53 protein-coding genes, 5 tRNA genes, 1 pseudogene and 1 riboswitch are annotated in these 57,671 nt (G+C 35.3%); of the genes and pseudogenes, 53 read left to right on the top strand and 6 right to left on the bottom strand.

The genetic code is table 11. The annotated features are described in order from the left end of the window. Positions 1–4 precede the first annotated feature (4 nt). Both E3U55_RS00295 and E3U55_RS00290 read left to right on the top strand, forming a co-directional pair. Positions 5–574, top strand: a complete 570-nt coding sequence (locus E3U55_RS00295; RefSeq protein WP_134338328.1) for a ComE operon protein 2 — start codon at positions 5–7, stop codon at positions 572–574. Beyond that, positions 575–2,785: a DNA internalization-related competence protein ComEC/Rec2 gene (locus E3U55_RS00290; RefSeq protein WP_134338327.1), complete on the top strand. Its 2,211-nt coding sequence runs from the start codon at positions 575–577 to the stop codon at positions 2,783–2,785. Positions 2,786–2,859: 74 nt separating this feature from the next. On the opposite strand, the gene E3U55_RS00285 is transcribed toward E3U55_RS00290, so the two are convergent. Further along, positions 2,860–2,994 (bottom strand): YqzM family protein, encoded by a 135-nt coding sequence (locus tag E3U55_RS00285; protein ID WP_134338326.1) that lies wholly within the window; start codon positions 2,992–2,994, stop codon positions 2,860–2,862. Between the two features lie 378 nt (positions 2,995–3,372). Here E3U55_RS00285 and holA point away from each other — a divergent pair, with 378 nt between their 5' ends. After that, the gene (gene holA, locus E3U55_RS00280) at positions 3,373–4,398 is read left to right on the top strand and encodes a DNA polymerase III subunit delta (protein WP_134338325.1); all 1,026 of its coding nucleotides are present in this window, start codon (positions 3,373–3,375) and stop codon (positions 4,396–4,398) included. 61 nt (positions 4,399–4,459) lie between these two features. Here holA and rpsT read toward each other — a convergent pair whose 3' ends face one another. After that, a complete protein-coding gene (gene rpsT, locus E3U55_RS00275; protein WP_134338324.1) occupies positions 4,460–4,726 on the bottom strand; it encodes a 30S ribosomal protein S20 in 267 nt (88 codons plus the stop codon). 193 nt (positions 4,727–4,919) lie between these two features. Between rpsT and gpr the strand changes: the two genes are divergently transcribed. From gpr to deoC, 13 genes are all read left to right on the top strand, one after another. Next, a complete protein-coding gene (gpr, locus tag E3U55_RS00270; RefSeq protein WP_134338323.1) occupies positions 4,920–6,014 on the top strand; it encodes a GPR endopeptidase in 1,095 nt (364 codons plus the stop codon). Positions 6,015–6,083: 69 nt separating this feature from the next. Then, on the top strand, positions 6,084–7,205 hold the full coding sequence (gene spoIIP / locus E3U55_RS00265) for a stage II sporulation protein P (RefSeq protein ID WP_134338322.1): 1,122 nt from the start codon (positions 6,084–6,086) through the stop codon (positions 7,203–7,205). Between the two features lie 17 nt (positions 7,206–7,222). Then, on the top strand, positions 7,223–7,516 hold the full coding sequence (locus E3U55_RS00260) for a hypothetical protein (protein ID WP_134338321.1): 294 nt from the start codon (positions 7,223–7,225) through the stop codon (positions 7,514–7,516). Between the two features lie 180 nt (positions 7,517–7,696). Next, complete coding sequence (gene lepA / locus E3U55_RS00255) at positions 7,697–9,511, top strand: translation elongation factor 4 (RefSeq protein WP_134338320.1); 1,815 nt, start codon at positions 7,697–7,699, stop codon at positions 9,509–9,511. A 50-nt stretch (positions 9,512–9,561) separates the two neighbouring features. Next, on the top strand, positions 9,562–10,725 hold the full coding sequence (gene hemW / locus E3U55_RS00250) for a radical SAM family heme chaperone HemW (protein WP_134338319.1): 1,164 nt from the start codon (positions 9,562–9,564) through the stop codon (positions 10,723–10,725). Between the two features lie 76 nt (positions 10,726–10,801). Continuing rightward, a complete protein-coding gene (hrcA, locus tag E3U55_RS00245) occupies positions 10,802–11,833 on the top strand; it encodes a heat-inducible transcriptional repressor HrcA (protein ID WP_134338318.1) in 1,032 nt (343 codons plus the stop codon). Between the two features lie 150 nt (positions 11,834–11,983). After that, on the top strand, positions 11,984–12,544 hold the full coding sequence (gene grpE, locus E3U55_RS00240; protein ID WP_228547436.1) for a nucleotide exchange factor GrpE: 561 nt from the start codon (positions 11,984–11,986) through the stop codon (positions 12,542–12,544). Between the two features lie 39 nt (positions 12,545–12,583). Then, the gene (gene dnaK / locus E3U55_RS00235) at positions 12,584–14,410 is read left to right on the top strand and encodes a molecular chaperone DnaK (RefSeq protein ID WP_134338317.1); all 1,827 of its coding nucleotides are present in this window, start codon (positions 12,584–12,586) and stop codon (positions 14,408–14,410) included. Positions 14,411–14,586: 176 nt separating this feature from the next. Continuing rightward, positions 14,587–15,714, top strand: coding sequence for a molecular chaperone DnaJ (dnaJ, locus tag E3U55_RS00230; RefSeq protein ID WP_134338316.1), 1,128 nt, complete (start codon positions 14,587–14,589; stop codon positions 15,712–15,714). Between the two features lie 21 nt (positions 15,715–15,735). After that, positions 15,736–16,677, top strand: a complete 942-nt coding sequence (gene prmA, locus E3U55_RS00225; protein ID WP_134338315.1) for a 50S ribosomal protein L11 methyltransferase — start codon at positions 15,736–15,738, stop codon at positions 16,675–16,677. Positions 16,678–16,690: 13 nt separating this feature from the next. After that, entirely contained in the window at positions 16,691–17,452 is a 762-nt protein-coding gene (locus tag E3U55_RS00220; RefSeq protein WP_134338314.1) for a 16S rRNA (uracil(1498)-N(3))-methyltransferase, read from the top strand. Further along, entirely contained in the window at positions 17,449–18,801 is a 1,353-nt protein-coding gene (mtaB, locus tag E3U55_RS00215) for a tRNA (N(6)-L-threonylcarbamoyladenosine(37)-C(2))-methylthiotransferase MtaB (RefSeq protein ID WP_134338313.1), read from the top strand. Before E3U55_RS00220 ends, mtaB begins: the two co-directional genes overlap by 4 nt. Before the next feature lie 12 nt (positions 18,802–18,813). Further along, a complete protein-coding gene (deoC, locus tag E3U55_RS00210; protein WP_134338312.1) occupies positions 18,814–19,488 on the top strand; it encodes a deoxyribose-phosphate aldolase in 675 nt (224 codons plus the stop codon). 372 nt (positions 19,489–19,860) lie between these two features. Here deoC and E3U55_RS00205 read toward each other — a convergent pair whose 3' ends face one another. Continuing rightward, positions 19,861–20,781 carry a Na/Pi symporter gene (locus E3U55_RS00205; RefSeq protein ID WP_134338311.1) on the bottom strand — a complete coding sequence of 307 codons (921 nt, stop codon included), beginning with the start codon at positions 20,779–20,781 and terminating at the stop codon, positions 19,861–19,863. Positions 20,782–20,941: 160 nt separating this feature from the next. Here E3U55_RS00205 and rpsU point away from each other — a divergent pair, with 160 nt between their 5' ends. The 24 genes from rpsU (at position 20,942) to guaA (ending at position 43,575) form a co-directional block, all read left to right on the top strand. Further along, positions 20,942–21,118: a 30S ribosomal protein S21 gene (rpsU, locus tag E3U55_RS00200; RefSeq protein ID WP_134338310.1), complete on the top strand. Its 177-nt coding sequence runs from the start codon at positions 20,942–20,944 to the stop codon at positions 21,116–21,118. Positions 21,119–21,136: 18 nt separating this feature from the next. Further along, positions 21,137–21,580 (top strand): GatB/YqeY domain-containing protein, encoded by a 444-nt coding sequence (locus E3U55_RS00195; protein WP_134338309.1) that lies wholly within the window; start codon positions 21,137–21,139, stop codon positions 21,578–21,580. A gap of 149 nt (positions 21,581–21,729) precedes the next feature. Continuing rightward, positions 21,730–23,058, top strand: coding sequence for an NfeD family protein (locus E3U55_RS00190; RefSeq protein WP_134338308.1), 1,329 nt, complete (start codon positions 21,730–21,732; stop codon positions 23,056–23,058). A gap of 24 nt (positions 23,059–23,082) precedes the next feature. Further along, positions 23,083–24,084, top strand: coding sequence for a flotillin-like protein FloA (gene floA, locus E3U55_RS00185; protein ID WP_134338307.1), 1,002 nt, complete (start codon positions 23,083–23,085; stop codon positions 24,082–24,084). Between the two features lie 24 nt (positions 24,085–24,108). Beyond that, positions 24,109–24,558 carry a hypothetical protein gene (locus E3U55_RS00180; RefSeq protein ID WP_134338306.1) on the top strand — a complete coding sequence of 150 codons (450 nt, stop codon included), beginning with the start codon at positions 24,109–24,111 and terminating at the stop codon, positions 24,556–24,558. Positions 24,559–24,992: 434 nt separating this feature from the next. Next, the gene (yqfC, locus tag E3U55_RS00175) at positions 24,993–25,271 is read left to right on the top strand and encodes a sporulation protein YqfC (RefSeq protein ID WP_134338305.1); all 279 of its coding nucleotides are present in this window, start codon (positions 24,993–24,995) and stop codon (positions 25,269–25,271) included. A gap of 14 nt (positions 25,272–25,285) precedes the next feature. Further along, positions 25,286–26,449: a sporulation protein YqfD gene (yqfD, locus tag E3U55_RS00170; protein ID WP_134338304.1), complete on the top strand. Its 1,164-nt coding sequence runs from the start codon at positions 25,286–25,288 to the stop codon at positions 26,447–26,449. 3 nt (positions 26,450–26,452) lie between these two features. After that, on the top strand, positions 26,453–27,406 hold the full coding sequence (locus E3U55_RS00165; RefSeq protein ID WP_134338303.1) for a PhoH family protein: 954 nt from the start codon (positions 26,453–26,455) through the stop codon (positions 27,404–27,406). A gap of 119 nt (positions 27,407–27,525) precedes the next feature. Beyond that, positions 27,526–28,974: an HD family phosphohydrolase gene (locus tag E3U55_RS00160; RefSeq protein ID WP_134338301.1), complete on the top strand. Its 1,449-nt coding sequence runs from the start codon at positions 27,526–27,528 to the stop codon at positions 28,972–28,974. A gap of 1 nt (position 28,975) precedes the next feature. Further along, the gene (gene ybeY, locus E3U55_RS00155) at positions 28,976–29,452 is read left to right on the top strand and encodes an rRNA maturation RNase YbeY (RefSeq protein ID WP_134338299.1); all 477 of its coding nucleotides are present in this window, start codon (positions 28,976–28,978) and stop codon (positions 29,450–29,452) included. After that, positions 29,439–29,795 carry a diacylglycerol kinase family protein gene (locus E3U55_RS00150; protein WP_134338297.1) on the top strand — a complete coding sequence of 119 codons (357 nt, stop codon included), beginning with the start codon at positions 29,439–29,441 and terminating at the stop codon, positions 29,793–29,795. Before ybeY ends, E3U55_RS00150 begins: the two co-directional genes overlap by 14 nt. A 125-nt stretch (positions 29,796–29,920) precedes the next feature. Beyond that, a complete protein-coding gene (era, locus tag E3U55_RS00145; protein WP_134338295.1) occupies positions 29,921–30,826 on the top strand; it encodes a GTPase Era in 906 nt (301 codons plus the stop codon). A 171-nt stretch (positions 30,827–30,997) separates the two neighbouring features. After that, complete coding sequence (locus E3U55_RS00140; protein WP_134338293.1) at positions 30,998–31,135, top strand: YqzL family protein; 138 nt, start codon at positions 30,998–31,000, stop codon at positions 31,133–31,135. Between the two features lie 33 nt (positions 31,136–31,168). Continuing rightward, entirely contained in the window at positions 31,169–31,912 is a 744-nt protein-coding gene (gene recO, locus E3U55_RS00135; RefSeq protein ID WP_134338291.1) for a DNA repair protein RecO, read from the top strand. A gap of 121 nt (positions 31,913–32,033) precedes the next feature. Then, positions 32,034–32,663, top strand: coding sequence for a helix-turn-helix transcriptional regulator (locus E3U55_RS00130; RefSeq protein ID WP_134338290.1), 630 nt, complete (start codon positions 32,034–32,036; stop codon positions 32,661–32,663). 15 nt (positions 32,664–32,678) lie between these two features. Further along, on the top strand, positions 32,679–33,479 hold the full coding sequence (locus tag E3U55_RS00125) for a pyruvate, water dikinase regulatory protein (protein ID WP_134338288.1): 801 nt from the start codon (positions 32,679–32,681) through the stop codon (positions 33,477–33,479). Between the two features lie 532 nt (positions 33,480–34,011). After that, complete coding sequence (gene dnaG, locus E3U55_RS00120) at positions 34,012–35,832, top strand: DNA primase (protein ID WP_134338286.1); 1,821 nt, start codon at positions 34,012–34,014, stop codon at positions 35,830–35,832. Positions 35,833–35,863: 31 nt separating this feature from the next. Next, entirely contained in the window at positions 35,864–36,988 is a 1,125-nt protein-coding gene (rpoD, locus tag E3U55_RS00115) for an RNA polymerase sigma factor RpoD (protein ID WP_134338284.1), read from the top strand. A gap of 25 nt (positions 36,989–37,013) precedes the next feature. Further along, positions 37,014–37,556 carry a hypothetical protein gene (locus E3U55_RS00110; protein WP_134338282.1) on the top strand — a complete coding sequence of 181 codons (543 nt, stop codon included), beginning with the start codon at positions 37,014–37,016 and terminating at the stop codon, positions 37,554–37,556. A 107-nt stretch (positions 37,557–37,663) separates the two neighbouring features. Further along, positions 37,664–38,029 (top strand): c-type cytochrome, encoded by a 366-nt coding sequence (locus tag E3U55_RS00105; RefSeq protein ID WP_134338280.1) that lies wholly within the window; start codon positions 37,664–37,666, stop codon positions 38,027–38,029. A 417-nt stretch (positions 38,030–38,446) separates the two neighbouring features. Further along, complete coding sequence (locus E3U55_RS00100) at positions 38,447–39,154, top strand: tRNA (adenine(22)-N(1))-methyltransferase (protein WP_134338278.1); 708 nt, start codon at positions 38,447–38,449, stop codon at positions 39,152–39,154. After that, positions 39,138–40,247: a Nif3-like dinuclear metal center hexameric protein gene (locus E3U55_RS00095; protein ID WP_134338276.1), complete on the top strand. Its 1,110-nt coding sequence runs from the start codon at positions 39,138–39,140 to the stop codon at positions 40,245–40,247. The genes E3U55_RS00100 and E3U55_RS00095 overlap by 17 nt, the downstream gene beginning before the upstream one ends. Positions 40,248–40,374: 127 nt before the next feature. Next, the gene (gene guaB, locus E3U55_RS00090) at positions 40,375–41,841 is read left to right on the top strand and encodes an IMP dehydrogenase (RefSeq protein ID WP_134338274.1); all 1,467 of its coding nucleotides are present in this window, start codon (positions 40,375–40,377) and stop codon (positions 41,839–41,841) included. A gap of 19 nt (positions 41,842–41,860) precedes the next feature. Then, positions 41,861–41,962, top strand: a riboswitch (purine riboswitch). Positions 41,963–42,036: 74 nt separating this feature from the next. Then, positions 42,037–43,575: a glutamine-hydrolyzing GMP synthase gene (gene guaA, locus E3U55_RS00085; RefSeq protein ID WP_134338273.1), complete on the top strand. Its 1,539-nt coding sequence runs from the start codon at positions 42,037–42,039 to the stop codon at positions 43,573–43,575. A 293-nt stretch (positions 43,576–43,868) separates the two neighbouring features. Here the strand turns inward: guaA and E3U55_RS00080 are convergent, their stop codons facing one another. Next, complete coding sequence (locus tag E3U55_RS00080) at positions 43,869–44,834, bottom strand: 4-hydroxy-3-methylbut-2-enyl diphosphate reductase (RefSeq protein ID WP_134338271.1); 966 nt, start codon at positions 44,832–44,834, stop codon at positions 43,869–43,871. Positions 44,835–44,975: 141 nt separating this feature from the next. On the opposite strand from E3U55_RS00080, the gene E3U55_RS00075 reads away from it, so the two are divergent. Beyond that, positions 44,976–46,301, top strand: a complete 1,326-nt coding sequence (locus E3U55_RS00075) for a DEAD/DEAH box helicase (protein ID WP_134338269.1) — start codon at positions 44,976–44,978, stop codon at positions 46,299–46,301. Then, the gene (locus E3U55_RS00070) at positions 46,302–47,198 is read left to right on the top strand and encodes a deoxyribonuclease IV (RefSeq protein WP_134338267.1); all 897 of its coding nucleotides are present in this window, start codon (positions 46,302–46,304) and stop codon (positions 47,196–47,198) included. Here the strand turns inward: E3U55_RS00070 and E3U55_RS00065 are convergent, their stop codons facing one another. Next, complete coding sequence (locus tag E3U55_RS00065; protein ID WP_134338266.1) at positions 47,199–47,471, bottom strand: DUF2624 family protein; 273 nt, start codon at positions 47,469–47,471, stop codon at positions 47,199–47,201. 146 nt (positions 47,472–47,617) lie between these two features. Here E3U55_RS00065 and E3U55_RS00060 point away from each other — a divergent pair, with 146 nt between their 5' ends. Beyond that, positions 47,618–48,043 (top strand): DUF4190 domain-containing protein, encoded by a 426-nt coding sequence (locus E3U55_RS00060; RefSeq protein WP_134338264.1) that lies wholly within the window; start codon positions 47,618–47,620, stop codon positions 48,041–48,043. Positions 48,044–48,085: 42 nt separating this feature from the next. On the opposite strand, the gene ispG is transcribed toward E3U55_RS00060, so the two are convergent. Next, a complete protein-coding gene (gene ispG / locus E3U55_RS00055) occupies positions 48,086–49,192 on the bottom strand; it encodes a flavodoxin-dependent (E)-4-hydroxy-3-methylbut-2-enyl-diphosphate synthase (protein ID WP_134338262.1) in 1,107 nt (368 codons plus the stop codon). Between the two features lie 164 nt (positions 49,193–49,356). Between ispG and E3U55_RS00050 the strand changes: the two genes are divergently transcribed. From E3U55_RS00050 to E3U55_RS00005, 10 genes and pseudogenes are all read left to right on the top strand, one after another. Next, a complete protein-coding gene (locus E3U55_RS00050) occupies positions 49,357–49,992 on the top strand; it encodes an NfeD family protein (RefSeq protein WP_134338260.1) in 636 nt (211 codons plus the stop codon). Between the two features lie 188 nt (positions 49,993–50,180). Then, positions 50,181–51,809: pseudogene (locus tag E3U55_RS00045) on the top strand (Na/Pi cotransporter family protein). Between the two features lie 300 nt (positions 51,810–52,109). Beyond that, positions 52,110–52,184 (top strand) — tRNA-Asn (locus tag E3U55_RS00040). Positions 52,185–52,186: 2 nt separating this feature from the next. Further along, positions 52,187–52,260: transfer RNA gene (locus E3U55_RS00035), tRNA-Met, on the top strand. Positions 52,261–52,343: 83 nt separating this feature from the next. Then, positions 52,344–52,419 (top strand) — tRNA-His (locus E3U55_RS00030). Positions 52,420–52,436: 17 nt separating this feature from the next. Continuing rightward, positions 52,437–52,513 (top strand) — tRNA-Ile (locus tag E3U55_RS00025). 13 nt (positions 52,514–52,526) lie between these two features. Further along, positions 52,527–52,619 (top strand) — tRNA-Ser (locus E3U55_RS00020). 592 nt (positions 52,620–53,211) lie between these two features. After that, positions 53,212–53,823 carry a superoxide dismutase gene (locus E3U55_RS00015; RefSeq protein WP_134338258.1) on the top strand — a complete coding sequence of 204 codons (612 nt, stop codon included), beginning with the start codon at positions 53,212–53,214 and terminating at the stop codon, positions 53,821–53,823. 150 nt (positions 53,824–53,973) lie between these two features. Continuing rightward, on the top strand, positions 53,974–55,203 hold the full coding sequence (locus tag E3U55_RS00010; protein ID WP_134338256.1) for an MFS transporter: 1,230 nt from the start codon (positions 53,974–53,976) through the stop codon (positions 55,201–55,203). A gap of 78 nt (positions 55,204–55,281) precedes the next feature. After that, complete coding sequence (locus tag E3U55_RS00005; protein WP_134338254.1) at positions 55,282–57,426, top strand: peptidoglycan D,D-transpeptidase FtsI family protein; 2,145 nt, start codon at positions 55,282–55,284, stop codon at positions 57,424–57,426. Positions 57,427–57,671: the final 245 nt, after the last annotated feature.

The raw sequence follows: 57,671 nt of genomic DNA, 5'->3' as shown, positions 1-57,671 counted from the left end.
CATCGTGGAACGAATATCCTGGGATCAATATTTTATGTCACAAAGTCATTTGTTAGCTTTAAGAAGCACGTGTGAACGTCTAGCAGTAGGAGCGACAATAGTAAGAGATAAACGTGTCATCGCAGGTGGTTATAACGGCAGTGTGTCAGGCAGTGTCCATTGCATAGATGAAGGTTGTAAGGTTATTGACGGTCATTGTGTAAGAACGATTCATGCTGAAATCAATGCGATTTTGCAATGTGCAAAGTTCGGTGTGCCAACTGAGGGTGCTGAAATATACGTTACTCATTTTCCTTGTTTAAATTGTACAAAAACAATTATTCAAAGTGGAATAAGAAAAGTGTATTATGCTCAGGATTATAAAAATCATCCTTATGCCATACAATTATTAGATGAGTCAGGCGTTGACTATGAACAAGTCGAATTAGACGCTGTACATATAGATACGAATACAAAAGGGAAGATGTATTTTATTTCTTCGTTATTACAGAAATTAGATGAGAATGGATTAGAAGAGGGAGAGTTAAAACATTTGAAACAAGAGGCCAATCAATTATTTTTTGACGTAGAATAAATGAAGAGTCATTGGTATTTAATAAGCCTGAGTTTAATATTAGGATACCTTCCAAAAGTAATCGGTTTTTTATCATTTATTATATTTCTTATATTATTTAGAAGAAAAATTATAAAAAACCGATTGCTCTTGGTCTTATCTTCCCTCACTTTTTTCCTCCCTGGTTATATCATTCCTTCCACTTTCGAAACTCCTGATATAGAAAATGACTTCATTACTGGATGGATCGAAATACAAACCCATCCTGAGATAAAAAATGATTCCATTAGATTCATTGGTGAATATCAAGGACAAAGAATTTATTTTTATGCTGATTCACCTAAGTCTCCATTAAAACAAGGTGCACAATGTTATGTAGAAGCTGAGATTCAACAGCCCAAACAACCGACAAATCCAGGCAGTTTTGATTATCGAAAATATTTAGCTAGTCTCGGTGTGAGCTGGGTGAGTTATGATAATTCTTTTAGTAAATGTGCAAACCCTTCATATTTATCACATCTATACGATTGGCGAGACCATTTAATGTCGATAACAGAGAGTAAGTTTAGTGAAGCAACGGTAGTTTGGATTAAAGCTTTAATTTTTGGTGATCGAAGTGATATAGAACCTGAATTAATTGATACCTTTGAATATTGGGGACTATCACATTTATTAGCGATTTCTGGTCTACATGTGGGAATGTTTTTGTCAGTAATATATTTCTTATTAATGAAGGTTTGTCGCCTAACTAAAGAACAATCGAAGTGCATAATCATCATGATCATTCCTTTTTATATAATTATTTCAGGTTCACAGCCCCCTGTTATTCGTGCTGGTTTAATGGCGATTTGTTTAATTGTTTTTAGCATGTTTAAAAAGAACACTACTGATACGATTGATATCATTTCGATAGTAATGATATGTATGCTTCTATATAATCCCTTCCTTTTACATCAAATGGCCTTTCAATTTTCTTTCGCGGTTACATTTGCATTAATATTATCTAAAAACTTACTGTTCAAAGATCACTGGATAATGATATCTATAAAAGTCAGCTTAATTAGTCAACTTGTTTTACTTCCTTTGCAGTTTTATTATTTCTATTATACAAATGTGATGTCATTCTTATTTAATTTAATATACGTCCCCTATTTTACTTTAATAGCAATGCCACTTTTACTTTTACTCATGTTGTCTTTAGTCCTGCCTCAACCTGTTCGTCACGTATTAGAATTTCTATTTAATTTCATAAACACTTTTTTTATACAACTACTACAAATGGTTGGAGAACCTATGCGTTCAATATGGGTAATCGGAAAACCACATCTTATGGTTGTACTACTATATTTTATCTTCTTTATATTAATGATGTTATTTTGGGAAAAAGGTCAATTAAAGAAGGCGGCACTATTAGGGATTATTATAATAATGGTTTGCTATGGTGAAACGGCGATTAAACATTTTACACCTGAATATTCAGTAACGATGTTAGACGTGGGCCAGGCTGAATCCATTATCATTGAATTACCTTATCGACAAGGGATATTCATGGTAGATGCAGGAGAAGAGATGAATGGAGAAGAAGAGACAAATTATAATTTTAATCATGTCATTAAACCTTATTTATGGTCAAAGGGGATCACAGAGATTGATTCGTTATGGATTTCTCATTTTGACCGTGATCATTCTGGAGCCATGGAGCAAGTCATTAAACAATTCGAACCAAAGCAATTATATACAGCACCAATCGAGCGCTATTATAAATATCCCGGTTTAGATCACATTATTGTTCATGAAGGTACAATTGTAAATTATGGAGATATAACTTTTAATGTTTTGTCTCCAACAAAATCAAATAAACATACTGATGCTAATGATCAATCGATTGTATTTCTGTTGCAATATAAACAGCATAAAATGTTATTTACAGGTGACATTTCAAAAGAAGTGGAACAAGAATTGGTCTCGAAAAACAGCATTGGGGATATAGATGTTTTAAAGATTGCGCACCATGGAAGTCAAACGTCAACAAGCAAATTATGGCTTCAGAAGGCTAAACCGGAGGCTGCTATCGTCTCTGTGGGGGAAAATAATTTCTATGGTCATCCACACCCAATTGTCATTCAACGATTAAAAGACTTTGGGATAAATGTTTATCGTTCGGATCAATTAGGTGCTGTCACTTTAAAATATAAAGATGGACAAAGCACATTTTATCATTATAATCCATAAGCTATATTAGATTAAAAAAGAGACTGTACAGTGTACAGTCTCTTACTCGATTTTGCCACTCTATAATATCTTTATTAGGAACCTACAACTTTAAAGATCGTTCCAATAAAGAAAATAACCAAGAAGAAAATGAATGACAAACTGAACCCTTTGATGGAATCGACGACATCATTATTTTTTGATTGTACATCTTTTTCAAATTCGTTCACGGCTATCCCTCCTACGCTACATTCAAGTATAATTCATCTTTTTAAAAAAATCTATTACTTTTTACGCAATTCATAAATCTGTAAGAAAATTTTTTGGAGATAATTACTAATTTCACTAGAGCATAACACATGAAATTAAATATTATTTCAAAAATAACTGTTAAGAGTTAACAGCAATATTCTTAAGTGATTACGCACAAAATAACTTTACACCAAAAGCCGCTAAAAATAAAACTTCCCGGGATTTTATTTTTAGCGTTTATATAGATATTGGGGGGAGTGGTTAAGGCTATTCCCCTCTTTATTTTATGATCATCAAACTCTTGTCAATTTAAAAACTTCGTTATACGATTAATGAGATAGAAAGGTGTGAAACGTATGCACGCACAGGAATTTATACAAAATCGAACCCAACAATTGGCTCCCATTTATGTATTATATGGTGAAGAAACCTATTTTATACAAGAGGTAAAAAAGCATATTGAATCTATGCTACTTAAGCAAGGTGAGTTAGATCGTAATACATATGACATGGAAAGCATTCCTGTTCAAGAAGCAATTCATGATGCTGAGACTTTTCCGTTTTTTACGGAACAAAAATTAATTGAAATTCAAAGAGCATACTTTCTGACAGGACAAAAAGTAAAAACTGAATTGGAACACGATTTTAATGCTTTAGAAGAATATGCAAACCAACCTGTTGATTTTACCACTGTTATAATAGTTGTTCCTTACGAAAAACTTGATCAGCGAAAAAAACTTGTAAAATCAATTAAGAATAATGCAACTTTAATCGAATGTAGTTCCCCTAAAGCATATGAAATGAATCAAGTGGTGGTTAATATGGCTAAAGAAAAAGGGCTAGAACTTAATGATGAAATTGTTGAATTATTAGTTGAGCGAGTGGGAGAACATATTGAAGCTGTTCAGCATGAGTTAGACAAGTTAGTGTTATACTTCGGTGATCAACCAGTTTCTTTAGATGAGTCACAACATATAATCAGTATTCATGCAGAAGCTAATACATTTAATCTCATCGATTATTTAGTGGATTTTAAAATTGGCCAAGCCATACAGTTATTAAAAGAGTTAAAAAAGCAAAACGAAGAGCCTATAGCCTTATTGGCTTTAGTGAGTTCTCAGATTAGACTAATCCTTCAAGTCAAACTTCTGAAAAATAAAGGTTACCAACAACAGCAAATGGCTAAACAATTACAAGCCCATCCATATGCGGTTAAAATGGCACTAAAAAGAGAGAGAAGGTTTAGTGCTCAGGCACTTAAAGATATGATCAAAGAAGCGGCGATTACAGATGAAAAAATGAAAACAGGAAAAACTGAACAATGGCTGGCATTAGAGTTGTTTTTACAACGTGTTGTTCAGCGATTAAAACAAGCAAGTTAATTCATATATTAAAAAAATCCATTTCCTCGTGAAATGGATTTTTTAATGGGTTGAGCTCGAATTATTTAGCAATTTGATTAATTTGTGTCATTAATGAGCTCTTCTTGCGATCACCATTGTTTTTATGGATGATGTTTTTTTGTACAGCTTTATCAATTTTGCTTACTGCATCTGTTAACGCTTCTTTAGCTGCATCAGCATTTTTTTCATGAATAGCAGTTTCAACACTCTTGATTGCTGAACGCATGTCAGATTTTACAGCTTGATTGCGTAAACGAGCGTTCTCATTTACACCAATACGTTTAGTAGCTTGTTTCGTATTTGCCACTTTATTCACCTCCTGATGAAATGTCCCCGTGTTCATTTATTCTATTTATGGACAAAAGTCATTTTACCAAAGCAAGGTCAAGTTTTCAATAGTTTGCTGTTAAGTTATCTCTCTTGGCAGAACATTTTTGTATTTCAAGTTCTGTTTATTTTGAATAACTTCGGTAACAATAAGCGTGATAGGAGGGATACTTATGCAACGAAGAGAATTTAAGCCAAGGACAGATTTGGCGGTTGAAGCAAGACAAATGTTTATTGAGCAAAACCCTGATAAAAAACATGAGTTAGACGGAATTATAATTAATGAATACGAGGAAGAGGAATTTAAGTTAACTCGAGTAGTAATTGATGAACAAGGTGCTGAAAGGGTGGGAAAAAAGGCTGGTAATTACATTACAGTAGAATCACAACAGCTAAGAAGACTTGAAAAAGATTTTGGTCGGAAATCTGCAACCATTTTAGCTCAAGAAATAAAACGCTTAATAGAAAAACACAAAATTCCAATGGATGCAAAATGTTTAATTGTAGGATTAGGGAATGGCTATGTTACACCAGACGCTCTAGGTCCAAATACAGTTAATAAGCTTTATGTAACCACGCATTTATTTAATCTTCATCCGGAAATGGTTGGAGAAGGGGATCGATCAGTATCAGCGTTTACTCCTGGTGTAATGGGCTTAACTGGAATGGAAACGAGTGATATTATTTTTGGGGTTGTTAACAAAACTAACCCTGATTTTATGATCGTTGTTGATGCATTAGCAGCCAGGTCAATTGATCGGGTAAATACAACGCTTCAACTATCTGATACAGGTATTAACCCTGGTTCAGGTGTAGGTAACGATCGTAAAGAAGTAAGCAAAGAGACTTTAAATATCCCAGTGTTCTCTATTGGTATTCCGACAGTTGTAGATGCAGTCACTATAACTAATGACACGATTGATTATATACTTAAACATTTCGGTAGAGAAATGGAAGAAGGAGATCAGCCAGGTAAAGCTTTAACACCAGCGGGTATGGATTTTGGTGAAAGAAGAACTTATACAGATGAAGACCTACCGGACGAAGAAGCAAGACAGACTTATTTAGGAATCGTTGGAGCGCTAAAGGAAGATGAAAAAAGGCAGTTAATTAGAGAAGTGTTAAGGCCCACAGGCCATAATTTAATTGTGACACCTAAAGAAGTAGACGAGGTCATCAACTATATGAGTGAAGTTGTTGCATCTGCAATTAATCAAGCATTGCACGAATCAATTAATGCAGAAAACGCGAAACATTTTATAAATTAATTAGTTCTACCTTTTCAATCTCTTGAATAGAGTTTTAATAGAACTTTAATAGAGAGGTTGACAAGGTAGATGATTAAAAATATTACTCAATATCTAAGACGTTTAAGAAAATTTAAGAAGCATCCTTTTCTACTTTTTCAAGTGTTATTTATATGTTTAATCTTGTTTATACCTATATTTTCAATAAAACCATTTCAAGAAGCATCGACGAAAATCCTCGAAGATTGGGTGAGACAAATCGACGGTGCTTCTTATTCATTTTTTATGTCCATTGATCAGCCAATATTAGAAGGTCTAAATAAGCAACACGATGATCAAATATCATTAGCAAGTTTTGCCTTGCCGATATTCACAAACCTACCTTATCAAGATATACGGTTATTGTTCGGACATGAACTTCCCCGTTTTCCAAATACAAACAGTACCATTGCGATTGCAGGTGAAGGAACGAATATGTTTTCAACTGTAATTGAAACTGAACCACCAGAATATCTATTTGAGAAAAATAAAACTGAACCACCTGAAGAGCAGCCAAAGCCTAAAGTAGAAGATGAAACAATACTAATTTATACAACACATAACAGAGAGTCATTTTTACCTCATTTACCCGAAGATACGCCAGCAAACATTGCATATGATGATACTCAGAATGTAATGAAATTAAGTGAAAGGTTAGGGGAACAACTGGAGAATTATGGGTTGCAACCATATGTTGACAAGACCGATTACTGGAGGCAATTACCTCCTAATGGTTATGGATTGTCTTATGACTATTCAAGAACGGTAGTTAAAGATGTGTTAAGTAATAATGACCAAATGAAATATTTATTCGATATCCATAGAGATGCAATGCCTAGAAGTAAAACAACAACTAAGATAAATGGTCAGTCAGTTGCCCGTTTAGCTTTTGTCATCGGTGGAGAAAATGAATCATACCAACAAAATTTGAAATTTGCATCGGAGCTACACAATTTATTGGAACAAAGTTATCCAGGGTTAAGCCGAGGAGTTATTATCAATGAAGGTCCTAGGACCAATGGGGTTTATAACCAAGATCTATCTAATCACTCAGTCATTATTGAAGTTGGTGGAATTGAAAACAGTTTTGATGAATTGAATTTTGCGATTGATGCCTTATCCGAGGCGTTCAGTGATTACTACTTTGCAAAAGAAGGGGCTTCTAGCCAGTAATGAAAGGGGTTAATGTGATGCGTTTATTATTTTGGGTGATGGTGTTTTTCTTTATCTTTTATTTAGGAATGCAATCAGCAACGATTAACCAGGATGAAGCTAGGCCTACGATACAAACTGAACAAGACATCAGGCAATCAAGTGCAAGTACTGAAAATTTTGACGATAAACATGATGAAGTGATTAATCATCAAACACAAAGTGATACGAGCGGATTTTATAGTATTGCGGTCTTCTTAGAAAACTTTGTTAAAACTTTCTTCTCAGTAATATTTAACTTCTTATATAGATTTAGTTCAATGTTTTTTTGATAAGTAGGTTGCGTTGTAAGTTGATATAGATGGCTTCCATAATTAGTGGGAGCCATTTGTTATGTTTTTTCTATAAATCTTTAAGTTTGTATCATTATATTTACATTTGATTGAATATTACTGTTTCAATTGCTATAATCGAGCTAGCGTAATTGGACGTAAAAACAGGAGTGATGAAAGTTGGCAGCAAATAAACAACGTAATGTCCGAAATTTTTCGATTATAGCGCATATTGATCACGGCAAATCTACATTAGCCGATCGTATATTAGAAAAAACAAAAGCATTAACAGAACGTGAAATGAAAGAACAGTTTTTAGATGCTATGGATTTAGAGCGTGAACGTGGGATCACAATTAAACTAAATGCCGTACAACTTCAATACGAAGCTAATGATGGTGAAGATTATTTATTTCATCTAATTGATACACCAGGACACGTCGATTTTACATACGAGGTTTCTAGAAGTTTAGCAGCCTGCGAAGGTGCTTTATTAGTGGTCGATGCGGCTCAAGGAATTGAAGCCCAAACATTAGCAAATGTTTACTTAGCATTAGACAATGATTTAGAAATTATCCCTGTCATAAACAAGATTGATTTGCCTAGTGCTGATGTTGAACGAGTGAAACAGGAAATTGAAGATGTTATTGGAATTCCTGCGGATGATGCCATTTTAGCATCCGCTAAATCGGGAATCGGAATCGATGAAATTCTAGAACGAATCGTATCTGATATTCCTGCTCCTGCGGGAGACCCAGAAGAACCAACAAAGGCTTTAATTTTTGATTCTTTATATGATTCTTATCGAGGCGTAATTGCTTATACGTGTATAAAAGAAGGAAGTATTAAAATAGGTGATAAGATCAAAATGATGCAGACAGGTAAAGAGTTTGAGGTATCAGAATTAGGTGTGTTTACGCCAGAACCTGTCAAAAAAGAAGAGTTAACTGTGGGTGACGTTGGATTTCTAACGGCATCTATTAAAAACGTGGGTGATTCACGTGTGGGTGACACCATTACGTTAGCCAAGAACCCGGCAGCAGAACCATTACCAGGATATAAACGATTGAATCCGATGGTCTATTGTGGGCTGTTCCCAGTTGATGCGGATAATTATAATGATTTGCGTGAAGCACTTGAACGATTAGAGTTAAATGATTCTTCATTACAATACGAAGCAGAGACATCACAGGCTCTAGGTTTTGGTTTCCGTTGTGGTTTCTTAGGTTTATTACACATGGAAATCATCCAAGAACGAATTGAGCGCGAATTTAATATTGACCTGATTACGACTGCTCCAAGTGTTATCTATGAAGTTGAGATGAATGATGGAGAAGTACTTAATATTGAAAATCCTTCATTAATGCCAGAAACTAAAAATATCAAAGAAGTTCGTGAGCCATTCGTTAAAGCAACCGTAATGGTTCCCAATGATTTTGTAGGACCTGTTATGGAAATTTGTCAGAAAAAGCGTGGCGCTTTCGTTGATATGGAATACTTGGATGAAAATCGAGTGAATATTACTTATGATATTCCACTATCAGAGATTGTTTATGATTTCTTTGATCAGTTAAAATCTCAAACTAAAGGGTATGCTTCATTCGACTATGAGTTAAGCGGCTATCAGCCATCCAACCTTGTGAAGATGGATATCCTGTTAAATGGTGAAACAGTAGATGCATTATCATTTATTGTACACCGTGATTTTGCTTACCATAGAGGTAAACATATTGCTGAGAAATTGAAAAAGATTATTCCTAGACAACAATTCGAGGTGCCTGTCCAAGCTTCTATTGGTAATAAAGTTGTTGCAAGAACAACGATTAAGGCAATGCGTAAAAACGTATTATCGAAATGTTATGGTGGAGATATTTCACGAAAAAGAAAATTATTAGAAAAACAAAAAGAAGGTAAGAAGCGAATGAAAATGGTGGGTAAAGTTGAAATCCCACAAGAAGCCTTCATGTCAGTATTAGAAATGAGTGACGATGATTAAGGGCGACCAACAGGTCAGCCCTTTTATCTTGGTTAAAGGAGGTGTCTCGTTTGGAACGATCGGTATATATTCATATTCCATTTTGCCATGAGATTTGCCATTACTGTGACTTTGCAAAAATGTATTACAATCGAGAGTTAGCTGATCAATATTTAAATTATTTACGTACAGAAATGAAGCTTTATCTAGGTGATAAGAAAATAAATTCTCGTACAGTATATATAGGTGGTGGGACACCAACAAGTTTAAATGAACAACAGCTTGAAAAACTTCTATCGATCATTCACGAGTTTATTAATATTAAAGAAACGGAAGAATTCACCATTGAAGCTAATCCAGGTGAGTTTAGTGAAGGTCATGTTAAAGTTATGCGTGATTACGGGATTAATAGGGTTTCATTAGGCGTGCAAGTCCTTGATGATGATTTTCTTAAACTTTTAAATAGAAATCATGAAGTAAGAGATGTTGATCAAGCTGTCAGTACATTACAACAATATGGATTAAATAATATTAGTATGGATTTTATCTATGCACTTCCGAATCAATCCATTGAACATTTTAGAAAAACATTGGATATGGCTTTAGATTATAATCTGCCCCATTACTCAGCTTACGCATTACAAATAGAACCTCGAACAGTATTTCATTTAAGACATCAACAGGGGAAGCTCAATAAGCCGCCTGAAGAGGATGAAGCAGAAATGCTGATGATGTTAATGGAGAAAATGGAGAAGGCCGGCAAGCACCATTATGAGATTAGCAACTACTCTGAAAATGGTTTCGAAAGTCAACATAACCTCACATATTGGAGTAATCAGGAGTATTATGCGTTCGGTGCTGGAGCACATGGTTATTTAAATGGTGAACGCTATGTTAACTTACGTCCTGTGAACCATTACAATCAGTCACTAGCTAATCAAAAGAAACCTGTACTTCATCGAGAAACTATTTCTTTAAAAGAGAAAATAGAAGAAGAGATGTTTTTAGGGTTAAGAAGAATTCGCGGCGTAAAAGATGATGAGTTTAAAGCAAAATACGGATACTCATTTTACGACTTTTATAATAAAGAGATTCAACAATTAACTCAAAAAGGCTGGTTAGAAGATCGTAAAAGACAAATCTATTTAACAAAAGATGGCTTTTTATTCGGGAATGATGTATTTGCATCATTTTTATTAGATGAGAAAACCTATAATCGAGTAATTCATAATTGACAGCAAAGCATGAGTTTGATAATTTATTATTAGAATTAGCACTCGAAACAACTGAGTGCTAACAGGGGTGATAAATATGTTAACCGATCGTCAATTGCTTGTTTTAAAAGTTATAGTAGATGACTTTATTGATACAGCGCAACCTGTTGGTTCTCGTAATATCGCCAAGAAAGAGCAAATTTCATTTAGTCCAGCAACCATTCGTAATGAAATGGCTGACTTAGAAGATTTAGGCTATCTCGAAAAAACACACTCTTCATCTGGGCGAATACCATCAGAAAAAGGTTACCGTTATTATGTTGACAACATCATGTCACCATTGCAATTATCAAGAGGTGAGGTTCACAGGATTAGACAATCTTTTAGTGAGCGTATGATTGAGTTAGAGCGTGTCATGCAGAATTCTGCCCATATTTTATCTGAATTGACGAGGTATACAACGTTAGTATTAGGACCCCAAGTATATGAAACAAAGTTAAAACAATTACAAATTGTACCTATTAACCAACAATCAGCAATAGCTATCTTAATTACAGATACCGGTCATGTTGAACATCGCTCATTTGCTATTCCAGCAGAATTAGAGCATGCTGACTTAGAAAAGACGGTCAATATACTAAATGAAAAATTATCTGGTGTACCTATAGTTTACCTATCTCAATTTATTGAGACAGAGGTTAAACACTTATTACAGAAGTATACGAATGACTTCCAAAAGTCATATCAATTATTAAATCAAGCATTATTTACAGAACAACCAACGAACCTATATGTAAGTGGGAAAACAAATATATTAATGCAACCGGAATTTGCTGACATTGATAAAGTGCGATCACTATTTCAAATCATGGAGAGTGAAGACCAAATTGCTCCTATACTGAAAAGTGAAGATGAAGGTTTGCATATATATATCGGTCGTGAGAACAAGATTGAAGAAATGAACAACTGTACACTCATTACGACCACTTATTCACTAGGAGAAAACCAAGTTGGTACAATTGCACTTCTAGGTCCAACGAGAATGGACTATGCAAAAGCAGTATCGATTCTTGATATATGGAGTGGACAAATGACCAAGCAATTACAAAAGTGGTTTAATGAACAATAAAAGCGGAAATGCTTATATTGTTAATGGATAGCTTAAAAAACTTGGCGATTCTAAATGGCCAAGTTTTATTACGGTTTAATTGCTTGTGTTTTTTAAAATTAATGATATATTAAACAATTGGAAATTGTAGGATTAGTTGGAGGTGACGATATGGATGAAAAAACAATGAACCAAGATGAACAACAAGAAACAACTAACGAACAAGAAGATACTAACGAAACACAACAAGAAGTAGAAACTAATGGTCAAGACCAAGAAATTCATCAACAAATTGAAACATTAGAACAAGAAAAACAAGACATTCAAAATAAGCTACTAAGAACTCAGGCAGATTTTGATAATTTCCGTCGTCGGACACAAAAGGAAAAAGAAAATGATTTAAAATATAAATCTCAAGAGTTAGTAAGTGAAATATTACCGGCACTTGATAATTTCGAAAGGGCGCTACAAACAGAAGTGGATGATGAAGGCGCTCAGTCATTTGTTGATGGTGTCAAAATGGTGTATAACCAACTACACCAAGCATTAGATAAAGTAGGTGTGGAAGAAATTCAAGCTAAAAATGAACAGTTTGATCCAAATCTGCACCAAGCAGTTATGCAAGTTCAAGAAGAAGGTTATGAATCTAACCAAATCGTTGAAGTATTACAGAAAGGTTATAGATTAAAAGACCGTGTGATACGTCCAGCGATGGTTAAAGTTAATGAATAAATATTGAAATACATTGTTAATTAAGGGAGGACTATTAAAATGAGTAAAATCATTGGAATTGACTTAGGTACAACAAACTCATGTGTAGCAGTAATGGAAGGTGGAGAATCAAAGGTAATTCCTAACCCAGAAGGAAACCGTACGACTCCATCAGTTGTTTCATTCAAAAATGGTGAACGCCAAGTAGGGGAAGTTGCTAAGCGTCAAGCAATCACTAACCCGAACACGATTCAATCAATTAAAAGATACATGGGTACTGACCATAAAGTAGAAGTTGAAGGTAAGGAGTACACACCACAAGAGGTTTCAGCTATTATCCTTCAACATATTAAATCATATGCAGAAGATTATTTAGGTGAAGAAGTAACTAAAGCTGTTATTACTGTACCAGCTTACTTTAACGATGCTGAGCGTCAAGCTACAAAAGACGCTGGAAAAATTGCTGGTTTAGAAGTTGAACGTATTATTAATGAACCAACTGCAGCTGCTTTAGCTTATGGTATTGATCAAGATCAAGATCAAACGGTTCTTGTATATGACTTAGGTGGCGGTACATTTGACGTATCCATCTTAGATATTGGCGATGGCACGTTTGAAGTTGTATCAACAGCAGGTGACAATAAGCTTGGTGGGGATGACTTTGACCAAGTAATCATGGACCATATGGTTGCTGAGTTCAAAAAGGAAAACGGTATTGACTTATCTCAAGATAAAATGGCTCAACAACGTCTAAAAGATGCTGCTGAAAAAGCCAAGAAAGACTTATCAGGTGTAGCTCAAACACAGATTTCATTACCATTTATCACGGCTGGAGATGCTGGACCATTACACTTAGAAATGAACTTAACTCGTGCTAAATTTGAAGAGCTAGCTTCTGATTTAGTAGAAAGAACGATGAAACCAACGCGTCAAGCATTAAAAGATGCTGATATGTCAGCTTCAGATATTGACAAAGTAATTCTAGTAGGTGGTTCTACTCGTATTCCAGCTGTTCAAGAAGCTATTCAAAAATCAGTTGGAAAAGAACCTTCTAAAGGTGTAAACCCTGATGAAGTTGTAGCATTAGGTGCAGCTATTCAAGGTGGTGTCTTACAAGGGGACGTTAAAGACGTTGTGCTATTAGACGTAACTCCATTATCATTAGGTATCGAGACAATGGGTGGGGTTTCAACTAAGCTAATCGAACGTAATACAACGATTCCAACAAGTCACTCACAAGTATTCTCAACAGCTGCAGATAACCAAACAGCTGTAGATATTCACGTCCTACAAGGTGAACGTGAAATGGCGCAGGACAACAAAACACTTGGACGCTTCCAGTTAACTGATATTCCACCAGCACCACGTGGTGTGCCTCAAATCGAAGTTAAATTCGATATTGATGCGAACGGTATTGTTAATGTTAGTGCCAAGGATATGGGTACAAACAAAGAACAATCAATCACAATCAAGTCTTCTTCAGGTCTATCAGATGAAGAAGTTGAACAAATGGTTAAAGATGCAGAAGAGAATGCAGAAGAAGACAAGAAACGTCGTGAACAAATCGAACTTCGTAACGAAGCGGATCAGTTAGTTTTCCAAACTGATAAAACAATCAAAGATTTAGGCGACAATGTCACTGATGAAGAAAAACAAAAAGCAGAAGATGCTAAAGAAGAACTTAAGAAAGCTTTAGAAGGCGAAGATTTTGAAGATATTAAAGCTAAGAAAGAAGCTTTAGAGCAAGAAGTTCAAAACCTATCTGTCAAGCTTTATGAACAAGCACAGCAGCAAGCTCAGCAAGAACAAGGTCAATCTGGCGAAGGTAACGATGATGATGTTGTTGATGCTGAATACGAAGAAGTTAACGAAGACGATAAAAAATAATGCTTAAACTAAAAAGTCAAAGTCAGGACATTCTTGACTTTGACTTTTTTTCAGCCAATATCAAAGCTAATTTAATAATTCTAATATTTCGCATTATAGTAAGTTTTATTGCAGTTTCAGTTGCTATAATGTTATGATAAAATTTATGCGAAGAAGTACGGGAGAGTGATCTTCAATTGAGTAAACGAGACTATTATGAAGTATTAGGCGTATCAAAAGATGCATCTAAAGAAGATATAAAAAAAGCATATCGTAAACTAGCAAGAAAATATCACCCAGACGTCAGCGAAGAAGAAAATGCGGCTGATAAATTTAAAGAAGTCAAAGAAGCTTATGAGGTTTTAAGCAACCAGCAAAAACGTCAGCAGTATGATCAATTTGGCCATGCGGGTGCACAGCAAGGTGCGGGTCAAGGTTTTGGCGGTTTTGATGACTTTGGCGATTTTGGAGACATTTTTGATATGTTCTTTGGTGGCGGAGGCCGTCGTCAAAGAGATCCTAATGCTCCTCGAAAAGGTCAAGATTTACAATACACAATGGAAATAAAATTTGATGAAGCAATCTTTGGTAAAGAAACAAAGATTGAGATTCCGAAAGAGGAAAAGTGTGAAACATGTGATGGTTCAGGTGCAAAACCTGGTACATCAGTTAAGACATGTAGCCATTGTAATGGTGCAGGTCAATTAAACATGGAACAAAATACTCCGTTTGGTAAAGTAGTTAATCGTCGTGTTTGTCACTACTGCGAAGGAACAGGTCAACAAGTAGAGGAAAAATGCGGAACTTGTGGCGGCTCTGGAAAAGTGAAGAAACGTAAGACGATTGATATTCGTATTCCAGCAGGTGTTGATGACGGCCAGCAAATTAGAGTTACTGGTCAAGGTGGTTCAGGTATTAACGGTGGACCTCCTGGAGACCTATTCGTTGTCATTCGCGTCAAACGTCATGAGTTTTTTGAAAGAGATGGCGATGACATTTTATGTGAAATGCCAATCACATTCACTCAGGCTGCACTAGGTGATGAAATTGAAGTTCCTACTGTACATGGTCGAGTGAAACTAAAAGTTCCAGCTGGAACACAAACCGGTACACACTTTAGGTTGAAAGGCAAAGGTTCACCAAACGTACATGGGTATGGACATGGTGACCAGCATATTCTAGTTAAAGTAATGGTACCTAAGAACTTAAATGATCAACAGAAAGAATTATTAAGAGAATTCCACGAATTAAGTGGTGATGAATCATTAGATGAACAGCAAGATAATTTATTTCAACGAATGAAACGTGCCTTTAAAGGGGAATAAATTTGAAGTGAGTGATGATGTATGAAATGGTCTGAACTAAAAGTTCACACGACGAATGAAGCAATTGAACCAATCTCGAATATTTTACATGAATCAGGAGCAAGTGGTGTTGTGATTGAAGATCCACAAGATCTTTACAAAGATCGGGTTCCCTTATATGGAACGATTTACGAATTAGATCCTAGTAATTATCCTGAAGAAGGGGTTTATGTAAAAGCTTATCTTCCTGTTAATAGCTTTTTAGGTGAAACAGTGGAAGAGATTAAACAATCAATTAATAACCTTGTTAAATATGATATTGATATTGGGAAAAATAATGTCACTATATCTGAAGTTAATGAGGAAGAATGGGCAACAGCTTGGAAAAAGTACTACAAGCCAGTGAAAATTTCTGAGAAGATCACCATTATTCCAACATGGGAAGAATATGAACCTGTTAGTAGTGACGAGCTAATTATTGAATTAGATCCAGGAATGGCTTTTGGAACTGGAACGCATCCAACAACCGTATTAAGTATCCAAGCTTTGGAACAATACGTGAATAAAGACGATATTGTTTATGATGTAGGTTCTGGGTCAGGTGTGCTGACTATTGCATCTGCACTTTTAGGCGCTAGTCATATTAAAGCTTTTGATTTAGATGAAATTGCAGTCAAGAGTACAACAATTAATGTTAAATTAAATCATGTTCAAGACCGTGTAGAAGCTAAGCAAAATGACTTACTAAAATCAGTTGATGCAGGAGCAGACCTTATCGTTTCAAATATACTTGCAGAAATTATTTTAGATTTTGTTGATGAGGCTTATGAAAAAGTCAATCCTGGTGGTTATTTCATCACTTCAGGTATTATCAAAGGAAAGAAAGATGTAGTGAAACAGGAACTACTATCAGTTGGATTTGAGATTTTGGAAGTTAATCAAATGGAAGATTGGATTTCCATTGTTGCTAAAAAAACAGAATAAAAGAGGTTGGCTCATGCAACGATATTTCATACCTAAGGAAAATTGGCAAGACAATCAAGTAATTATAACAGATGATGATTATCACCATGTCGTTAATGTCATGCGAAAACAAGAAGGTAATCAAATCATCTGTTGTAACCCTAATGGGCAAGCTTTTTATTGTGAAATAAATTCAATTAATGAAAAACAAGTTGTATGTAACGTCTTAGAAGAACTTGAAGAAAACAATGAATTGCCTATTCATGTCACCATTGCACATGGTTTGCCAAAAGGTGATAAGTTAGATCTGATTGTTCAAAAGTCTACTGAATTAGGAATGGGAGATTTTGTTCCTTTACAGATGGACCGATCCATTGTTAAATGGGATCATAAAAAAGAACAAAAGAAACTATTAAGATTAAAAAAAATAGCAAAAGAAGCAAGCGAACAATCACATCGTTCAAGGATTCCTGCAATTCAAGGTAAGCAGACCATTCATACATTATTACAAAATCAAGAATTTGATATGTGTTTAGTAGCGAGCGAGTACTTGACCAAAGATCAATCGAGTCAGTCATCATTTAGACAAGCTATTGATAAAATTTCACCAGGTCAAAAAATTCTATTGATTATTGGTCCGGAAGGTGGACTTTCAGAAGAAGAATTAAGCTTCTTACATGAACAAGGTTGTTTGCCTATACGTTTAGGAGCAAGAATTTTAAGAACTGAAACGGCACCTTTATATGCATTATCTGCCCTATCTTTTTATTTTGAAGAATGGAGGTGTGAAGTGTGACAAAAGTAGCTTTTCACACTTTAGGCTGTAAAGTTAACCATTATGAAACCGAAGCCATCTGGCAATTTTTTAAAGAAAATAACTATGAGCGCGTGGAATTCAATCAGCACTCAGATGTTTACGTCATCAATACGTGTACTGTAACAAATACTGGGGATAAAAAGAGTCGTCAAGTCATCCGACGTGCTATAAGAAAAAATCCTGAAGCTGTTATTTGTGTTACAGGTTGCTATGCACAAACTTCACCTGATGAAATTATGGAAATACCAGGTGTTGATATAGTTGTAGGAACACAAGAGCGAAAAAAAATGCTTGAATACATAGAGCAATATAAAAAAGACCGTGAACCGATTAATGGTGTTAAAAATATTATGAAGACTCGTGTGTTTGAGGAGATGGATGTTCCTCAATTTACTGATCGAACAAGAGCTTCTTTAAAAATCCAAGAAGGTTGCAATAACTTCTGTACGTTTTGCATTATCCCGTGGGCTCGTGGTCTAATGCGTTCTCGCCCTCCTGAGGAAGTTGTGACTCAAGCTCAACAATTAGTTGATGCGGGTTATAAAGAAATTGTGTTAACAGGTATTCATACAGGTGGATATGGTGAAGACCTAAAAGATTACAATCTTGCTCAATTACTTAGAGATTTAGAGACTAAAGTACGTGGGTTAAAACGTATTCGTATTTCTTCAATTGAAGCCAGTCAAATATCTGATGAAGTAATTGACGTATTGGATCAATCAGAAAAAGTCGTACGTCATTTACACATTCCACTTCAATCTGGTTCTGATACAGTATTAAAACGTATGCGCCGTAAATATACAATGGAATTCTATATGTCCAGAGTGAAGAAAGTTAAAGAAGCATTACCTGGTCTTGCCATAACTTCAGATGTTATTGTTGGTTTTCCTGGTGAAACAGAAGAAGAATTTATGGAAACATATCGCTCTATACAAGAAATTGGCTTTTCTGAGCTACATGTTTTCCCATATTCTCAAAGAACAGGTACTCCTGCTGCGCGCATGAAGGATCAAATTGAAGATGAAATTAAACATGACCGCGTTCGTCGCTTAATTGAGTTATCTAATCAACAAGCTAAGGAGTATGCTTCTCAATATGAAAATGAAGTATTAGAAGTTATACCAGAAGAACGTTACAAGAAAGAGCCAGATAGTGGTTTATATGAAGGGTATACAGATAATTATTTAAAAGTAGTTTTCCCATGTTCAGAAGATATGGTAGGACAAATTGTAAGAGTTAAAATTACTAAAGCTGGTTATCCTTATAACGAAGCTGAGTTTGTTCGTGTAATGGATGATGAAACTGTAAAACAAGCTGCAAATCAATAAGGAGTGTATGATATGACAAATTCAAGTCTAGCTGCAATGATTGACCATACTCAACTAAAGCCTGATACACAGGCAGAAAAAATTAATCAAATTTGTGCTGAAGCCAAAGAATATGGATTTGCTTCAGTATGTGTTAACCCGACTTGGGTCGTTCATTGCCATGAGTTACTAAAAGATTCAGAAGTAAAAGTTTGTACAGTAATTGGCTTTCCATTAGGAGCAACTACACCACAAACAAAAGCATTTGAAACAACAAATGCGATTGAAAATGGTGCGACTGAAATTGATATGGTCATTAACGTCGGTGCTTTAAAAGATGGAAGATATGAAGAAGTTGAAAATGATATTAAAGCTGTCGTAGATGCAGCTAGAGATAATGCACTTGTTAAGGTAATTATTGAGACATCTTTATTAACTAAAGAAGAAAAAGTTAAAGCTTGTGAATTATCTAAAAAAGCAGGAGCAGACTTTGTTAAAACATCCACTGGTTTTTCTGGTGGTGGAGCAACTGTTGATGATATTCGCCTAATGCGTTTAACTGTAGGACCTGAGATGGGCGTTAAAGCATCTGGTGGTGTTCGTAACTTAGAAGATGCTAATGCTATGATTGATGCAGGAGCGACACGTATTGGTGCATCAGCGGGTGTAGATATTGTTAGTGGTAACGAAGCAGATACAGATTATTAATATTTGAGTCTTGAACAAAAGTGATTGTACAGTAGGCGAACAATAATATAATGAAATTACAAGCGTAGACTCCTGGTCGACTAAGTTCGGCCACGTCCTGTGGCCACGTCGACACTTGAGCGTCCTGTGCCTGCGGTTACTCAGCACAAACTCAGGCAGAGAAGTTATTCTAAGTAGCATTAGCTCTTCGCAGGAATAGCGCGAGCTGAAAATCACCTAAAACTCACGGATGTGAGTTTTAGGAAGTTGAAGCCGTGCCTGCGGAAAGCGAAGTGTTTTGACGAAGCGTAAACAAAAAGCCGTACTATGATAAAAATTAATTATCATGGTACGGCTTTTGTTTTTAGTAAAACTTATGTTTCAGCCTCAATTTTATTTTGGATAAACAAATTTTAAAAACTTTATAAAAGGCTTAAGAAAGACAAGAAACAAAATGCCTGTAAGCACATTATAAATTACAGCTAAATATACAATTTGCTGTTCTGGAATGCTTGAAAGCCATTGAGCAATGGTGACCATAGGTTGTCCTATAAATATAGGAAAAGCTACAACACCACCAATAACATTAATCCATATATGCGCATAAGCAGTTATTCTTGCTAAATACGGCTGTTTTAAAGAGACTAAATATACTGTGAAGCATGTCCCTATATTGGCCCCTATTAATATATAGTAGACTTGGATTAATGGAATAGATCCTCCGTGTGAAAAACTCATTAATACTCCTGTAGCCACAGTTGATGATTGAATAACCATAGTAAAGAACATGCCAAAAGTAGCTAATGAAAAAGGCTGATTGTGAGGTGAATTTGCTATGGTCTCAATTTTTTCAGCAGGGATCATATGTAATAGATTTTCAAATCCATTTAAAGCACTAAATACAATGCCTAGACCAAACATAATACATCCTGTTAACATGAATTTAGTTTTGGGGATAAAAATTAGTACTAAACCAATAAATAAGCATAAAAACATGAGTTGAACTTCATTCCAGACGAATAACTGAGCGGTAAAAGTCGTCCCAATATTGGCACCAATTAAATAACAAATGGCAAAAGGTAATGAAAGCTTTGCTGTAGCTAGAAATGTAATTAATAAAGCTATTGAAGCTGAACTGCTTTGAAGTATTAGTGTTAAAAAGATTCCGAGTATTAAACCATTTACAGGTGATAGATCTGGGTTTATTTTTTCTAACTGATTATAAGTAAGACCTTTAATTCCTAAGCGCATTAATGTAATTCCAAATAAAAAAATGGCAATAAATATAAATATCGTCATAACCATTGTGTACATGCCTCAACACCTCATTTCATTTTATGGTTTTATTAAGAAAACATGATTAAAAGATTGATTGTTTATTGATTTTTCTTCAATTGTTTAATATAATAACTAGAGATGTGCGACCGAACCGCGCATGTTTTATATTGTGTTTTATTTGGAGGGAGGGTTGAGCATGTCAAATACAACTCGCGTTAAAAAGAATGAGTCTATTGAAGATGCTCTTCGACGCTTCAGACGTAGTGTTTCAAAAAACGGAACGTTGTCTGAGTATCGTAAGCGTGAATTTTACGAGAAGCCTAGCGTACGTAGAAAGAAAAAGTCAGAAGCTGCTAGAAAGCGCAAAAAATAGAAGAGGGTGTAACATGGAATGACTTTGCTTGAACGTTTGAACGAAGATATGAAACAAGCTATGAGGAACAAGGAAAAAGATCGTCTTGCTGTTATTCGTATGGTGAAATCATCATTACAGAATGAAGCGATTAAAAAAGGCGAAGAACTAAACGAAGAAGAAGAAATACAAGTACTAACACGTGAAGTAAAGCAAAGAAAAGATTCCCTCCAGGAGTTTCAAAATGCCAATCGAGAAGATCTAGCAGAAAAAACTGAGCAAGAATTAAAAATTATTCAAGCTTATTTACCAGAGCAATTATCTGATGAAGAATTAGAACAAATTGTCGTTGAAACGATTAATGAAGTAGGTGCCTCATCAAAGAGTGATATGGGGAAAGTGATGAGTGCAGTTATGCCAAAAGTAAAAGGGCAAGCAGATGGCTCTAAAGTAAATAAAATGGTTATGAACCATTTACAATAATAATTGATAAATACCTAACCTATTTCTGTAGGTTAGGTATTTATTTTTATGTCATTTTAATAGATATGTGATATTTATTAAAAAATTGAAACAAAAACAGTTGCTTAAACGTAATAATGTTTAGGATAATAGGAGAGAGGGGGGAGGAAATGAGAAGAAAGTTTTATTTGTGGATTATTATTTTAGTTTCGTTTATATGGATCAACCAGGCTTCAATCAATGCTGATCAACATGAAGATAGTACATCTATCTATGTGGTACCGGTTGAAGATGCTGTTGAACAAGGTCTAGCAGCATTTTTAGAAAGAAGTATAAAGGAAGCAGAAGAGAATTTTGCCGATTATATTGTATTTGAAATCGATTCTCCTGGTGGTCGTGTAGACTCTGCAAATGAGATCGCTAATTTAATTACCGGAACGGATATTCCAACAGTTGCTTATATCATAAATCAAGCTGCCTCAGCAGGATCTTACATAGCTCTAAATACAGATGAGATTTATTTTAAACCAAATGCAAGAATGGGAGCAGCTGGCGTAATTAATTCAGACGGTACTGCTGCAAGTAAAAAAGCGCAGTCTGATTGGATAAAAGCTATGAGGGCAGCGGCAGAATCTAAAGATAGAGACCCATTATATGCCGAGGCGATGGCTAATAAAGATATTGATTTGCCTGAACTCGGTGCGCCTGAGGGTGAGTTTCTAACTTTAAGTCCAGAAGAAGCGGTTGAAGTGGGATATGCGAGTGGTATTGCTGAAGATCGTAGAGAATTATTTGATATGATGAAGATTAGTAGTCCAAAGGTTGAAGAAATGGAGTTGACCATCTCTGAACATATTGCAAGGTTTATTACTAATCCAGTGGTAATACCTATATTATTGTCCATTGCAAGTATCGGTCTAATCGTTGAATTATACTCACCAGGGTTTGGTATTCCAGGTATATTAGGTCTTTCATCATTAATCCTATTTTTCTACGGTCATTTAGTCGCCGGTTTGGCAGGATATGAATCACTTATACTACTAATAGTTGGTTTAATATGTATCTTACTGGAGATATTTGTACCAAGTGGAATTCTTGGAATTATAGGTGCTGGAGCTATATTAGGTGCTCTGTTAGTCTCAGGAGCTGACATGGGACATATGGCATTCAGTATAGGTATTGCCTTATTAGTTTCAATAATTTTAGCTATAGTTCTATTTAAGAAATTAGATTTCAACCGCGGTATTTTACGTCATATAGTTCTTTCTGATTCAACTAAAACAGATCTCGGATACGTATCAAACGAAAACAGAATGGATTTAATCGGACGTCAGGGTGAAGCTTTAACTTTCTTAAGACCGTCTGGTACAGCGGTCTTTGATGGAGAACGTATTGATGTTGTATCTGAAGGGTCATTTATAGAAAGACATACAAAAATAGAAATTGTAAAAGTAGAAGGTTCTAGAGTAGTTGTTCGAGAAGTACAAGAACAAGAATAAAAGTTATTATAGGAGGAATTTTAAATGGGTATTGAACAAAGTTTATTTCCCTTAATTATTGTTGCAGTTTTAATAATTGCAATCGCTATTTTATTTACGTTTGTTCCAGTGATGCTTTGGATTAGCGCTTTAGCAGCTGGTGTAAAAATTAGTATCTTTACATTAATCGGTATGAGACTTCGTCGTGTTGTACCTCGTATGGTTATTAATCCGTTAATTAAGGCTCATAAAGCTGGGCTTGATGTTAAAACCAACCAACTTGAGAGTCACTATTTAGCTGGTGGTAACGTAGACCGTGTGGTAAACGCATTAATTGCGGCCCACCGTGCTAATATTGAATTAAGTTTTGAGCGTTGTGCGGCTATTGACTTAGCTGGTCGTGACGTATTAGAAGCTGTACAAATGAGTGTTAACCCTAAAGTAATCGAAACACCATTTATCGCTGGTGTAGCAATGGATGGTATTGAGGTAAAAGCAAAAGCAAGAATCACAGTTCGTGCAAACATTGACCGTTTAGTTGGTGGTGCTGGTGAAGATACAGTGATCGCACGTGTTGGTGAAGGTGTTGTAAGTACAATTGGTTCTTCTAAAGGCCACGGTGCTGTATTAGAGAACCCGGACCTTATTTCACAAAACGTACTTTCTAAAGGTTTAGATGCAGGTACTGCATTTGAAATCCTATCAATTGATATTGCTGATGTGGATATCGGTAAAAACATCGGTGCGATGTTACAAATGGACCAAGCGGAAGCCGATAAGAATATTGCACAGGCAAAAGCCGAAGAACGTCGTGCTATGGCCGTTGCACAAGAACAAGAAAACGTTGCAAAAGTACAAGAAATGCAAGCGCGCGTAGTTGAAGCAGAAGCAGAAGTTCCACTAGCTCTAGCGGAAGCTTTACGTAGTGGTAACATGGGTGTTATGGACTATGTAAATTATAAAAATGTGTTAGCTGATACAGATATGCGTGATATGATTAGCAAATTAAATAAAGAAGATACAGAAGATCAAGATGATAGAAAATAATCCCGAATGATTAGGGTGATGTAAATGGATTTTTTAGATGCTATTTTTAGTAACATCTTTATACTCGTTGCCATTATTGCGGGTTTATCGAGTTTATTCAAGAAGAATAAATCCGAAGATGATCAGCCAGTTAGAACAGAACGACCTAGGCAAAGTCAGACTAATAATAACCAGAATGAAAATAAAACTGTCACTGTTGATACTTTATCTCGAAATTCTGGTGAAGAGGAAGTTCAAATTGATACATCTAACTCTTGGTATGAGCAATTAGAGGAATCAAGAGAACGTCGAGAAAAAAGTAAAAGTGATAAAAACTTAGACAAAATTAAACAACGCTCATTGTATAACAAAGATCGACAAACTGTTTCTAATATCTCTGTCAGAAAGAATTTAAATAGTAAACGATTGATTGAAAGTCTTGTAATGAGTGAAGTTTTGGGTCAACCAAAAGCAAAACAAAGAAGAAATTACTAATTTAAAGGATTTGTGTATTGTTGAATTGTGAAGCTACAGGCGGACGCTTTCCGCGGGCAACGCTTCAGCCTCCTCGCTGTGGGGTCTTCAGCTGTTGTTTTTCCCGCGAAGCCCTGGACGGGTAAGTGTCGACGTAGGCCACAGGACGTGGCCGTATTTAGTCGACCAGGAGTCGCCGCCTTTCGCTCACAATTCAACTTTTTCTATATAATAAAACAACAATGTGCTGTAACAAGCCAAATTTTATTTGATAGGATGGAAGTTAATCTTCCATCCTGTTTTTATTTGTAAAAAATTAACAATAACACAGAGTTAAATTAGCTGAAAACCATTGCTTTTTCTATTAACACTTAAGTTTTTATCATGTTTCATCCAGGATATAGTGATACATTTAAGAATTAATTCATAAATTGGTTGTGATAGGGGGATTTCATATGAAACGTATGCGTAAACGTGTCAACCAATGGCTGACCGGACAACTCCAATTACCAGCAGACATTGTTTATGATTACCCACGAATAACTTTAATTGGTGATATTCACTTATATATAGAGAATCACCAAGGGCTGTTAACCTTCGAATCAGATCTAATTGAAGTTAAACAGCCAAGCGGTATGATTCGCGTCGAAGGGGAAAACTTAGTTATTAAAAATTTGTTAAGAAAAGAAATTGTTATAGAAGGAAAGATTTCCGCTATACACCACAATGAATAATTTTAAGGGAGGGAATGATTATTAAAAAACAATATATCTTGGATGGATATGTGGATGTAGTGATCACAGGTAAGTCTACTGAACGAATGATTAATGATTTAACTCGTAAAGGAGTATCTTTTTACGATGTTAGGAAAGTAAGTAATCATGAAATACATCTTAGAATGAAGTACACTGAAGCTTTCAATTTAAGAAATGCTCGTAAACAGTACGGATGTAAAATACATTTCAAAAAAAGGGGTGGTGTACCTCATTACTATCAAAATAGACGAAAATGGTTACCATTAGTTATTAGTATTATATTGGTCATTAGTTTTATTTTTGTATTATCGAACATGGTATGGAAAGTCGAAATAAGTGGAGGATCACCTGAAGTACGGTATGAAGTTGATGAACTTATTGATTCATTGGGATTAAATCGTGGTTCTTTTATACAACAAATGGATAGCATAAGTAATATCGAGCGTGAAATTATGAATAAAGTTGAAGAAGTTTCTTATGTGGGCATAAAACGGACAGGCACTGCTTATCACATAATGATTGAAGAAAATAAGAATAATATGAATGATTTAAATAGGGATCCAAGTAATTTAGTTGCCGAGCAAACAGGAACCATTCAACGTATGTATGTAACGAATGGAAGGCCTGTTGTAAAAGTTAATGACTTTGTTAAAAAAGATGATGTGTTAGTAACAGGAAAATTGGATGATGAGAAAGAAATATATACTTATTCAGAAGGAGAAGTCATTGCTGAGGTTTGGTATAATGTTAACGGAACAATTAATTTAGCAACTGAGAAGAGAGATCTAATAGATGATGTTGAGGACCATTATGCGATAAAGTTTGGTGATTATGAGTGGTTCCCAAAACAACCTCGAGAATTATCTTTGCTAATGGAAGAAAATAAGCCTGTCTATTTCTTGTTTTGGAAAACGCCGATCTCCATTCAGAAAAAATACTACTATCCCGAAAGTGAAGCTGTAGAGACTTTTGATGAGGAAGAATTACTTCAAGATGCGATTGTCGAACAATTAAAAAGAAAGTTAGGACAATCTATAGAAGTGGTCTACCAAAAAGTTTTGCACCAGGAAAAAGACAGTGATAAAGTTAAATTAGAAATCTTTGTTAAAGTTTTGGAAGATATCACCAAAGAACAAATTATTGATCAAGGAGATTGATGTATGACAGAAACCAGTAAAACAATTGATTTACACTTAGAAGATCATTCAGATACATTAAATTTATTTGGAACTAATGACCGTAATATTAAACAAATTGAGCATTTTATCCCAGTTAAAATCTTAACAAGAGGCGGTCAATTAAAAATTATTGGTGAAGAAGAGAACGTAAATATCGTTAATTCATTATTTGAATCTGTGTTAAAAGTTATTAATAAAGGTATTAATATAACAGAACGTGATATAATTTATGGTCTTGAATTAGCGAAAACAGGAAAGATAGAACAATTTGAAACGCTTTTTGAAGATGAAATTACTAAAAACCAACAAGGTAAACCAATCAGAGTTAAGACTTTAGGACAACGCGATTATGTTCATTCAATGAAGAAGAGTGATCTCGTGTTTGGTATAGGGCCTGCAGGTACAGGTAAAACATATTTAGCCGTAGTCATGGCAGCAAAAGCTTTAAGAAACAATGAAGTTAAGCGTTTAATTCTCACGCGTCCAGCAGTTGAAGCGGGTGAAAGCCTTGGATTTTTACCTGGTGACTTAAAAGAGAAAGTAGATCCTTACTTAAGACCATTATATGATGCACTTCACGACGTAATCGGATCGGAACATACATTGAGATTGATGGAGAGAGGAACGATTGAAATTGCTCCATTAGCTTATATGCGTGGGCGTACTTTAGATGATGCTTTTGTTATATTAGATGAAGCACAGAATACGACGCCTGAACAAATGAAGATGTTTATTACTCGATTAGGGTTTGGATCTAAAATGGTAATCACAGGTGATATAACTCAGATTGATTTACCTAAAGGTGTAACATCTGGACTTAAAGTGGCTGAAGATCGCTTAAGTTACATTGATGGGATCCGATTTAATTATCTTAAAGGGTCTGATGTGGTACGTCACCCTCTTGTCCAAAAAGTAATTGAAGCATATGAAAAATAATGTTTAGCTTTATAAAAAGAATTAAGAATGTGAAAAACTGAGGGGTTTATTCTGCAGGACTTTAACTTCTTAAGGCTTAAGCCAACCAAGGTTTATCTAATAATAAAGTTGGTGTTCAAATGAAACTGATTAGTAAAAAATCTCCTTTCTTATTTCTAAATATTAAAAGAATATATTTTTACTCAATTATTGCTTCTTTGATTACACCAACTGTTTTTATGACGATTATTTCACTTCAATTCGTTCAAAATCAGTTTACTTTACACCAGTTTCTTATTTTATTAAGCGTAGCTCTCCTTATTTTTGTTATATTACAATTAGAGACTGCAAGACAGACAGATTGGTCATATCAACAAACGGTTACTTTTTCTTTTTTAGGATTAGGTATGTTAATTCTGATGTATGCTTTCCAGGCCATTGGAAAAGATATATCAAATTTGTTCTACATTACTCCAATTGCGGCTTATCCAATCTTAATTAAACATTTTATAAATGAACGATTTGCGATGGTCAGTTCAGTGTTTATAGCTATATTTGGCAGTTATTTGCTCAGTTTTAATAATGTTGAAGTATATCAAGTGTTTTTGTATTTATTGTTATCTCAATGGTTTGCAATTTTTCTCTTTCAATCAATTAAAGATCGTAAAAACCTCTTCAAAACATCGACATGTCTGTTTGCCATACATGTTTTATTAGTATTAGTTTACGAACTGAATAGTTGGTCGATGTTTATGGCCCCAGACATTATGCTTTCTTTGCTATTTTCTTTTTTATCTGTGTTATTCGCTGTTATATTAACATTAGGTATCTTACCTATATTTGAGGCCGGATTTAATATGTTAACGGAATCAAAACTGTTAACACTTTCTAACCCCAACCATCCTTTATTGAGAAAGTTATTGGTTGAAGCACCAGGTACATATCACCATAGCGTTATGGTTGCAAACCTGAGTGAATCAGCTTGTGAGGCCATTGGAGCGAATGGGTTATTAGCCAGGGTAGCAGCTTATTATCATGATGTAGGAAAAGCGTTAAAACCCCATATGTTTATTGAGAATCAAAACAACATGAAAAACCCACATGACTCAATGCCTCCTGAGAATAGTGCCCAAATCATATTACAACACCCTTATGATGGTGCTCATTTACTAAAAGAACACGACTTGCCAGTAGAAATTATTGATATTGCCGAGCAACATCATGGAACGACATTGCTTAAGTATTTTTATCATAAAGCTAAAGAGCGACATGATTCAGTAAAAGAGTTGGAATTCCGGTATGATGGACCAATTCCTCAAACAAAAGAGGCGGCTATTATAAATATTTGTGACTCTGTAGAAGCTGCTGTACGCTCAAAAGAAAAGCCTACCAATGAAGAAATCAATAAATTAGTTCGCTCGATTATCTATGATCGATTAATGGATGGTCAGTTCAACGATAGTCAATTAACTTTAAGAGAGCTGCTGATTATTGAAAAGGATATATGTGATATGCTTAACGGGATTTTTCATGCAAGAATTGAGTATCCTAATGACAGGGTTGCACAGACGACGCAAGGAGGACAATAACATGAATGTAGATTTTATTGATGAAACGAACCAAGTCACAGATGATCAGAAAGACATTATTGAAAAACTCGTTGATTTTGCTGCGAAAATGGAAGAAGTAAATGGTGACGCAGAACTATCAATTACACTTGTTAATAATGAAGAAATTAGAGAAATTAACCGTGATTATCGAGGGAAAGACTATGCAACTGACGTTATTTCATTTGCGTTACAAGAGCAAGGTGAAGATGAACTTGAAATTATTGGTGAGGACCTTCCAGAACACTTAGGTGATATCATAGTTTCTATTGAAAAAGCAAAAGAACAGGCAGATGAATATCAACATACATTTCAACGGGAGTTAGGTTTTTTAATTGTGCATGGCTTGTTACACTTATTGGGGTATGATCACCAATCAGTTGAAGAAGAAAAAGAAATGTTTGAACGCCAGGAACATATTTTGCAGGAATTTGGATTGAAGAGAAATGAGAATAAATAATATTGGTTTTAAACATGCTATAAGAGGAATCATTGTGGCACTACAGACTGAATTAAACATGAAAATACATGTTATTTCTATGCTGATTGTTATTTTTACTGGCTTTATGTTAAAAGTAACTGTTGTAGAATGGTTATTTTTAATTGGGGCAATTGGATTAGTCATAACAACAGAATTAGTTAATACCTCTATAGAAAATATTACTGATCAATTATTTAAAGGCCACCACGAAGTAGCCAAAAACATTAAAGATATAAGTGCGGGTGCTGTATTAGTAGCTTCCATAACTGCAGCAATTATTGGCATCGTTATTTTATTACCTAGAATAGTTATTTTCTTTTAATTTGAGGGTATTCGTTATTTACGAATACTCTTTTGTCTTTTCACGATAACTTTTGTCGAAGATATGAAAAATCTTTAGCTTTGTAGTAAAATGAATTTTACAAACATCAAATAGGAGAATTTAATATGAATGACAACTTTAGATCAGGATTTATTGCAATTATTGGACGACCGAATGTAGGGAAATCAACGTTTATGAATCAAGTATTAGGACAGAAAATAGCGATCATGAGTGATAAACCTCAGACGACTAGAAATAAAATTCAAGGGGTTTACACAACTGATCATTCTCAATTCGTGTTTATTGATACACCAGGCATCCATAAACCTAAGCACAGATTAGGTGACTTTATGGTTCAATCATCGATTAATGCTTTAAATGAAGTCGATTTAGTGATGTTTATGGTAAACGCGAAGGAAGGTTTTGGTCGTGGAGACCAGTTCATTATCGACAAGTTAAAGAATGTCAATCAGCCAATATTTTTAGTCATTAATAAGATTGATGAAGTCCATCCTGATGAACTACTACCTATGATTGAAGAATATAAAAATAAATTAAATTTCCAAGAAATAATTCCAATATCCGCTTTAAACGGAAACAACGTCAATCGGTTACTTGAGGTTATGGAAGGGCACTTACCAGAAGGCCCACAGTTTTATCCAGAAGATCATATCACAGATCATCCGGAACGATTTATTATTAGTGAATTAGTAAGAGAAAAAGTTCTACATCATACACGAGAGGAAATTCCACATTCAATTGCTGTGGTAATTGAAGGGATACAAGGTCAGGAAAATTCAGACGTGATAGATGTACAAGCTACAATTATTGTCGAGCGCAAGTCCCAAAAAGGAATTATTATTGGAAAACAGGGACAAATGCTGCGTCAAATAGGTAGTGAAGCACGTAAAGATATTGAAAACTTATTAGGTTCAAAGGTTTATCTTGAATTATGGGTGAAAGTCCAAAAAGATTGGCGTAATAAAATGCACCAGTTACGTGATTTTGGTTATAACGAAGATGATTACTAAAATCAACTGGTAATATTTTTTAGTTATGAACTTTTCAAAACAACGAAAGCTATGAGTAAAGAAAAAATGTTTTCAGTCTGATGGGAACACGAGCAGAATTTCTCTTGCCTGTGTGTAACAGCAGCGTGGACATTTGTTTGTGATCAATAAATCTGAAAGGTGGAGATTTTGATGATCGATTTACCTTGGAAAGTGTTTAGTAAAACAGGAAGTGTTGAGACTTATTTATTGATGAAACAAATGGAAGAAGCTTATAGAGGTTCGCACCAAAAGATTGGCATGAAAGATACTAAAGCAATAAATAAATAAAATTTAGTTGTTTGATGAAAGTTAGGGAGAAGTATGTTTGAGAAAGTTCAAGGGATCGTGGTTCGAACACGAGATTATGGGGAAACCAATAAAATAGTTACTTTGTATACAAAAGAATATGGCTTACTTAGTGCTGTCGCTAGAGGGGCAAAGAAGTCTAAAAGTAGAATGGCTGCTATTACGCAGCCATTTATATATGGATATTTTTTAATACAGATGGGTAAAGGTCTAGGTACCTTGCATCAAGGTGAAATCCTTCATAGTATGCGGGGGATCCGTGAGGACATTGTAAAAACCGCTTATGTATCTTATATAAGTGAACTCCTCTCAAAAGTTGTTAATGAACGCGAGCCCAATTCAGCAATATTTGATGAATATTACATGAGCTTGGAAAGGATCCTGGACGAAGAATCACCATTAGCCATTTCCATGATGTTCGAATTGAAGATGTACCATGTTGGAGGCTTTGCGCCAGTTGTACATAGCTGCGTTAATGGACATACGGACAGACCCATTGCGGCATTTTCAATAGCTGATGGAGGCGTGATTTGCGATCAATGTATTATACGTTCAGAAGATTATATTTTATTACCTGCAAATGCATATAAAGTCCTTAGACACATGAATAGTACGAGTATTAAACGCATCCGAAATATTTCAATTAAACAAGAAACGTTAAAAATTTTAAGAGAAATCATGGATTATTATTACGAACGCTATGGTGGAATGTATATAAAATCTAAACGTTTTCTTGACCAGATGCATTTATTAGAATAAGAGTACGATTAAAAAGGATGACAAATCTCTGAAAATTTGTCATCCTTTATTTATTATTGGGTTAAAATAATATATAATATTTTGATATAGTATGTCTTATTAGAATGAGGTGGTGAACACAATGGAATTATCTCACCGACAAGAACAAATTATTAATATTGTTAAAGATAATGGCCCAATAACAGGCGAAAATATCGCTGACCGTTTAAACTTAACTCGAGCTACATTAAGACCTGATTTAGCTATTTTAACGATGGCAGGCTTTCTTGATGCTCGCCCGCGCGTTGGTTATTTTTATACTGGAAAAACAGGATCTGAGCTTTTGTCTGATCAACTAAAAAAATTAAAGGTACGTGAGCATCATTCGGTTCCTGTTGTTGTAAATGATAAAGTCTCCGTGTATGATGCAATTACAACAATGTTTTTAGAAGACGTTGGCACTTTATTTGTAGTAAATGAATCTTCTTTACTCGTAGGAGTATTATCTAGAAAAGATCTTTTAAGAGCAAGTATGGGGAATCAGGATTTATCGGATATACCGGTACATATTATAATGACTAGAGTACCTAAAATTAAAATTTGTCACAAAGAAGATTTACTGCTGGATGCTGCAAATAAACTAATTGAAAATCAAATCGACGCCTTGCCTGTCGTTATTGATCGTGAAGATGGGCAGGAAGTAGTTGGTCGTTTAACTAAAACGAATGTTACGAAGGCTTTTGTTGATTTAGTCAGGGACGAAAACGTCTAAAAGGAGGAAGTTTAAATGGCGGAAAAGACCTTTTATGTATTATCAGACTCCGTGGGAGAAACAGCTGAATTATTAGCCAAAGCTGCACTAAGTCAGTTTTTGAATGTAGATATGAAAATTCAACGTATTCCATATGTTGATGATGAAGCTACTATGGTTGATGCATTTCATTTAGCTAAAGAAAACGATGGCATTATTGCTTATACACTTGTGAAGCCTGATTTCAGAGTGAAGATGTTAGAACTCTCTCAACAGTTTAATGTTGTAGCGATTGATGTATTAGGTCCATTATTAAAGCAGCTAGAATCACACCTTAACGAACCACCAACTCTTCAACCTGGCCTAGTACATAAACTCGATGAAGATTATTACAAACGAGTGGAGGCAATTGAATTTGCCGTAAAATATGATGATGGTAGAGATGCAAAAGGGATTTTAAAAGCAGATTTAGTCTTAATTGGAGTATCAAGAACATCTAAAACACCGTTATCCCAATTCTTGGCTCACAAACGACTTAAAGTAGCTAATGTACCGATCGTACCTGAAGTAGAACCGCCTGAAGAACTGTTCCAAGTATCGCCTGAGAAATGTATAGGGTTAAAAATTAGCTCGGAGAAATTGAATCATATACGTACTGAAAGATTAAAGGCTTTAGGGTTGGATGGTACAGCCAATTATGCTAAAGAAGAAAGAATTTTACAGGAGATTGATTATTTCAATAAAGTCGTTGATCAAATTGGTTGTGATACGATTGATGTTTCTAATAAAGCGGTAGAAGAAACCGCCAATGTTATACTAAGAAAATTAAAGATGTAATGATCAGAGCTGCTTATTAAAAGCAGCTTTTTTGTGTTTTTAAAAATTCCTGTAAAATGAGCGAAAGGTGGCGACTCCTGCGGGAATAGCACGAGTCTCGAGACCCCGCAGGCAATGTTTTATCTGCCGAGGGATGCGCCTGCGGTTACTCGGCGCAAGGGACAAAGAAGATTATTCGATGTAGTTCCCTGGCTCGAGCCGTGCCCGCGGAAAGCGTCCACCTGTAGCTAAACAAATAAACATTATACTTTTTAGAAAGGAAAGTTTTCATGCAATTAAAAAGATTAAAACTTCAATCAAACCATTCGCATATTTGTTATGAATCGTTTATAATCGTTATTTGTGGAATGAAGTAGATTAATAGAGTTTGACTACCCATTCCAGTTTGCCCTTGAATTCTACAGGGTATACATATTATATATGTATGAATAATAAAGTTATAAATTTAACAACTTTATTAAATAATAAAATTTTTGTCGATTAATGAAGGTATTTTAATTGTTATATCGAATTAAATGACATGGTGATGTAGATGTCTTATAAAATCCCACAGGAAACGATTGATCAAATCACTGGTAACAATGACATAGTGGATGTCATCAGTGAGCATATGAAATTAACAAAAAAAGGACGTAATTATTTTGGCTTATGTCCTTTTCATGGTGAAGATACACCATCTTTTTCCGTTTCCCCTGAAAAACAAATATTTCACTGTTTTGGTTGTGGGAAAGGCGGAAATGTTGCCACTTTCTTAATGGAAATAGAGAATATCTCATTTTCCGAAGCTCTAAAAACTTTAGCCGATAAGAGTGGTGACCAACTACCTGCAGAGTGGTTAAATAATAAACCACGCGGACCACAATATTCCAATGAACAGCAAGATGTAATTAAAGCTTATGAGTGGTCAAATAAGTTGTTCCATCACGTATTGAAGCATACTAAAGATGGTAAAGATGCCCTTAATTACTTAAAAAATAGAGGTTTTTCAGATGACTCTATCGAACATTTCCAATTAGGGTACTCTCCCAGGAAAGAACAGTTTTTAGGCGCATTTCTTAAAGGAAAAGGCTTTGAACTGGAAAAATTAGTGGATTACGGTTTATTAAATAGCCGAGATGGGAATAGCTTTTTTGACAGATTTCAAGGAAGAGTCATATTTCCAATTCATAATCATCAAGGAAAAGTCATTGGTTATGGAGGAAGGGCAATATATGATGGTGACCAACCTAAATATTTAAATAGCCCTGAATCAAACTTGTTTCAAAAAGGAAAGATACTATATAACTTTTATCAGGCGAGAAAGCACTTTCAAAAACAAAAGCGAGTGATCCTATTTGAGGGTTACGCGGATGTTATTAAGGCTTACCAGGCCGGTGTACCAAATGGCGTAGCCACAATGGGAACGAGCTTAACAGATACACATGCCAAAATACTTAAACAGTATGTGGATGAAATTATTATATGCTTTGATGGTGACAAAGCTGGTAAAGAAGCAAGTTTTAAAGCATCAAAAATATTAAAAAAAGCAGGATTGTTTGCACGAATAGCGAATGTACCTAATGAGATGGACCCAGATGATTACTACGAAGAACATGGAGCAGAAGCATTTCAAAAGCTAATCAATTCTGCGGAGAGTTATGTCGCTTTTTCATTACAATATATAAAAAAAGATTATAACTTAAGTGTCGATCATGACAGAGTTAAATATATTGAAAAAGCATTAGATATTATCTCAAATGTAAATCAAGCTGTTGAAAGAGATTTCTACTTAACAGAACTTGAAGAAACATTTAAGTTAGATCGAAATACGTTAAATCATGAAATTGACAGTCGTATGAGAATAATGCGGCAGCCAAAAGACAATGATAAACATGTTAGGAAATCTAACTATGAACAGAATAATTGGAATAAAAACCAAAAATTATATAGTGCCTATCAAAATGCCGAACGACATTTGATTGCTCATATGCTTCAAAATGAGCATATTGCAGACAGGGTTCAGCAGCGTTTAGGTTCTTCCTTTAATATTGAGGATCATCAGGTATTAGTTACTTATTTGTATGCATATTATGAGGAAGGGAATGAACCGAACGTTAGTTACTTCATTGAACGATTACCAGATGAATCCACCCGGCAGTTAACAATTGAACTGGCATTATTACCAATTAATGAATCATTAAGTGATCAAGAGCTAGAGGATTATTTTCTTGCGATAAATAAAGAGAATGAGTGGAGCAAAGAAATGCGCACTCTAAAGCAAATGCTTAAGCAAGCTGAAAAAGAAAACGATCCACAATCGGCCGCAAGAATCGGCATGAAAATTATTGAGTTAAAAAAGAAAAGCATCACGTAAGTCAGCGACCAGTTTGGAAGGAGGGGTATTGATGGCTAACAAGCCAGTAGATCCAAAACAAGGGTTAGAAGAACAGGAACTAACACTTGAACAATCAAAAGAGCAATTATTAGAAATGGGTAAGAAACGAGGTGTACTCGTTTACGAAGAGATTGCAGATAAATTAGGGCACTTTGAGTTAGATTCTGAACAGATGGATGAGTTTTATGAAGTCCTAGCTGAAGAAAGTATTGATGTCATTGGTGAAAATGATGAAGACCCTAATATGCAAAAGATCGACAAAGAAGAAGAGTTTGACCTTAATGACTTAAGTGTACCTCCAGGGGTGAAAATCAATGACCCTGTTAGAATGTACCTAAAAGAAATAGGTCGAGTTGATTTATTAACAGCTGATGATGAAATTGACCTTGCTCACCGTATTGAACAAGGTGATGAAATCGCTAAACAAAAATTAGCTGAAGCAAACTTAAGGTTAGTTGTCAGTATTGCGAAGCGTTATGTTGGGCGTGGCATGCTATTCTTAGACCTTATCCAAGAAGGTAATATGGGTCTAATTAAAGCAGTTGAAAAATTCGACTACCGTAAAGGTTTTAAATTTAGTACTTATGCAACGTGGTGGATTCGTCAGGCAATTACACGAGCAATCGCTGACCAGGCTAGAACCATTCGTATTCCGGTACACATGGTTGAAACTATTAACAAGCTAATTCGTGTCCAACGTCAATTATTACAGGATTTAGGACGTGAACCGACACCAGAAGAAATCGGGGAAGAAATGGAACTTTCTCCAGAAAAGGTCCGTGAAATACTAAAAATTGCACAAGAACCTGTGTCATTAGAAACACCAATCGGTGAAGAAGATGATTCACATCTAGGTGACTTCATTGAGGACCAGGATGCACAATCTCCATCAGATCATGCAGCATATGAGTTGCTTAAAGAACAATTGGAAGATGTGTTAGATACACTAACTGACCGTGAAGAAAATGTATTACGCCTTCGCTTTGGACTAGATGATGGAAGAACAAGAACCCTTGAAGAAGTCGGGAAAGTTTTTGGAGTTACAAGAGAGCGTATTCGTCAGATAGAAGCAAAAGCTTTACGCAAACTAAGACACCCAAGTCGAAGCAAACGCTTAAAAGATTTCCTAGAATAAATTTTAGGAATTCTAGGGGTGTACAATGGGACAAGAGAAAAAAGAAATTATACTTGAAGAAATTAAATACTGGAAAACTTCTAAATTATTACCTTCTGAATACTGTGATTTTCTAATAATGTTATACACTCAAGGTGAAGGAATTACAGAACAGAAAGAACACCATCGAAAGCAACACGGAAGTATATGGTTCATGTTAGACCTTATTTTCTTGTTGCTTTTGATTCCTATTTTATTTCTGGGTTTATTTTTCTATAATCCATCTGTCATTGTAAGTTTATTAATTATATCAGGCATACTTTTAATTATTGGTGGCCATTATTATTACTACAAAAAGCTTAATACAGTATATGTTCATTTACCGATAATTTTATTTTTCCTCATATTTTTAATAAGCAGTATACATTTATTACAGTTAATAACTGGACAAGATACCTTAATAAAAGCCATTATATTTTTACATTGTTTCTTATGGCTATTGATCGGCTATTGGAAGCAATTGTATTATTTGGTTGCCTCAGGAATTGTTGGCGTAGTCATTTTAGTCATTTATTATTTTGTTATATAAATATTCACAATTTCTCTCTTTTAGTTTGAACAAATATCGAGTAAAATAGGGATAGTTTGGAATTTATACGTATGTACATAGAGCGCAACGAAGGAGGTCAAAATGACATGAAAAAAAATCTAATTATGCCATTTGCATTAACCGCACTACTTGGAATTACGGCTATGATTGTATTAGGTGGGGTTGGTATTTCACAGCAGGACCACGCTGAAGGTGATAGTGGGAGTGGAGAAGTTACAGCTAGCGCTGAAGAACTAGTAGAACAACAAAACTGTGTTTCTTGTCACGGTGCAGACCTTTCAGGAACTGGAACAGCTCCGAACATCAAAAATCTTCAGGATAAATATTCTATGGAAGAACTTGTTGATGTCATCAATAATGGTGTAGAAGATAGTAATTTAATGACTGGTGATTATGCTAACGAAGAGCAGGCAAAAGTCATCGCAGAATGGTTATTAAACGGTAAAGAATAGTTAATTAAAGTCCAGAAGCAAACTACTTGTTTCTGGACTTTTTTACACTTGTCTCTGTTAAAGTTAGTTGTTGATTCTACGAATCGCTGCAGGCGGACGCTTTCCGAAGACCTGGACGGTCAAGTGTCGGCGTTGGTCACAGGACGTGACCGACATTAGCCGACCGCGGGCACGGCCTCAGCGAAGGAACATCTATGAATATTCTCCACTGCATCTTTGTACCGAGGAAGCCTACTGCGAAGCATTACTAGTAGACGAAGGTACATCCCGCGTGATTTTCGCTCGTGCTGTTCCCGCAGGAGTCGCCGCCTTCCGCTTTTCGTAGAAAAAAACCTACTTACTTCTTTCTTTATAATATCAACATTAAGCTTTAACATTACCACACACATAAAGATACAAAGAACAGGAAGATGTTATATGAATGAATTATTATCTAAAAGGTTAAGAAGAGTAGCTTATTACATACATGATGATATTAAAGTTATCGCTGATATAGGTTCTGATCATGCTTATTTGCCATGCTATGTTTGTTTGCAAAACCCTGATTTATTTGCAATCGCTGGAGAAGTAAATGAAGGCCCATACTTAGCTGCAAAGAAACAAGTTGAAAAGTATGAACTAGAGAATCAGATTGATGTTAGATTAGGTGATGGTTTAAGTGTTTTAGATAAAGGGGAAGCTGATTGTATTACAATAGCAGGTATGGGAGGCACATTAATTGCCAAGATTCTAGCTGACGGAAAAGACAAGCTACCCCATGTTAAACGATTAGTGTTGCAACCGAATATTGACGCACATGCAATCAGAGAGTTCGCTGTTGAAGAAAAGTATGAAATTATTGCTGAAGAAATAATCGATGATGAAGGCTATATTTATGAAATATTAGTCCTGGAACCAACGATAAATATGGTTAATTATTCAGAGAAAGAAATGTATCTAGGCCCTCACTTAATTGAAAATAAAAATGAAGTATTCTATGAGAAGTGGCAACATGTTTTAAATAAAAAATATAAAATTATAGATCAAATGAAAAATGCACAAAACATCAATTATGAAAAAATTGATTATTTTAGTAAACAAGTTCAATGGATCGAGGAGGAGATAGAAAATGACAACAACAGTTAAAGACGTAATAAAAGTTCTAGAAGATTTTGCTCCAAAATCCTATGCATTTGATGGTGACCCCATTGGGTTACATGTGGGAAGCATGGACTCTAAAGTGAAAAATGTAATGGTCGCTTTAGATGTTCTTGAAGAAGTCGTTGATGAAGCTGTAGAAAAAAATGTTGATTTAATAGTGGCTCATCATCCATTAATTTTTAAGCCATTAAAATCTATTGATACTAACTCAGAAAAAGGACGAATTGTACAGAAACTATTGAAGCACAATATTTCTGTTTATGCTACCCACACAAATCTTGATATTGCTAGTGGTGGGGTAAATGATATGTTGATGAATCAACTCAATATTACTGATTCAGAAGTTCTTGTCCAAACCGGTGAAGATTCATTATATAAGTTAGTAATTTATGTCCCTGACACTCATGAAGATCAGTTGCGCGATGCTTTATCTGACGCTGGAGCTGGTCATATTGGTGATTATAGTCACTGCACATTCAATATGCATGGAACTGGTACGTTTAAACCTTTAGAAGGTGCTGATCCGTATATTGGTAATCAAGGTGACTTAGAAAAGGTTTCCGAAATAAAAATGGAGACAATAGTCCCTGCAAGTATTTTAGATGAGGTTATCAAAGCTGCAATTGAAGCACATCCTTATGAGGAAATGGCTTATGATGTTTTTCCAGAGAAATTAGAAGGATTTACACGAGGGCTAGGACGTATTGGAAAATTAGATCAACCAGTCAGTTTAAAGGATTTTTCTGAGCAAGTTAAAGAAGCATTCGACGTTCCATTTGTAAGAATGGTGGGTGATTCTTCAAAAACTGTTAAAAATGTAGCAGTGATTGGTGGCGATGGAAACAAATATATCCATCACGCAAAAGTTAAAGGGGCTGATGTGTTAATCACAGGTGACATTTATTATCATACAGCTCATGATGCACTGGGTATGGGATTATCTATGATTGACCCAGGTCACCATATTGAGAAAGTGATGAAAACAGAATTAGCTAAAATTCTTAGTGAAAGAAGCCATCACTTAAACGTTGAATATATCTCCTCGGAAAAAATCACTGAACCATTTAGATTAATTTAAAAGTAAACCAATTTAGGTTTGCCTATTATCTGTTTATTTAGAATCTTTTTAAATATCGCCTCTTTGTTGACATAATCTTTAAGCGTTGATAATCTTATTGAAAATATAAAAGGGGGAGGATTATAAAATGGTTTGGGAGCAAAAATTTCAAAAAGAGGGACTAACATTTGATGATGTATTATTACTACCTGCGAAATCAGATGTTCTTCCACGTGACGTTTCTGTCAAGGTCAGATTATCAGAAACGTTGAAATTAAACGCACCGATTATTAGTGCAGGTATGGACACTGTTACTGAAGCAGATATGGCAATTGCCATGGCTAGACAAGGTGGTCTAGGTGTGATTCACAAAAACATGTCCATTGAAGAACAGGCGGATCAAGTTGATAAAGTTAAACGTTCAATCCGTGGTGTTATTACAAATCCGTTTTTCTTAACACCAGAACACCAAGTTTTTGATGCTGAGCATCTAATGGGCAAATATCGAATCTCTGGTGTTCCAATTGTAAATAATGAGGACGAACAAAAGCTAGTTGGTATCATTACCAATCGTGACTTGCGTTTCATTCAGGATTACTCTTCAATCATTTCAGAAGTCATGACGAAAGAGAACCTGGTTACAGCCCCTGTTAATACTACTTTAGAACAAGCTGAACAGATTTTACAAGAGAATAAAATTGAAAAACTACCTCTTGTAGATGATAAGGGAACTCTAAAAGGTTTAATTACGATTAAAGATATTGAAAAAGTTATTGAATTCCCTCATTCAGCCGTAGATTCAAAAGGTCGTTTAGTAGTCGCTGCAGCCATTGGTGTAACAGGCGATGTCATGTTACGCGCCGAAAAGTTAGTTGAAGCTGGCGTTGATGCATTAGTTATAGACACTGCACACGGCCATTCGCAGGGCGTTATAGATGCTGTGAAACGAATTAGATCATCCTTTTCAGATGTGAACTTAATCGCAGGTAACGTGGCAACACCAGAAGCAACTAAAGAGCTAATTAATGCTGGTGCAGATATCATCAAGGTAGGAATTGGCCCTGGTTCTATTTGTACAACTCGTGTTGTTGCCGGCGTTGGTGTCCCACAAATTTCAGCTATCTATGATTGCGCAACAGAAGCTAGAAAGCACAATGTACCGATTATTGCTGATGGAGGAATTAAATTCTCAGGTGATATTGTTAAGGCTATTGCTGCTGGAGGACATGCAGTCATGTTAGGTAGTATGTTTGCAGGAACTTCGGAAAGTCCTGGTCATACTGAAATCTTTCAGGGGCGTCGCTATAAGGTATACAGAGGAATGGGTTCTGTTAGTGCCATGGAAAAAGGGAGTAAGGACCGATACTTCCAAGAAGAAAATAAAAAGTTTGTACCTGAAGGGATTGAAGGAAGAGTTCCTTATAAAGGCCCAGTAAGTGAAACACTTTACCAATTAATTGGTGGCTTAAAATCAGGAATGGGTTATTGTGGTTCGCCTAATCTAGAAAAGCTTAGAGAAGAAGCTCAATTTGTAAAGATTACGAATGCAGGACTTAAGGAAAGTCACCCACATGATGTACAAGTCACAAAAGAAGCTCCTAATTACTCGTTTTAAAAATTAATAAACCAAACCCTTTTATAAAAATCGGATTCTTCATATATACTCGCCAATATGGGGCGAAAGTCTCTACCAGGTTGCCGTAAACAACCTGACTATGAAGGTTTGAAATTCTTATTTAGAATTCTGCCTTTGTAGTTTTAGGCAGAATTCTATTTTTTTAGGGTTTGAAACAAGTGTGAGGTGAAATAAATGCAAGAAATTAATGAAAAAATTATTGTGTTGGATTATGGAAGTCAATACAATCAACTAATCACTCGTCGTATTCGTGAATTTGGTGTTTTTAGTGAATTACACCCCCATGATTTAACAGCTGACGAAATTAAAGAGTTAAATCCAACCGGCATTATTCTATCAGGTGGACCAAATAGTGTTTATGGAGAAGACGCATTTACTATTGATGAAGAAATATTTCAATTAGGAGTACCCATTTTAGGAATCTGTTATGGTATGCAGCTTATCGCTCATCATTTTGGTGGAAATGTTGGTCAAGCAGGAAAGAGAGAATATGGAAAAGCTCTGATTACAAGAGAAACAAATTCTAGTCTATTTGCGACTTTACCTAAGGAACAACAAGTATGGATGAGTCATGGCGATCATGTAACTGAAGCACCTGAAAGTTTCACAGTAGATGCATTTAACCCATCATGTCCAATAGCTGCATTCAGTGATGAAGACAGACAATTGTATGGCGTACAATTTCATCCAGAAGTAAAGCATTCTGAATACGGAAATGATCTATTAAAGAATTTTGTTATGAATATCTGTAATTGCCACGGCGAATGGACAATGGAGAATTTCATAGATATTGAAGTTGAGAAAATTCGTGAACAAGTTAAAGGAAGAAAAGTACTATGTGCATTAAGTGGCGGTGTCGATTCTTCTGTTGTAGCAGTTCTTCTTCATAAAGCTATAGGTGATCAATTGACATGTATTTTTGTGGATCATGGGTTATTAAGAAAGAACGAAGCTGAAGATGTTATGACAATGTTCAGTGAAGGATTCAATATGAATGTCTTAAAAATAGACGCTAAAGATCGCTTCCTAGGAAAATTAAAAGGCGTCTCAGACCCAGAACAAAAGCGCAAGATTATCGGTAATGAGTTTATTTATGTTTTTGAAGATGAATCCAATAAATTAAAAGATATTGCTTTCTTAGCGCAGGGTACGCTCTATACAGATATTATTGAAAGTGGTACGAAAACTGCTCAAACGATTAAGTCACACCATAATGTAGGTGGGCTTCCAGAGCGAATGGAATTTGATTTAATTGAACCGTTAAACACATTATTTAAAGATGAGGTTCGAAAACTTGGAGAAGAACTAGGTATACCAAAACATATTGTTTGGCGTCAACCTTTCCCGGGACCAGGATTAGCTATTCGAGTATTAGGTGAGATTACCGAACAGAAATTAGAGATTGTTAGAGAATCAGATGCTATATTACGTGAAGAAATTAAAAATAATAATTTAAATCGTGATGTATGGCAGTACTTTACGGTGTTACCTGGAGTTCAAAGTGTAGGGGTTATGGGAGATCAACGAACTTATGATCATACGATTGCCATAAGAGCAGTTACTTCTGTAGATGGAATGACATCAGATTGGGCAAGGATACCGTTTGATGTTTTAGAACAGATATCAACGAGAATGGTTAATGAAGTTAGTCATATTAACCGTGTTGTTTATGATATTACGAGTAAGCCCCCGTCAACAATTGAATGGGAATAAGATTATGAAGTGATAAAACCAGCTATGTTAAATCATAGCTGGTTTTTGTTTGGATTTTATTGTAAAGTGGAGAATATTTCTTGTAGTGTTCACTTAATTTCTTATAGAACGACTAAAAGTTCTCGTAGGAAATAGATTTTTTCTCATAGCAAGGTTAAAAGTTCTTGTAGAATAGAGGTTTCTTCTTGTAGATAATTTAGTATTTCTCTTAGGGATAATAAAAAGGTTTAAAAAAACAAAAGCACTCGTATATAACGAGTGCTTTTGTGAACTTAATATATATGCTGCCATAATTATGCGCGCTTTTTCTTTTTAGGTTTTACTTTTGGTAAAATTTTGTTGTTTGTAACTTTAGATTCTTTAACCCATGTTTCCTGATCTTCAGGGTTATAATTTTCGATGAAACGAATGACTTCTTTTGTAATTGGAGTAGGTGTTGAAGCTCCTGCTGTGATAGCAACTTTTTTACAACCTTTTAACCAATCTAGATCGATTTCTGATACATCGGCTATGCGATAAGCTTCCGTACCAGCAATTTGCTTAGAAACTTGTGCTAAACGGTTAGAGTTATTGCTCATAGGATCACCTACAACTAGAGTTAAATCAGCATCTTTGGCTTGTTCCGCCACAGCTTCTTGTCGAACTTGTGTTGCCATGCAAATTTCTTGAACCATTTCAGTTTGAGGATACAATTCTTGAACTTTCAGCATGACATCATAAACATCCCACTGACTCATTGTCGTTTGGTTCGTAACAATAATTTTAGTGTTTTCGTCAAAATCTAATTGCCCAGCGTCCTCTTCAGTAGTAATTAGATGAACGTGACCAGGTTCAACACCAACTGCACCTTCAGGCTCTGGATGTCCTTTTTTGCCAATGTAGACAACTTCATAACCTTCTGCTACCTTTTCACGAATAAGGTCATGAGTACGTGTTACATCCGGGCAGGTGGCATCAAGTACTGTAAGCCCTTTGTTTTCAGCAATTTCTTTTACTTCAGGTGATACACCATGCGCAGTAAATACTACAGTACCTTCATTTATATCCTTCAATAACTCAAGACGGCTTTTTCCTTTTTGGTCAAGAGTAACAATACCTTCATCTTTAAACGCTTTAGTTACATGACTATTGTGAACGATCATTCCTAAAATGTAGATCGGTCTTGGCAAGTTTGGGTCCTTTGCGGCATTGCTTGCGATGACCATAGCATCAACAACTCCATAGCAATAACCTCTAGGAGCAATTTTTATTACTTCCATTAAAATGGCCTCCCCATTTCATACTATCTATGCCTATTATAATGGTTATAGGCTCTCTTGACAAAATGTTTATTCTAGTGGCATTTGAGGTATGTCTCCTTTATAATGAAACATGTTAGAGTTAAAAGGAGAATGAATAAAATGAAACGTTATTTTCAATCGTATCAAGTTAGTCAAAACATGTTAAACATTATTAATCAATTGCAGTTTAAACAGCCAACAGAAATACAGCATCGTGTGATTCCATCTGCTCTTAGAAATGAAAATATTATTGGTCAATCACAAACTGGAACAGGTAAAACACATGCTTATTTAATTCCGTTAATTGATCAATTAAATTTAGAGGACCAGAGTGTCCAAAAAATGATTATTGCACCAACTCGTGAATTGGCCATGCAAATTTTTCATGAAGTTAAAAAAATGATGGATTTCACTGAAGAAGGTCAGTTTTCTGCCAGGCTAGTTATTGGTGGAACTGATAAGGAAAGAGAGCTGCAAAAGTTCTCAAAACAGCCACACGTCATTGTCGGTACACCAGGTCGTATTTTAGATTTTATCAATGAAAATGCAATTAATCCCTCAACTGTTAACAGTGTTGTTATTGATGAAGCGGATCTATTAATTGACCTCGGACTAATTGAAGAAGTTGACCAAATACTGGGTCGTATGTATGAAGATGTACAGACATTGGTATTTTCAGCAACTATTCCCAAGAAGCTTCAACCATTTTTAAAGAAATACTTAATTAATCCTAATTATATTGTTATAGATGATGAATCATACAATAAAAATTTAGAACATCGATTGATTCCAAGACGTCATCGAAATGCAGCCGAATTAATCATTGAATCAACAAAACTAATTCATCCATACATTGCATTGATATTTGTAAATAAAAAAGAGCATGCTGATGAATTACGTGAAGAATTATTAAATAAAGGATTAGAAGCCGGGATTATACATGGTGGTTTGAAGCCGCGTGAACGTAAGCGAGTATTAAATGACTTGCGAAATTTAAAATTTCAATATATCGTTGCTACTGATTTAGCAGCTCGAGGTATTGATATACCAGGTGTAAGTCATGTATTTAATGCAGAGTTCCCGCAAGATGTTGAGACTTACACTCACCGTGTTGGAAGAACTGCTCGAGCTGGCAATAAGGGTACTGCTGTAACATTTTATGATGAAAAAGATTTACCTCTAATTGAAAAACTTGAGGAAACAGGCATCGAATTCCATAACTTTGACATCAAAAATGGAGAATGGGCTCCGGTTAAAGAATGGAATGTTAGAGAGAAAAGAAAAGAGCATGAAAATGAACTTGAGAAAGAAGCATGGAAAAAAGTAAGAAAGCGTAAAAAAATTAAGCCAGGCTATAAGAAGAAAATGAAACAAGAGAAAGAACAAATCAAAAAACAATTGAAAAGAGAGAAATTCAAAAAGATGAACAAGGGGAGGAGAAAGTAAATGACTTTGAAGTTAGGGTCACACGTATCGATGAGTGGTAAAAAAATGTTATTAGCATCAAGTGAAGAAGCTGTGTCATATGATGCAAATACATTTATGATTTACACGGGTGCGCCACAAAATACAAGGAGAAAAGATATTGAAGAATTAAACATTGAGGCCGGACAACAACATATGAAGGAGCATGGTATAGAAGAATTTATTGTACATGCCCCTTATATTATTAATATCGGTAATACAACAAAACCTGCAACATTTGAATTAGGTGTTAACTTTTTACAGTCTGAAATTGACCGTACAGAAGCATTAGGTGCCAAACAAATTGTATTACACCCGGGTGCTCATGTTGGTGCCGGAGCAGATGCAGGTATTGAAAAAATTATTGAAGGGTTGAATCAAATCCTTCAAAAAGATCAACATGTTCAAATTGCATTAGAAACAATGGCCGGTAAGGGGTCTGAATGTGGAAGAACATTTGATGAAATCGCTAAAATCATTGATGGTGTTAAGTATAATGAACATCTATCCGTATGTTTTGACACATGTCACGTCCATGATGCAGGCTACGATATTGTAAATGACCTGGATGGTGTTTTGAAAGAATTCGATGATATAATTGGTTTAGATCGAATGAAAGTGATTCATATTAACGATAGTAAGAATGAATGTGGAGCTCATAAAGACCGTCATGAAAACATTGGATTTGGGCATATTGGTTTTGATGCAATTCATAAAGTAGTTCATCATCCTGATTTAATGCATTTACCTAAAATTTTAGAAACACCTTATGTGGGTGAAGATAAAAAGAACAAAAAGCCACCTTATGCTTTTGAAATAGAAATGCTTAAAAAAGGTGAGTTTGACCCCGATTTAAAAGAAAAGATTATGAAACAGTAGTTAAATTAAATGATCTAAATTATACTGTTTAGCTAACTGTCTAAGCAGTTGATCTGCTTGTTGTGCTTCTTTTTTACCAATATTTGTTTCAACATATCGGAAAGTTCTTGATCGATCCCGCGCTGAAAAGGGGTCGATCGTTTCTTTTTTTATGAAAGATATTAATTGTGTCGCTTGCCCTCGAGTGATATTGATGCCATACCTTTTTCCATAATTTACAATTTCATCAGGTGTTGAGGCATATAACCTCGTTCTTATTAATTGTTTTAACATAAGTTTGGAAATCTCCTCTCAATAAACTCAACACTATATATATGCAAATCAAATTAAAAATTGAGGTGCTTTCCAAAATTTACTTATGTAAAAAACAAATTTCCTCACACACTAAGAATATCACGAGGAAAGTGAGGTATAAGATAATGGCAGATTATGATGATAAATATCCGAATAGTTTTGACGATGATCAAGATTATTTTCCTAATAAAGGTGAAAAACAAAAGAATGTATATGATGATTTTACAGAATACGAAGCCAGAGATATTGGACCAGATACAGAATTCGCAAGTGAAACAGCAACGTTTAACCCCAGTGAATTAGATGAAGATAAAATTAGAAAAGAAGAAAAGGAAACACGATTTGAAGAACATGTAGATGCTGGTTGGGGTTGGATTGCATTAGTTGTATCATTATTATCATTCTTTGTTTGGACCCTGTTATTCGCAGTTGTAGGAGCTGTAATGGGTATATATGCCAAAAGAAGAGGTGCTGACACCCTCGGTAATATAGCAATTGGCTTAGCTCTTTTAGCTGTTGCACTGAGATTATTTGTATTTCCTATAATGTAAAAAAACCCTTACTGCTCAATTTTGAGCGGTAAGGGTTTTCTATTATGCTTTTTGTTTTTCTTCTTCTTGTTTTTTATAATGTTCTTCAGCAAGTTTATCGACTTCTTTTTTCAACTCATCAACCATAGTTTCTTCTGGAACCTTACGAATAATTTCACCATGTCTAAATAGAAGTCCTTCTCCACGTGCCCCTGCGATACCAATATCAGCTTCACGTGCTTCACCTGGACCGTTTACAGCACAACCGAGTACTGCCACTTTAATTGGCGCTTTAATCTTTTGGATATATTCTTCAACTTCGTTTGCAATACTAATTAAATCAATTTCAATACGCCCACAAGTAGGGCATGAAATTAATGTAGCAGCATTTGAAGCTAATCCAAATGATTTTAATAGTTCTTTTGCTACTTTAACTTCTTCAACCGGATCGGCACTTAATGAAATTCGAAGTGTACTTCCGATACCTTTACTTAGAATAACACCTAAACCAGCAGCACTTTTTACTGTTCCGGCAAATAGTGTACCTGATTCAGTAATACCTAAGTGTAGAGGATAAGGAATGACTTCTGCTGCTTTTTCATATGCTTCAGTTGCTAATTTAACATCAGAAGCTTTTAATGACACGATAATATTGTGGAAATCTAAGTCCTCAAGGATTTTGATATGTCCTAAAGCACTTTCAACCATGGCATCTGCTGTTGGATAACCATACTTCTCTAGTAAATGTCTTTCTAGAGAACCGGCGTTAACTCCAATACGAATTGGAATACCTCGTTTTTTTGCTGCATTAACAACCTCTTCAACTTTTTCGCGCTTACCGATATTACCTGGGTTAATACGGATTTTGTCTGCTCCACCTTCAATAGCTTTCAAGGCGTATCTATAGTTAAAGTGAATATCAACAACAAGTGGTATATTAATACGTTTTTTAATTTCTGGAATAGCGTCTGCTGCACGGTCATCAGGACATGCAACACGAACAATCTGACATCCAGCTTCTTCTAAACGATGTATTTCATTAACAGTTGCTTCAACATCATGTGTTTTCGTTGTGGTCATTGATTGAATGATAACTTCATCTTTACCACCAATGATTACATCCCCGACTTTAACGGGTCTAGTGTCTTTACGGTGAATAATCGTAGACATGCTACAACTCCCCTTTTTTCTATAAAAAATACTTAAATTTATCACTATCATAGATAATAACATAAAATTAGAGGATTATGCTATTAGTCCTAACTGTTATAATAATAAATATGAGTAAGATTTTTCAAAAAGAAGCACTTATTTTCTATAAAAGGGTGAGTGAAATGATGATTCTACAATCTATAGTGGGTGTGTTTGTCGTTACATTTCTAGGTATGTTTTTTTTAATTGGAGAGATGTTTGTTAAATTAAAAGGTCTTGGTTTAATCCTGGGAATTGGATTTATCACACTATATTTCATGTCTCATGTTTCATCTTTTAATTTAATTATGATGGGTATCGCTTTCTTAATTGGAATTGGCTTGATTATTGTAGATGGAAAATTTATTGGTGATGGCACAATTGGTATAGTCGGATTTGTTTTAATCTTACTTTCGGTAGCTTTTGCTGCTTCAAATTGGACTTTAGCGATGTATAGTGTAGCAGGTGTTATTTTGGGGAGTTTAAGCAGCCTTTTACTTATAAAAATGCTACCCCGTAGAGATATGTGGTCAAAAATTGCTTTAATGGATCAATTAACCAGTGAAAAAGGATATAATTCACTAAATCATTCTTATAAAGATTTACTAAATAAAGAAGGGATTACTCAAACAGTTTTAAGACCTTCAGGAAATATTAAGGTGAATGGAGAAGAGTACAGTGCCGTTTCAAAAGGGAATTGGATTGAGAAGAACCACGCAATTAGAATTGTAAATATCGATGGAACAAAAATCGAAGTGGAAGAAGTTAATAAGGAATAACGATTATTTAAAAACAAATACAAATGAAGTTTTTGAGGGACGCGTACTCAGATTATATAGTGTTACAAATTTAGTAATTTTTAAATGTAAAGTTTATGTAAAGTTTGTATAAACTATATTTACATTGTTGATTCTCAAACATAAAATAAGACTCGGTATTTTTTGACTATAACTACAGGGGTGACTTTATGAATTTGCAAGAAATGATATTCTTATTTGTCGGTGGTTTAGGTATTTTCTTATTCGGTATTAAATACATGGGTGATGGCCTTCAGAAGTCTGCTGGGGACAAACTTCGAGACATCCTTGACCGATTTACAACAAACCCGTTTATGGGGGTTTTAGCTGGTGCAGTTGTAACAATATTAATTCAATCAAGTTCTGGAACTACAGTACTAGTTATTGGGTTAGTTAATGCTGGGTTTATGACACTAAGACAAGCAATCGGTGTTATCATGGGGGCTAACATCGGTACAACAGTTACAGCGTTTATCATTGGTATTGATATTAAAGCCTATGCTTTACCAATTCTGGCATTAGGTACTTTCTTAATTTTCTTCTTTAAGAATAAGAAAGTTAACTATATTGGACAAACTGTATTTGGTTTTGGTGCACTATTCTATGGTTTAGAGCTAATGGGTGAAGGGATGAAGCCTTTACGTTCATTAGAATCTTTCCAAGAACTTACGGTTAGTATGAGTGAGATTCCTTTATTAGGTGTTGCGATAGGTACAATATTTACAGTTGTTGTACAAAGTTCATCTGCCACCATTGGTATACTACAACAATTATACGCTGAAGGGGCAATTTCAAATTTAGATGCTGTGTTACCAGTATTATTTGGTGATAACATTGGTACCACAGTAACAGCGGCAATTGCTGCAATCGGTGCAAGTATAGCAGCTAAACGTGCTGCTGCCGTTCACGTTCTTTTTAATTTATTAGGCGCAACAGTATTTTTAATATTGTTAATTCCATTTACGTCATTAATTGAATGGATTTCTAGTGGGTTAATGTTAGAACCTAAAATGCAAATTGCTTTCGCGCACGGGATTTTTAACTTAACTAACGTGATTATTCAATTCCCGTTCATTGCACTATTAGCATTATTAGTGACTAAAATTATTCCTGGTAAGGACAGTATTATAGATTATAAACCAAGACACTTGGATCCTATTTTTATTCAGCAATCACCTTCTGTAGCCGTGGCTCAAGCCAAAGAAGAGTCGATTCATATGGGTGAGATTGCAATTAAAGGACTGCAAGAATCTAAATTGTTCTTAAATAACAACTAATCTAAGCATGCTGAAATTGCTTATTCATTAGAAGATGCGATCAATAATCTTGATAAGAAAATTACAAACTATTTAGTACAAACATCAGGTTCGATTTCAGAATCAGATAGTGCTTCGCATTCATCAGTGGTGGATATTGTAAGAGATATTGAACGAATTGGTGACCACTTTGAAAATATTGTTGAATTGATTGAATACAGAATTACAAATAAAGTTAATATGACAGATCAGGCCTATGAAGATATGAATGAAATGTTCGATTTAACCATTGATACAGTTTCGCAGGCTATTGACGCTTTTGCTAACATGGATGAAGAAAAAGCTAAAGCTGTTATGAAAAAAGAAGAAGAAATTGATTCAATGGAACGTAAATTCCGTAAGAAACACATTTTACGTTTAAATGAAGGGTTATGCTCTGGATCAGCCGGTATTGTATTTGTAGATATTATTAGTAACTTAGAGCGTATCGGTGACCATGCCAAAAACATTGCTCAAGAAGTTGGCGGTAAAAAAGAGGAGTAAGTAATTCATTAACCCGTACTGAACAGTTTTAGTACGGGTTTTATATTTTATATAAAAAGTATGAGATATTTTATTGACAAGTTTTCCGTATCATGATAAATTATATCTCGTCGCAATCATTAGTTAAACAAAGTGACTAGCACTAATATTCCAGCGTAGCTAAGCGTAAACTTCTTGGAATACATCTGAGTAGCTTTGCGAGGAGCGTATGCTTCGCAGAAAAATCTTCCGACGCGATTAGCACAGTAAATACGCATATTGTTCTTAGTAAAATTAAAAGAACTAAAAATTATTTAATATTCCAGCGTAGCTCAGTGGTAGAGCAATCGGCTGTTAACCGATTGGTCGCAGGTTCGAATCCTGCCGCTGGAGCCATTGGCGGCGTAGCTCAGCTGGCGAGAGCGTACGGTTCATACCCGTGAGGTCGGGGGTTCGATCCCCTCCGCCGCCATTACATAACTAAATGAATACCGGAGCTTTAAAGATTTAAGCTTTGGACCGTTACATTAACATAACAGTCAGCCTAGTATTATGGCGGTCGTGGCGAAGTGGTTAACGCACCGGATTGTGGCTCCGGCATTCGTGGGTTCGATTCCCACCGATCGCCCCATAACAATTTTATAGCTTGGACCCTTAGCTCAGCTGGTTAGAGCTATCGGCTCATAACCGATCGGTCGCAGGTTCGAGTCCTGCAGGGTCCACCATTTTTCTTTTCACGGAGGAGTACCCAAGTCCGGCTGAAGGGAGCGGTCTTGAAAACCGCCAGGGGCTTCACGGCCCGCGGGGGTTCGAATCCCTCCTCCTCCGCCATATTTTTAAACACTAACAAGCTACATTATTAGCTTGTTTTTTTGTTTAGCACAGTTTAACCTTAATGTTAGTAACAAAGTATATTTATTTAGAATTGTAATATTCTACAAGGAGCGAAAGGCGGCGACTCCTGGTCGACTAAAAAGCGGCTACGTCGTGCGCCTGCGATTACTCGGCGCAAATTAAAACAAAGAAGTAATGCAAGTAGCATTTGTGGCCAACGTCGACACTTGAACGTCCGGGTCTTCGCGGGAACAGCGCGAGCTAAAAATCACACGGGATGCACTTGCATCTTCTAGTAACGCTTCGAAGTAAGCTTCCTCGAGCAAAGATGCAATGGAGATTAATCATTGAGGTGCCTTCGTTGAGGCCGTGCCCGCAGAAAGCGTCCGCCTGTAGCGATTCGTAGAATCAACAACAAACTCTAATAAAGCCTTATGTTTAAAATACATTGCTTAAGGAAATTGTAAATATGTAAGTTAATGATTATTACTAATTCATGCAAAAGTGTTGCATGGATTGGCTAGCATTGGTAATCTTTAAATGAGTAGGGATTCATAGTCCCTTATAAAGTTGAAGGAGGAATCTCATTATGGCTAAATTTGAACTACCAGAATTACCTTACGCTTACGATGCGTTAGAACCACACATCGACAAGGAAACAATGAACATTCACCACACTAAGCACCACAATACTTATGTGACAAAATTAAACGCAGCACTAGAAGGCCATGCAGATCTTCAGGAAAAATCATTAGAGGAGCTATTACAGAACCTAGATTCTCTACCAAGTGATATTCAAACAGCTGTACGTAATAACGGTGGCGGTCATTCAAACCACAGTTTATTCTGGACAGTGTTATCTCCAAATGGTGGAGGCGCACCATCTGGCGAACTAGCAGACAAAATTAATGAAGCATTTGGTAGCTTTGATGAATTTAAAGAAAAATTCGCAGCTGCTGGTGCTGGACGTTTCGGATCAGGTTGGGCTTGGTTAGTAGTTAAAAATGGTAACTTAGAAATTACTTCAACTCCAAACCAAGATACACCGGTTATGGAAGGTGTAACTCCTATTCTTGGCCTTGACGTTTGGGAGCACGCTTATTACTTGAAATATCAAAACCGTCGTCCTGATTACATTTCAGCATTCTGGAATGTTGTAAACTGGGATGAGGTTGCTAAACGTTACGAAGAAGCAAAATAAGTATTTGTAATTGATTAAAAAGAGTCGACTAATGTTAGTCGGCTCTTTTTTTATATCTATTTCTCAATTATTATGCCATCTTTATTTCTGACTCAAAGGTATATACTACATGGATTTGCAAAAAATATAGGTTAGGAAATGAGGGATAACATGTTTTCTAACCAGCTGTCTGGTGTTAGTCATAAAGAGAAAAAGAATTTAGGGTTGTTATTAGTAATTGGATGGCTATATACGTTAGGTATTTACTTATCAAGTATTTTCGTAAATATATTTCTATGGAAACAAACTGGTGATTTATATATTTTAGCTTTGTATAATTTATCGATTTATCTAGTGCAAACATTGATCTTTATATGTATTGGTAAATGGGCGAAAAAAATAGATCGTGTCATTATTTTAAGGGCTGGTATTTTCATTATTTCAGTCTTTTTTATTTCTGTTTTACTTTTAAGTACAAAAGCTTCAGATTTATATTTAATGTTAGGAGCAATCATTGGAGCAGGGTATGGTTTATTTTGGCTAGCTTACAACATATTAATTTTCGAAGTAACTGAACCTTATACTCGAGACTTTTTTAATGGGATGTTTGGTGCTCTACAATCGTTAAGTGGCATGGTAGGCCCATTATCTGCCGGGTTTATTATTACGAATTTAACAGGGTATAAAGGGTATCTAACGATTTTCTTTATCTCTTTTGTTCTTTTTATACTGGCTATTATTTGCAGTATTTTTTTAGAACGACGAACAGTAGATGGTGACTATAATATCAAAGAAGTCATTAAAGAAAGAAAACGAAATAAACAATGGAACTTGATGTTAGGGGCTCACTTATTTCAAGGCATGCGCGAAGGTGTATTTTTATTTTTAATTGGTTTATGGGTTTATTTAGGGACTCAAAGTGAGTTAATTGTTGGGATTTATAACATGATCTATGCTCTCGCTTCATTCGTGATGTATCAAGTTGTTGCCAGAATTGTTAAACCTGACAATCGTAAGTCTCTAATCGTCCTGGGTGCAATATTTCTATATGTAACTGTCATTTGGTTAATTTTCGCAAATGAGCCTTTAGATTATTATATCTATGCTGGAACACTAGGTGTTTTTCTGCCGCTGTTCTTTGCCCCATATATGTCTATTTCTTACGATATTATTGGTCAAGCAAGAAATGCAAGAGAATATAGAGTTGAATACATTATATTTCGTGATATCGTATTAAACTCAGGGAGAGCTATTTCTTTAATATTGTTTTTAGTCGGTTTATCTTTTTTCACACCCGTACAATGGATGAAATACGCTGTATTAATTTTTGGAGTAGGTTATTTAATCTCTGGGCTAATCATCATCAAAATCAATCGTTTAAGGCACCAAATTAATGAATAATTTTTGAAACGACTTCAGCTAAAACATTAAGGGTGGTATAATATGTTATAGATAAAAAAGAAGAGGGGGAGGATCAGTTTGACAAATAAAAAGAAACAAAAATCACATTTACCTCTTCGCTTAAATGTTTTGTTTTTTGCAATCTTTTTGCTTTTTTCTGTGTTAATTTTGCAACTAGGTGTTGTACAAATTTTATACGGAGAAGATGCTCAAGCAGAAATTGATCGTACAGAAAATGTAACGTCTAAAATTCCTGTACCTAGAGGGGAAATTTACGATCGTTATGGGAATGTAGTGGTTGATAATGAACTCAAATATGCCATTACATATACCCCACAACGAAATGTTCAGCCTGAGGATAATTTAGAAATCGCTGAAATGTTGACGGAATATATGACAATGAATCCAGAATCTGTGACTAAGAGAGATATTAAAGATTACTTAATCTTAAAAGACCGTCAGAAAGCATACAGTCGTTTAACCAATGAAGAAAAAAATTTACCTAACTCAGAGCAGTACAGTTTAGTTCTGGACCGAATACCTGATACTGAAATAAATAGTCTCAGTGAAAAAGAATTACAAATTATTGCTATTAAACGTGAACTTGATCAAGCCACTCAATTAACACCTCACGTTATAAAAAGTGGTAGTGGTAAAGCTGACAAATCAGAAAATAAATATGCTCTAACTAAAAAAGAATATGCCGTTATTGCGGAACATGCTAATCAGTTGCCAGGTATCAATGTAGCAACGGATTGGGACCGTAAAAAACCATTTACCCCAACATTAAACTCTTTAATTGGTAATGTAACATCAAGTCAAAGCGGCTTACCTAGAGAAAAGTTAAATTATTATTTATCACGTAACTATAAATTAAATGATCGTGTTGGCGAAAATGGAATAGAAGAGGAATATGAAACCTATCTTCAGGGTCAAAAAGAGGTTAGGAAACATATTACAAACTCCAGTGGTGAGGTCATTAGAAGTGAACTCGTCAGACAAGGTGAACGTGGTAAAGATTTAATGCTATCAATCGATATGGAACTTCAAAAAAGGATTGATAAAATCCTGCAAGAAGAACTTAAAAAAGTTATTGAAGAGAACCCTAATGAAAATAAACATTTAAACAAAGCTTTAGCTGTTATGATGGACCCAAATACAGGTGAGGTATTAGCAATGTCAGGGCAAGTTTATCACCGAGCAGATGAAGATACGCCTGCTAGATTTACTAATGAGGCCTATAGGGTTTTATACGATGCACACTTGCCTGGTTCTACAATTAAGGGTGCAACAATTTTAACTGGCCTTGATACTGGTGTCATTCAACCAAATACAGAATTTAGGGACCGCCCACTTATTTTTTATGGATCTCCAGACTTTAGGTCCTGGTCCAATTTGGGTGTAGTTGACGATATAGAAGCATTACAAAGATCATCTAATATTTATATGTTTAGATTGGCTATGAGACTTGGAGGCCAATGGGATTACACACCAAATAATCGATTAAGCTATAACGGTGAAGGGTTTTCAACGTTATCTAATTACTTTAGACAGTTTGGGTTAGGGTCTACAACAGGCATCGATTATCCGTATGAAGCACAAGGTGTATTAGGCGACGATAGTGTTAAAGGCTATGAAGTTATGCACATGGCTATTGGTCAGTATGAAGCGTATACGCCAATGCAATTAGTACAGTATGTTTCAACTATTGCTAATGGTGGTTACCGAATCGAGCCTCATATTGTTAAACAGATTCATGCACCGACAAATGAGAGTAAATTAGGTCCAATATATATTTCAAATGATCCGACCGTATTGAATAAAGTCGAAATTAAAGATGAATATTTTGAGCGTGTACAGGAAGGTTTCCGTCGTGCTTTTCAAGAGCCAGGTGGTACAGCGTATTATAAATTCGGGGATGCAAAATACAAACCTGCTGGGAAGACCGGAACTGCTGAAAGTGCAATTTACCCTGGTGATGGTACCAGAATAGACACGATTAATTTGTCTTTAGTAGGTTATGCTCCGCATGACAAGCCTGAGGTTGCTTTTGCGCTAATCGTACCACATTTAGAGGATACTGACCCACATATTAATAATGATATTGGACGTAAGATTCTTGATGCTTACTTTGAGTTAAAAGAGGAACGACAAAAAGGAGAGCCTTCGGATTCAGAAAAAGAAATTGAAGAAAATGCTGAATCTGAAAAAGAAGAAGAATAGCTTCTTAAAAGAATTAAAAAAGAAATGTCTACATCAATGGAGGCCACTGAAAAAGTCCGATTTTAAAAATCAGCCCATCTTTTTTCCAAGTTTGGAAGAAAGATGGGCTGATTTCTTTTATAATATAAGTAGTACATAAAAGTGAGGGATTGGATGATTGAACGTCAACTTTCGTTAGACATTAGTGAATTCTCTGGATTATACGATGCTATAATTCCGGAAGATCATTTACTGAGACAAATTAA

The organism is Filobacillus milosensis (genome assembly GCF_004402015.1).
Classification (GTDB): domain Bacteria; phylum Bacillota; class Bacilli; order Bacillales; family Alkalibacillaceae; genus Filobacillus; species Filobacillus milosensis.
This window is presented reverse-complemented; position numbering and strand designations above follow the sequence as displayed.

Excerpts from the sequence above, each read along its gene's own strand:
- E3U55_RS00290 (WP_134338327.1), top strand. The coding sequence starts at position 575 with ATGAAGAGTCATTGGTATTTAATAAGCCTGAGTTTAATATTAGGATAC.
- holA (WP_134338325.1), top strand. The coding sequence starts at position 3,373 with ATGCACGCACAGGAATTTATACAAAATCGAACCCAACAATTGGCTCCC.
- gpr (WP_134338323.1), top strand. The coding sequence starts at position 4,920 with ATGCAACGAAGAGAATTTAAGCCAAGGACAGATTTGGCGGTTGAAGCA.
- spoIIP (WP_134338322.1), top strand. The coding sequence starts at position 6,084 with ATGATTAAAAATATTACTCAATATCTAAGACGTTTAAGAAAATTTAAG.
- E3U55_RS00260 (WP_134338321.1), top strand. The coding sequence starts at position 7,223 with ATGCGTTTATTATTTTGGGTGATGGTGTTTTTCTTTATCTTTTATTTA.
- hrcA (WP_134338318.1), top strand. The coding sequence starts at position 10,802 with ATGTTAACCGATCGTCAATTGCTTGTTTTAAAAGTTATAGTAGATGAC.
- grpE (WP_228547436.1), top strand. The coding sequence starts at position 11,984 with ATGGATGAAAAAACAATGAACCAAGATGAACAACAAGAAACAACTAAC.
- dnaK (WP_134338317.1), top strand. The coding sequence starts at position 12,584 with ATGAGTAAAATCATTGGAATTGACTTAGGTACAACAAACTCATGTGTA.
- prmA (WP_134338315.1), top strand. The coding sequence starts at position 15,736 with ATGAAATGGTCTGAACTAAAAGTTCACACGACGAATGAAGCAATTGAA.
- E3U55_RS00220 (WP_134338314.1), top strand. The coding sequence starts at position 16,691 with ATGCAACGATATTTCATACCTAAGGAAAATTGGCAAGACAATCAAGTA.
- deoC (WP_134338312.1), top strand. The coding sequence starts at position 18,814 with ATGACAAATTCAAGTCTAGCTGCAATGATTGACCATACTCAACTAAAG.
- E3U55_RS00205 (WP_134338311.1), bottom strand. The coding sequence starts at position 20,781 with ATGTACACAATGGTTATGACGATATTTATATTTATTGCCATTTTTTTA.
- rpsU (WP_134338310.1), top strand. The coding sequence starts at position 20,942 with ATGTCAAATACAACTCGCGTTAAAAAGAATGAGTCTATTGAAGATGCT.
- E3U55_RS00195 (WP_134338309.1), top strand. The coding sequence starts at position 21,137 with ATGACTTTGCTTGAACGTTTGAACGAAGATATGAAACAAGCTATGAGG.
- E3U55_RS00190 (WP_134338308.1), top strand. The coding sequence starts at position 21,730 with ATGAGAAGAAAGTTTTATTTGTGGATTATTATTTTAGTTTCGTTTATA.
- floA (WP_134338307.1), top strand. The coding sequence starts at position 23,083 with ATGGGTATTGAACAAAGTTTATTTCCCTTAATTATTGTTGCAGTTTTA.
- E3U55_RS00180 (WP_134338306.1), top strand. The coding sequence starts at position 24,109 with ATGGATTTTTTAGATGCTATTTTTAGTAACATCTTTATACTCGTTGCC.
- yqfC (WP_134338305.1), top strand. The coding sequence starts at position 24,993 with ATGAAACGTATGCGTAAACGTGTCAACCAATGGCTGACCGGACAACTC.
- yqfD (WP_134338304.1), top strand. The coding sequence starts at position 25,286 with ATGATTATTAAAAAACAATATATCTTGGATGGATATGTGGATGTAGTG.
- E3U55_RS00165 (WP_134338303.1), top strand. The coding sequence starts at position 26,453 with ATGACAGAAACCAGTAAAACAATTGATTTACACTTAGAAGATCATTCA.
- E3U55_RS00160 (WP_134338301.1), top strand. The coding sequence starts at position 27,526 with ATGAAACTGATTAGTAAAAAATCTCCTTTCTTATTTCTAAATATTAAA.
- ybeY (WP_134338299.1), top strand. The coding sequence starts at position 28,976 with ATGAATGTAGATTTTATTGATGAAACGAACCAAGTCACAGATGATCAG.
- E3U55_RS00150 (WP_134338297.1), top strand. The coding sequence starts at position 29,439 with ATGAGAATAAATAATATTGGTTTTAAACATGCTATAAGAGGAATCATT.
- era (WP_134338295.1), top strand. The coding sequence starts at position 29,921 with ATGAATGACAACTTTAGATCAGGATTTATTGCAATTATTGGACGACCG.
- E3U55_RS00140 (WP_134338293.1), top strand. The coding sequence starts at position 30,998 with ATGATCGATTTACCTTGGAAAGTGTTTAGTAAAACAGGAAGTGTTGAG.
- recO (WP_134338291.1), top strand. The coding sequence starts at position 31,169 with ATGTTTGAGAAAGTTCAAGGGATCGTGGTTCGAACACGAGATTATGGG.
- E3U55_RS00130 (WP_134338290.1), top strand. The coding sequence starts at position 32,034 with ATGGAATTATCTCACCGACAAGAACAAATTATTAATATTGTTAAAGAT.
- E3U55_RS00125 (WP_134338288.1), top strand. The coding sequence starts at position 32,679 with ATGGCGGAAAAGACCTTTTATGTATTATCAGACTCCGTGGGAGAAACA.
- dnaG (WP_134338286.1), top strand. The coding sequence starts at position 34,012 with ATGTCTTATAAAATCCCACAGGAAACGATTGATCAAATCACTGGTAAC.
- rpoD (WP_134338284.1), top strand. The coding sequence starts at position 35,864 with ATGGCTAACAAGCCAGTAGATCCAAAACAAGGGTTAGAAGAACAGGAA.
- E3U55_RS00110 (WP_134338282.1), top strand. The coding sequence starts at position 37,014 with ATGGGACAAGAGAAAAAAGAAATTATACTTGAAGAAATTAAATACTGG.
- E3U55_RS00105 (WP_134338280.1), top strand. The coding sequence starts at position 37,664 with ATGAAAAAAAATCTAATTATGCCATTTGCATTAACCGCACTACTTGGA.
- E3U55_RS00100 (WP_134338278.1), top strand. The coding sequence starts at position 38,447 with ATGAATGAATTATTATCTAAAAGGTTAAGAAGAGTAGCTTATTACATA.
- E3U55_RS00095 (WP_134338276.1), top strand. The coding sequence starts at position 39,138 with ATGACAACAACAGTTAAAGACGTAATAAAAGTTCTAGAAGATTTTGCT.
- guaB (WP_134338274.1), top strand. The coding sequence starts at position 40,375 with ATGGTTTGGGAGCAAAAATTTCAAAAAGAGGGACTAACATTTGATGAT.
- guaA (WP_134338273.1), top strand. The coding sequence starts at position 42,037 with ATGCAAGAAATTAATGAAAAAATTATTGTGTTGGATTATGGAAGTCAA.
- E3U55_RS00080 (WP_134338271.1), bottom strand. The coding sequence starts at position 44,834 with ATGGAAGTAATAAAAATTGCTCCTAGAGGTTATTGCTATGGAGTTGTT.
- E3U55_RS00075 (WP_134338269.1), top strand. The coding sequence starts at position 44,976 with ATGAAACGTTATTTTCAATCGTATCAAGTTAGTCAAAACATGTTAAAC.
- E3U55_RS00070 (WP_134338267.1), top strand. The coding sequence starts at position 46,302 with ATGACTTTGAAGTTAGGGTCACACGTATCGATGAGTGGTAAAAAAATG.
- E3U55_RS00065 (WP_134338266.1), bottom strand. The coding sequence starts at position 47,471 with ATGTTAAAACAATTAATAAGAACGAGGTTATATGCCTCAACACCTGAT.
- E3U55_RS00060 (WP_134338264.1), top strand. The coding sequence starts at position 47,618 with ATGGCAGATTATGATGATAAATATCCGAATAGTTTTGACGATGATCAA.
- ispG (WP_134338262.1), bottom strand. The coding sequence starts at position 49,192 with ATGTCTACGATTATTCACCGTAAAGACACTAGACCCGTTAAAGTCGGG.
- E3U55_RS00050 (WP_134338260.1), top strand. The coding sequence starts at position 49,357 with ATGATGATTCTACAATCTATAGTGGGTGTGTTTGTCGTTACATTTCTA.
- E3U55_RS00015 (WP_134338258.1), top strand. The coding sequence starts at position 53,212 with ATGGCTAAATTTGAACTACCAGAATTACCTTACGCTTACGATGCGTTA.
- E3U55_RS00010 (WP_134338256.1), top strand. The coding sequence starts at position 53,974 with ATGTTTTCTAACCAGCTGTCTGGTGTTAGTCATAAAGAGAAAAAGAAT.